This is a genomic window from Nonomuraea sp. NPDC054003 (genome assembly GCF_055585125.1).
Genome location: NZ_JBVJKR010000002.1, coordinates 204,928 through 260,229 on the forward strand (window position 1 = coordinate 204,928; position 55,302 = coordinate 260,229).

Annotated in this window: 57 protein-coding genes and 1 riboswitch (1 of these 58 only partly in view); of the genes, 34 read left to right on the top strand and 23 right to left on the bottom strand. The window is 72.4% G+C overall.

The window, feature by feature from the left end; all coding sequences use genetic code 11:
* Positions 1-733 (bottom strand): helix-turn-helix domain-containing protein (locus ACZ6YG_RS05140; protein ID WP_466017267.1); only part of this gene is annotated, 733 nt, incomplete at its 3' end.
* 89 nt (positions 734-822) lie between these two features.
* On the opposite strand from ACZ6YG_RS05140, the gene ACZ6YG_RS05145 reads away from it, so the two are divergent.
* A complete protein-coding gene (locus ACZ6YG_RS05145) occupies positions 823-1,290 on the top strand; it encodes a Dps family protein (protein WP_148032775.1) in 468 nt (155 codons plus the stop codon).
* 145 nt (positions 1,291-1,435) lie between these two features.
* Entirely contained in the window at positions 1,436-2,458 is a 1,023-nt protein-coding gene (locus ACZ6YG_RS05150; protein WP_148032774.1) for an alkaline phosphatase PhoX, read from the top strand.
* On the opposite strand, the gene ACZ6YG_RS05155 is transcribed toward ACZ6YG_RS05150, so the two are convergent.
* Positions 2,422-3,039, bottom strand: coding sequence for a TetR/AcrR family transcriptional regulator (locus tag ACZ6YG_RS05155; RefSeq protein ID WP_261808680.1), 618 nt, complete (start codon positions 3,037-3,039; stop codon positions 2,422-2,424). The two genes, ACZ6YG_RS05150 and ACZ6YG_RS05155, sit on opposite strands and share 37 nt — an antisense overlap.
* A gap of 93 nt (positions 3,040-3,132) precedes the next feature.
* On the opposite strand from ACZ6YG_RS05155, the gene ACZ6YG_RS05160 reads away from it, so the two are divergent.
* Entirely contained in the window at positions 3,133-5,301 is a 2,169-nt protein-coding gene (locus ACZ6YG_RS05160; protein ID WP_261808679.1) for an MMPL family transporter, read from the top strand.
* Here ACZ6YG_RS05160 and ACZ6YG_RS05165 read toward each other — a convergent pair.
* On the bottom strand, positions 5,258-6,172 hold the full coding sequence (locus ACZ6YG_RS05165; RefSeq protein ID WP_261808678.1) for a bifunctional helix-turn-helix transcriptional regulator/GNAT family N-acetyltransferase: 915 nt from the start codon (positions 6,170-6,172) through the stop codon (positions 5,258-5,260). The genes ACZ6YG_RS05160 and ACZ6YG_RS05165 overlap by 44 nt on opposite strands.
* 39 nt (positions 6,173-6,211) lie before the next feature.
* Here ACZ6YG_RS05165 and ACZ6YG_RS05170 point away from each other — a divergent pair, with 39 nt between their 5' ends.
* On the top strand, positions 6,212-7,123 hold the full coding sequence (locus ACZ6YG_RS05170; RefSeq protein ID WP_466017268.1) for a lactonase family protein: 912 nt from the start codon (positions 6,212-6,214) through the stop codon (positions 7,121-7,123).
* On the opposite strand, the gene ACZ6YG_RS05175 is transcribed toward ACZ6YG_RS05170, so the two are convergent.
* Positions 7,120-7,845, bottom strand: coding sequence for a Clp protease N-terminal domain-containing protein (locus tag ACZ6YG_RS05175; protein ID WP_148032770.1), 726 nt, complete (start codon positions 7,843-7,845; stop codon positions 7,120-7,122). The genes ACZ6YG_RS05170 and ACZ6YG_RS05175 overlap by 4 nt on opposite strands.
* Before the next feature lie 31 nt (positions 7,846-7,876).
* Positions 7,877-9,343, bottom strand: coding sequence for a glycerol kinase GlpK (gene glpK / locus ACZ6YG_RS05180; RefSeq protein WP_466017269.1), 1,467 nt, complete (start codon positions 9,341-9,343; stop codon positions 7,877-7,879).
* Between the two features lie 116 nt (positions 9,344-9,459).
* Here glpK and ACZ6YG_RS05185 point away from each other — a divergent pair, with 116 nt between their 5' ends.
* Positions 9,460-10,485, top strand: coding sequence for a 6-phosphofructokinase (locus ACZ6YG_RS05185; RefSeq protein WP_148032768.1), 1,026 nt, complete (start codon positions 9,460-9,462; stop codon positions 10,483-10,485).
* Positions 10,486-10,633: 148 nt separating this feature from the next.
* Here the strand turns inward: ACZ6YG_RS05185 and ACZ6YG_RS05190 are convergent, their stop codons facing one another.
* Positions 10,634-11,461, bottom strand: coding sequence for an MHYT domain-containing protein (locus ACZ6YG_RS05190; protein WP_466017270.1), 828 nt, complete (start codon positions 11,459-11,461; stop codon positions 10,634-10,636).
* Positions 11,462-11,677: 216 nt separating this feature from the next.
* Here ACZ6YG_RS05190 and thiI point away from each other — a divergent pair, with 216 nt between their 5' ends.
* Entirely contained in the window at positions 11,678-12,874 is a 1,197-nt protein-coding gene (thiI, locus tag ACZ6YG_RS05195; protein WP_148032766.1) for a tRNA uracil 4-sulfurtransferase ThiI, read from the top strand.
* Positions 12,875-12,909: 35 nt separating this feature from the next.
* Here the strand turns inward: thiI and aroF are convergent, their stop codons facing one another.
* Positions 12,910-13,941, bottom strand: coding sequence for a 3-deoxy-7-phosphoheptulonate synthase (gene aroF / locus ACZ6YG_RS05200; protein ID WP_148032765.1), 1,032 nt, complete (start codon positions 13,939-13,941; stop codon positions 12,910-12,912).
* A 248-nt stretch (positions 13,942-14,189) separates the two neighbouring features.
* Between aroF and ACZ6YG_RS05205 the strand changes: the two genes are divergently transcribed.
* The 3 genes from ACZ6YG_RS05205 to ACZ6YG_RS05215 all read left to right on the top strand — a co-directional run bounded on the left by ACZ6YG_RS05205 (position 14,190) and on the right by ACZ6YG_RS05215 (position 16,775).
* A complete protein-coding gene (locus tag ACZ6YG_RS05205; protein ID WP_219543360.1) occupies positions 14,190-14,786 on the top strand; it encodes a molybdopterin-dependent oxidoreductase in 597 nt (198 codons plus the stop codon).
* Positions 14,787-14,841: 55 nt separating this feature from the next.
* Complete coding sequence (locus ACZ6YG_RS05210) at positions 14,842-15,969, top strand: sensor histidine kinase (RefSeq protein ID WP_466017271.1); 1,128 nt, start codon at positions 14,842-14,844, stop codon at positions 15,967-15,969.
* 65 nt (positions 15,970-16,034) lie between these two features.
* Positions 16,035-16,775 (top strand): LytR/AlgR family response regulator transcription factor, encoded by a 741-nt coding sequence (locus ACZ6YG_RS05215; RefSeq protein WP_148032762.1) that lies wholly within the window; start codon positions 16,035-16,037, stop codon positions 16,773-16,775.
* 525 nt (positions 16,776-17,300) lie between these two features.
* On the opposite strand, the gene ACZ6YG_RS05220 is transcribed toward ACZ6YG_RS05215, so the two are convergent.
* Positions 17,301-18,143, bottom strand: coding sequence for a deoxyribonuclease IV (locus ACZ6YG_RS05220; protein ID WP_466017272.1), 843 nt, complete (start codon positions 18,141-18,143; stop codon positions 17,301-17,303).
* Positions 18,144-18,301: 158 nt separating this feature from the next.
* On the opposite strand from ACZ6YG_RS05220, the gene uraD reads away from it, so the two are divergent.
* The 9 genes from uraD (at position 18,302) to alc (ending at position 26,250) form a co-directional block, all read left to right on the top strand.
* Positions 18,302-18,811 carry a 2-oxo-4-hydroxy-4-carboxy-5-ureidoimidazoline decarboxylase gene (gene uraD / locus ACZ6YG_RS05225; RefSeq protein WP_466017273.1) on the top strand — a complete coding sequence of 170 codons (510 nt, stop codon included), beginning with the start codon at positions 18,302-18,304 and terminating at the stop codon, positions 18,809-18,811.
* The gene (uraH, locus tag ACZ6YG_RS05230) at positions 18,808-19,107 is read left to right on the top strand and encodes a hydroxyisourate hydrolase (RefSeq protein WP_466017274.1); all 300 of its coding nucleotides are present in this window, start codon (positions 18,808-18,810) and stop codon (positions 19,105-19,107) included. Before uraD ends, uraH begins: the two co-directional genes overlap by 4 nt.
* Positions 19,108-19,971, top strand: coding sequence for a factor-independent urate hydroxylase (pucL, locus tag ACZ6YG_RS05235; protein ID WP_466017275.1), 864 nt, complete (start codon positions 19,108-19,110; stop codon positions 19,969-19,971). It abuts the gene before it with no gap.
* A 5-nt stretch (positions 19,972-19,976) separates the two neighbouring features.
* A complete protein-coding gene (locus ACZ6YG_RS05240) occupies positions 19,977-20,837 on the top strand; it encodes an FAD binding domain-containing protein (RefSeq protein WP_466017276.1) in 861 nt (286 codons plus the stop codon).
* Positions 20,837-21,307 carry a (2Fe-2S)-binding protein gene (locus ACZ6YG_RS05245; protein WP_148032756.1) on the top strand — a complete coding sequence of 157 codons (471 nt, stop codon included), beginning with the start codon at positions 20,837-20,839 and terminating at the stop codon, positions 21,305-21,307. The genes ACZ6YG_RS05240 and ACZ6YG_RS05245 overlap by 1 nt, the downstream gene beginning before the upstream one ends.
* The gene (locus ACZ6YG_RS05250; RefSeq protein ID WP_466017277.1) at positions 21,304-22,698 is read left to right on the top strand and encodes an 8-oxoguanine deaminase; all 1,395 of its coding nucleotides are present in this window, start codon (positions 21,304-21,306) and stop codon (positions 22,696-22,698) included. The genes ACZ6YG_RS05245 and ACZ6YG_RS05250 overlap by 4 nt, the downstream gene beginning before the upstream one ends.
* A 46-nt stretch (positions 22,699-22,744) precedes the next feature.
* A complete protein-coding gene (locus ACZ6YG_RS05255) occupies positions 22,745-23,887 on the top strand; it encodes a glycerate kinase (RefSeq protein ID WP_397197165.1) in 1,143 nt (380 codons plus the stop codon).
* A gap of 116 nt (positions 23,888-24,003) precedes the next feature.
* Positions 24,004-25,305, top strand: a complete 1,302-nt coding sequence (allB, locus tag ACZ6YG_RS05260; RefSeq protein WP_466017278.1) for an allantoinase AllB — start codon at positions 24,004-24,006, stop codon at positions 25,303-25,305.
* Positions 25,306-26,250 carry an allantoicase gene (gene alc, locus ACZ6YG_RS05265; protein ID WP_466017279.1) on the top strand — a complete coding sequence of 315 codons (945 nt, stop codon included), beginning with the start codon at positions 25,306-25,308 and terminating at the stop codon, positions 26,248-26,250.
* Here the strand turns inward: alc and pknB are convergent.
* The 4 genes from pknB to ACZ6YG_RS05285 all read right to left on the bottom strand — a co-directional run bounded on the left by pknB (position 26,247) and on the right by ACZ6YG_RS05285 (position 30,868).
* Complete coding sequence (gene pknB / locus ACZ6YG_RS05270) at positions 26,247-28,136, bottom strand: Stk1 family PASTA domain-containing Ser/Thr kinase (protein ID WP_308248779.1); 1,890 nt, start codon at positions 28,134-28,136, stop codon at positions 26,247-26,249. The two genes, alc and pknB, sit on opposite strands and share 4 nt — an antisense overlap.
* 197 nt (positions 28,137-28,333) lie before the next feature.
* A complete protein-coding gene (locus tag ACZ6YG_RS05275) occupies positions 28,334-29,089 on the bottom strand; it encodes a thiazole synthase (protein WP_466017280.1) in 756 nt (251 codons plus the stop codon).
* Positions 29,082-29,282, bottom strand: a complete 201-nt coding sequence (gene thiS, locus ACZ6YG_RS05280) for a sulfur carrier protein ThiS (protein ID WP_148032749.1) — start codon at positions 29,280-29,282, stop codon at positions 29,082-29,084. Before thiS ends, ACZ6YG_RS05275 begins: the two co-directional genes overlap by 8 nt.
* Positions 29,279-30,868: an FAD-dependent oxidoreductase gene (locus ACZ6YG_RS05285; RefSeq protein ID WP_466017281.1), complete on the bottom strand. Its 1,590-nt coding sequence runs from the start codon at positions 30,866-30,868 to the stop codon at positions 29,279-29,281. Before ACZ6YG_RS05285 ends, thiS begins: the two co-directional genes overlap by 4 nt.
* Positions 30,858-30,974: riboswitch (TPP riboswitch) on the bottom strand. (Overlaps the previous gene by 11 nt.)
* A 715-nt stretch (positions 30,975-31,689) precedes the next feature.
* On the opposite strand from ACZ6YG_RS05285, the gene ACZ6YG_RS05290 reads away from it, so the two are divergent.
* From ACZ6YG_RS05290 to thiE, 3 genes are read left to right on the top strand one after another with little or no spacing between them, the layout of a single operon-like run.
* Positions 31,690-32,853: an NAD(P)/FAD-dependent oxidoreductase gene (locus ACZ6YG_RS05290; protein ID WP_271275346.1), complete on the top strand. Its 1,164-nt coding sequence runs from the start codon at positions 31,690-31,692 to the stop codon at positions 32,851-32,853.
* A gap of 30 nt (positions 32,854-32,883) precedes the next feature.
* A complete protein-coding gene (locus tag ACZ6YG_RS05295) occupies positions 32,884-33,258 on the top strand; it encodes an Rv2175c family DNA-binding protein (RefSeq protein WP_148032747.1) in 375 nt (124 codons plus the stop codon).
* Entirely contained in the window at positions 33,236-33,880 is a 645-nt protein-coding gene (gene thiE, locus ACZ6YG_RS05300) for a thiamine phosphate synthase (protein ID WP_466017282.1), read from the top strand. Before ACZ6YG_RS05295 ends, thiE begins: the two co-directional genes overlap by 23 nt.
* A 57-nt stretch (positions 33,881-33,937) precedes the next feature.
* Here the strand turns inward: thiE and ACZ6YG_RS05305 are convergent, their stop codons facing one another.
* Positions 33,938-35,005, bottom strand: coding sequence for a polyprenyl synthetase family protein (locus tag ACZ6YG_RS05305; RefSeq protein ID WP_466017283.1), 1,068 nt, complete (start codon positions 35,003-35,005; stop codon positions 33,938-33,940).
* A gap of 85 nt (positions 35,006-35,090) precedes the next feature.
* On the opposite strand from ACZ6YG_RS05305, the gene metF reads away from it, so the two are divergent.
* The 3 genes from metF to ACZ6YG_RS05320 are packed head-to-tail and all read left to right on the top strand — an operon-like array spanning position 35,091 to position 37,406.
* A complete protein-coding gene (gene metF / locus ACZ6YG_RS05310) occupies positions 35,091-36,014 on the top strand; it encodes a methylenetetrahydrofolate reductase [NAD(P)H] (protein WP_219543374.1) in 924 nt (307 codons plus the stop codon).
* Positions 36,015-36,045: 31 nt separating this feature from the next.
* Positions 36,046-36,648, top strand: coding sequence for a mycothiol-dependent nitroreductase Rv2466c family protein (locus ACZ6YG_RS05315; protein ID WP_466017284.1), 603 nt, complete (start codon positions 36,046-36,048; stop codon positions 36,646-36,648).
* A complete protein-coding gene (locus ACZ6YG_RS05320) occupies positions 36,645-37,406 on the top strand; it encodes a methyltransferase (RefSeq protein ID WP_466017285.1) in 762 nt (253 codons plus the stop codon). The genes ACZ6YG_RS05315 and ACZ6YG_RS05320 overlap by 4 nt, the downstream gene beginning before the upstream one ends.
* 51 nt (positions 37,407-37,457) lie before the next feature.
* Here ACZ6YG_RS05320 and ACZ6YG_RS05325 read toward each other — a convergent pair whose 3' ends face one another.
* On the bottom strand, positions 37,458-38,021 hold the full coding sequence (locus ACZ6YG_RS05325) for a GNAT family N-acetyltransferase (RefSeq protein ID WP_466017286.1): 564 nt from the start codon (positions 38,019-38,021) through the stop codon (positions 37,458-37,460).
* Between the two features lie 29 nt (positions 38,022-38,050).
* Positions 38,051-38,527: a YbaK/EbsC family protein gene (locus ACZ6YG_RS05330; protein ID WP_148032742.1), complete on the bottom strand. Its 477-nt coding sequence runs from the start codon at positions 38,525-38,527 to the stop codon at positions 38,051-38,053.
* 96 nt (positions 38,528-38,623) lie between these two features.
* Here ACZ6YG_RS05330 and ACZ6YG_RS05335 point away from each other — a divergent pair, with 96 nt between their 5' ends.
* A complete protein-coding gene (locus ACZ6YG_RS05335; RefSeq protein ID WP_466017287.1) occupies positions 38,624-39,415 on the top strand; it encodes a L,D-transpeptidase family protein in 792 nt (263 codons plus the stop codon).
* A gap of 18 nt (positions 39,416-39,433) precedes the next feature.
* On the opposite strand, the gene ACZ6YG_RS05340 is transcribed toward ACZ6YG_RS05335, so the two are convergent.
* The gene (locus ACZ6YG_RS05340; protein WP_148032741.1) at positions 39,434-40,036 is read right to left on the bottom strand and encodes a TetR/AcrR family transcriptional regulator; all 603 of its coding nucleotides are present in this window, start codon (positions 40,034-40,036) and stop codon (positions 39,434-39,436) included.
* Positions 40,037-40,121: 85 nt separating this feature from the next.
* Here ACZ6YG_RS05340 and ACZ6YG_RS05345 point away from each other — a divergent pair, with 85 nt between their 5' ends.
* Positions 40,122-41,321 carry a cytochrome P450 gene (locus ACZ6YG_RS05345; RefSeq protein ID WP_466017288.1) on the top strand — a complete coding sequence of 400 codons (1,200 nt, stop codon included), beginning with the start codon at positions 40,122-40,124 and terminating at the stop codon, positions 41,319-41,321.
* 10 nt (positions 41,322-41,331) lie between these two features.
* Positions 41,332-41,523, top strand: coding sequence for a ferredoxin (locus tag ACZ6YG_RS05350; protein WP_148032739.1), 192 nt, complete (start codon positions 41,332-41,334; stop codon positions 41,521-41,523).
* Here ACZ6YG_RS05350 and ACZ6YG_RS05355 read toward each other — a convergent pair.
* Together ACZ6YG_RS05355 and ACZ6YG_RS05360 are read right to left on the bottom strand one after the other, a co-directional pair.
* Positions 41,510-42,235 carry a class I SAM-dependent methyltransferase gene (locus tag ACZ6YG_RS05355; protein ID WP_466017289.1) on the bottom strand — a complete coding sequence of 242 codons (726 nt, stop codon included), beginning with the start codon at positions 42,233-42,235 and terminating at the stop codon, positions 41,510-41,512. The genes ACZ6YG_RS05350 and ACZ6YG_RS05355 overlap by 14 nt on opposite strands.
* A 158-nt stretch (positions 42,236-42,393) precedes the next feature.
* Entirely contained in the window at positions 42,394-42,777 is a 384-nt protein-coding gene (locus ACZ6YG_RS05360; RefSeq protein ID WP_466017290.1) for an SdpI family protein, read from the bottom strand.
* Positions 42,778-43,516: 739 nt separating this feature from the next.
* On the opposite strand from ACZ6YG_RS05360, the gene ACZ6YG_RS05365 reads away from it, so the two are divergent.
* Both ACZ6YG_RS05365 and ACZ6YG_RS05370 read left to right on the top strand, forming a co-directional pair.
* Positions 43,517-43,963: an SAV_6107 family HEPN domain-containing protein gene (locus ACZ6YG_RS05365; RefSeq protein WP_466017291.1), complete on the top strand. Its 447-nt coding sequence runs from the start codon at positions 43,517-43,519 to the stop codon at positions 43,961-43,963.
* Between the two features lie 709 nt (positions 43,964-44,672).
* Positions 44,673-44,978 (top strand): hypothetical protein, encoded by a 306-nt coding sequence (locus ACZ6YG_RS05370; RefSeq protein WP_466017292.1) that lies wholly within the window; start codon positions 44,673-44,675, stop codon positions 44,976-44,978.
* 283 nt (positions 44,979-45,261) lie between these two features.
* On the opposite strand, the gene bldD is transcribed toward ACZ6YG_RS05370, so the two are convergent.
* The 5 genes from bldD to ACZ6YG_RS05395 form a co-directional block, all read right to left on the bottom strand.
* Positions 45,262-45,756 (bottom strand): transcriptional regulator BldD, encoded by a 495-nt coding sequence (gene bldD, locus ACZ6YG_RS05375; protein WP_148032734.1) that lies wholly within the window; start codon positions 45,754-45,756, stop codon positions 45,262-45,264.
* A gap of 325 nt (positions 45,757-46,081) precedes the next feature.
* Positions 46,082-46,948, bottom strand: coding sequence for a universal stress protein (locus tag ACZ6YG_RS05380; RefSeq protein WP_466017293.1), 867 nt, complete (start codon positions 46,946-46,948; stop codon positions 46,082-46,084).
* The gene (locus ACZ6YG_RS05385) at positions 46,949-48,370 is read right to left on the bottom strand and encodes an amino acid permease (protein ID WP_148032732.1); all 1,422 of its coding nucleotides are present in this window, start codon (positions 48,368-48,370) and stop codon (positions 46,949-46,951) included. It lies immediately after the preceding gene.
* 9 nt (positions 48,371-48,379) lie between these two features.
* On the bottom strand, positions 48,380-49,315 hold the full coding sequence (arcC, locus tag ACZ6YG_RS05390; RefSeq protein ID WP_466017294.1) for a carbamate kinase: 936 nt from the start codon (positions 49,313-49,315) through the stop codon (positions 48,380-48,382).
* Positions 49,316-49,318: 3 nt separating this feature from the next.
* On the bottom strand, positions 49,319-50,557 hold the full coding sequence (locus ACZ6YG_RS05395; RefSeq protein ID WP_148032730.1) for an arginine deiminase: 1,239 nt from the start codon (positions 50,555-50,557) through the stop codon (positions 49,319-49,321).
* A gap of 149 nt (positions 50,558-50,706) precedes the next feature.
* Here ACZ6YG_RS05395 and pyrR point away from each other — a divergent pair, with 149 nt between their 5' ends.
* The 5 genes in view from pyrR to carB are tightly spaced (each overlapping or abutting the next) and all read left to right on the top strand, a layout consistent with a single transcriptional unit that may run on beyond the window.
* Positions 50,707-51,252 carry a bifunctional pyr operon transcriptional regulator/uracil phosphoribosyltransferase PyrR gene (pyrR, locus tag ACZ6YG_RS05400; RefSeq protein WP_148032729.1) on the top strand — a complete coding sequence of 182 codons (546 nt, stop codon included), beginning with the start codon at positions 50,707-50,709 and terminating at the stop codon, positions 51,250-51,252.
* On the top strand, positions 51,249-52,166 hold the full coding sequence (locus ACZ6YG_RS05405) for an aspartate carbamoyltransferase catalytic subunit (protein WP_148032728.1): 918 nt from the start codon (positions 51,249-51,251) through the stop codon (positions 52,164-52,166). Before pyrR ends, ACZ6YG_RS05405 begins: the two co-directional genes overlap by 4 nt.
* Positions 52,163-53,452 (top strand): dihydroorotase, encoded by a 1,290-nt coding sequence (locus ACZ6YG_RS05410; protein WP_148032727.1) that lies wholly within the window; start codon positions 52,163-52,165, stop codon positions 53,450-53,452. The genes ACZ6YG_RS05405 and ACZ6YG_RS05410 overlap by 4 nt, the downstream gene beginning before the upstream one ends.
* On the top strand, positions 53,449-54,555 hold the full coding sequence (gene carA, locus ACZ6YG_RS05415) for a glutamine-hydrolyzing carbamoyl-phosphate synthase small subunit (protein WP_219543386.1): 1,107 nt from the start codon (positions 53,449-53,451) through the stop codon (positions 54,553-54,555). Before ACZ6YG_RS05410 ends, carA begins: the two co-directional genes overlap by 4 nt.
* On the top strand, positions 54,542-55,302 hold the beginning of the coding sequence (gene carB, locus ACZ6YG_RS05420) for a carbamoyl-phosphate synthase large subunit (protein ID WP_466017295.1). It continues 2,527 nt past the right edge of the window; the window shows 761 of its 3,288 coding nt (coding positions 1-761); it begins with the start codon at positions 54,542-54,544; its stop codon lies off the right edge, out of view. The genes carA and carB overlap by 14 nt, the downstream gene beginning before the upstream one ends.

The window sequence follows — 55,302 nt, forward strand, 5'->3', positions numbered from 1 at the left end:
GTGCCGCATCCGCTCCCGTGGAGTACGGGGGAGCCGGCGCGGGGGCCCGCGTCGGGTCTGTCCCGGTGGGGTGTGGGGCGGCGGGCCGGGAGGTTTGTGCCGCACCCGCTCCCGTGGAGTGTGGGGGAGCCGGTGTGGGGATCTGCGTCGGGTCCGGTCCTGCGAAGTGCGGAGCGCCCGGTCCAGAAGTTTGCGCCGTGTCCGATCCCGTGGGGTGCTGAGCTCTCGGTGGGGTGGGTTCCGTGGCGTGCGACTGGTCTGCCCTTGCGGCCTGTGGCGTGCCGGGGCCCGATGAAGGCCGGGGGGTGTGCGGAGCCGCTATGGCGGGGGCCGGGGGCAAGGGCGTGGTGGGGGCCGGTTGGTGGAGGTCTGGGGTGGGGTGGCCGGGGTTCGGACCCGGGACGGGCCAATGGTGGGGGGCGGTGGGGAGGCGGGCGGTGGCTTCGAGGGTGGTGTCCGCGGCGCTGGCGAGGGCGATCTGGATGTCGGCGATCGACATGCCCTCCGCCTGCAGCCGCTTGACGGCCACGAGTTGCAGCAGGTGACGGCGCCCGTACCGGGCGATCCGGCCGCGCCGGGTCAGGGGCGGGTCGACCAGCCCGATCGTGGTGTACCACCTGATGAGCCGCTCGCCCGGCACCTCGCGGACCCGGCCGTTGAGCGGTCGCGCGTGCGCGCGCAGCGCGTCGGCCGCGCGCTCCGCCAGCTCGCCGATCGTCCAGGTGTCGCTCATGTCCTCACAGTGACACTGTCACAATTACAGTGTCAAGGGGAATTCGGATAAGACGAATGAAAGGGACATCTACGGGGAGGAGGTACACCATGGCTCCGATTACCAGCCCGCTTTCGGGCGAAGCTAAGACCACCACCGCGAAGTGCCTGCAGGGCGCCCTGATGGACCTGATCGACCTGTCCCTGGTCGGCAAGCAGCTGCACTGGAACGTCATCGGCCCGAACTTCCGTTCGGTCCACCTGCAGCTCGACGAGGTCGTCTCGCTGGCCCGCGCGCACACCGACATCGTCGCCGAGCGCCTGGTCGCGCTGGGCGCCAACGCCGACGGCAGGGCCGCCACGGTGTCCAAGTCCACCAAGCTGACGCAGCCGGAGTCCGGCTGGATCGAGTCGGGCAAGGTGGCGGCGACGATGACCGACATCCTCGACGGCGTCAGCAAGCGGATGCGCGAGCGCATCGACCTGACCGATGAGACGGACCAGGCGACGCAGGACATCATCATCGCGGTCACCCAGGAGATCGAGAAGCAGCGCTGGATGTTCCAGGCCATGAGCTGATGTGTGCGGTCACCAGCCCGGGAGCCGAGCGGCCCCGGGCTTCCGCATGTCCGGCGCGGGCAGTTCGCGTTCTGTTCGATCCGGGAGTCCTCGCCATTCATGTCCGTGCGGTCCACTAGCGTGGCACCCAGAGGGAGGCCTCAAGATGTCCCGCAAGACTCTCCTCCGCACGGGCCCGCTCTCCCAGGGCGGCGCGGGCCCCTACGGACCTGTCGAGGAGCCCGTCGCCGGCGGGCTGACCCTGCCCGCGGGGTTCGGCGGCAGGGTGGTGGCCCGTTCCGGGAGCAAGGTGGCCGGGCTGACGTGGCACGCCGCGCCCGACGGGGGTGCCTGCTTCCCCGACGGCGACGGCTGGATCTACGTGTCCAACTCCGAGCTCTCGCTGCTCGGCGGCGCGGCGGCGATCCGCTTCCGGCCGGACGGCTCCGTCGGCGACGCCTACCGCATCCTGTCCGGCACCGAGCTCAACCGCGCCGGCGGCGCCACGCCCTGGAACACGTGGCTGTCGTGCGAGCTCGGCCACCGGGGCCGGGTGTTCGAGTGCGACCCGTACGGCGCCCGCGCGCCGCGGCCCCGGCTGGCCATGGGCCGGTTCAAGCACGAGGCGGCCGCCTGTGACCCCGACCGTCGGGTGGTCTACCTGACCGAGGGCGAGCCCGACGGCTGCTTCTACCGGTTTCGCCCGTACGACTGGGGCGACCTGACCGAGGGCGCGCTGGAGGTGCTGTGCGGCTCGGGCCGGTGGGAGCCGGTGCCGTGGCCGGCCGCGCTGCTCAAGGGCACCCGCCACCAGGTGCGCGGGGCGCGCCGGTTCGACCGCGCGGACGCCTGCCACTACGCGGGCGGCGTGTGCTTCTTCACCACCAGGGGCGACGGCGCGCTGTGGGCCTACGACGCCCAGACCTCGGCGGTGGAGCGGCTGTGCGACGGCGTGCGCGCCGTCACCGCGGCCCCGTCCGGCGACCTGTACGTGACCAGGCGGACCACGCGGATCGACGTGATCACCCCCGAGCGCGAGATCGCCCCGTTCCTCACCCTCGCCGGTCACGCGGGCGCCGAGCTGACCGGGCTGGCGTTCGCGCCGGGCGGTGACCGGCTCTACTTCTCCGCCAGGCGGGGCTCGGATGAGGGTCACACGTTCGAGGTCACCGGCCCGTTCCGCAGGTAGGCCACAAGCGCCCTCTTGAGCTCGGCGACGAGCTCGGCCGCCCGCGCCGGTCCGGCGGCGGAGACCAGCGGCATCACGGCCTTGACCATGGCCACCGCCATCGTGCCCATGAGCAGGGCGCGCGCCTCGTCCAGACCGGGGGAGCGGCGCCGCAGCATGGCCGCCACCTGCCCGGCGATCGCCTGGTGCAGCTGTTGTGAGGCCGCCGCCAGCTTGTCGCCGGTCGCGGAGCCGTACAGCAGCGACCAGTAAGCGGGTGAGCGCGCCTTGAACGCCACGCTCTCGTCCACCACCCCGTCGACCAGGGTCTCCAGCGGCACCTCCGGGGTGACGGCGGCCAGCCGCGACTCCCAGAAGTCCCGCCGGCCGTCGGTGTAGCGGGTCACCAGGCCGTCGAGGATCTCCTCCTTGTTGCGGAAGAACTGGTAGAGCGAGCCCGGTGACAGCCCGGCGCGGGCCGCGACCTGGTTCGTGGTCATGTCCGGGTAGCCGATCTCGGCGATCACCTGTTCGGCCGCGTCGAGGATCTCCGCCATCCGTTTCAGGCCTCGCGCCTGACGGCGCACCGTGCGCTCAGCCATGGCACCCCACATTGACAAATACGAGCATTCACTTGTATTTCTGGGTCGGCGAACAAAACACGAGTAGTTTACCGAGTTTCAGGGGTGGATGGAGTGCTGATCACGGAGCGCGCGCCGGTGCGGCGCGATGCCGGGCCGCCGCTGCGCAGGCTGGGGTTCTTCCTGGTACGCAGGCGGCGGGCGGTCCTGGGGCTGGCCCTGGCGCTGTTCGTGCTGGCGGGGGCGCTGGCGGCGGGGGCGGTGCCGCGGCTGTCGCTGGCCAGGTTCGAGGCGCCGGGTTCGGAGTCCGACCGGGCGCAGGCCGAGCTGGCCGAGCGGTTCGGCACCGGCAGCCCGGACATGATCTTCCTGGTCACGGCCCGGCGGGGCACCGTGGATGACGAGGCCGTCGCCGCCCAGGGCCGGGAACTGGCGGCGCGGGTGGCCGGGCACGAGGGCGTGGCCGGGGTGGAGTCCTACTGGAGCCGGGGCCGGCCGCCCACGCTGCGCAGCGAGGACGGCCGGCACGCGCTGATCCTGGTGCGCGTCCCCGGCGACGCCGGGCACGTCCGGGCCACCGTGCTGCCCGCGCTGGTCCCCGAGATCACCGAGGGGACGGAACTGCTGGAGGTCCGCTCCGGCGGCGGCGAGGAGGTGTTCCGGGCGACCGTCCCGCTGGCCAGGCAGGACTTCGTGCGGGCCGAGCTGGTGATCTTCCCGCTGGCGTTCGCGCTGCTCTGGCTGTACCTGCGCCGGGCGGCGGCCGCGCTGGTGCCGATCCTGGCCGGGGTGTTCGCCATGGTGGCCGGGCTGGCGCTGCTGCGGGTCCCGCTCACGTACACCGATGTCTCCACTTTCGCGCTCAATCTGACCTTGGCCATGGGGCTCGGGCTGGGCATCGACTACAGCCTGTTCGTGATCGCCCGCTTCCGCGAGGAGGTGCGCGCCGGGCGCGACCGCGCCGCCGCCGTGGCCGGGGCGGTCGAGCACGCCGGGCGCACCGTGCTGTTCAGCGGGCTGACCGTCGCGGCCTCTCTCGCCGTCCTGTTCGCGCTGCCCTTCGACTTCCTGCGCTCGTTCGCGTACGCGGGCATCGCCGTGGTCGCCGGAGGCGTCGTGGCGGCGGTGGTCGTGCTGCCCGCCGTGCTCGCCGCGATCGGCGGCCGGATGCTGCCGCGGCGGGAGCGGCCGGCCCGGCCCGGCGGGTTCTGGGCGGCGCTGGCAGTGCGGGTGATGCGGCGGCCCCTGGCGTACGGCGGCGCGGCGGCGGCGCTGCTGCTCCTGCTGGCCTCGCCGTTCCTGAGCCTGCGCTTCGGCGTCGCCGACGACCGCGTCCTGCCGCCCGACGCCGCGCCCCGGCAGACCCAGGACATCATCCGCCAGGGCTTCCCCGCCGAGGAGACGGACGCCGTCCAGATCGTCTCCGCCGGCGCGGCGGGCGGGGACGTGACCCGATACGCCGCCGCGCTGTCCCAGGTGCCGGGCGTCGCCCAGGTCGACTCCGCCGCCGGGATCTTCGCGGGCGGGCAGCGGGCGGGGGACGGCGACGTGTCCCGGTTCGCCGGGGAAGGGACCTGGCTGTCCGTGGTGCCCTCCGCCGAGGCGCTGGCCGACGACCCCGTCCGGCTGGTCGAGGCGGTGCGCGCGGTGCCGCCGCCGTTCGAGGTGCTGGTCGGCGGCTATCCGGCCGAGCTGGCCGACTACCGCGCCTCCGTGGTCGACCGGCTGCCGCTGCTGCTCGCGCTCATGCTCGGCGTGACGTTCGCCGTGCTGCTCGCCATGACCCGCAGCGTCCTGCTGCCCGTCAAGGCGACGCTGCTCAACGTGCTGAGCCTGGGTGTCATGTTCGGCGCCCTGGTCTGGGTCTTCCAGGAGGGCAACCTGTCGGGGGTGCTCGGGTTCACGCCGACCGGCTCGCTCGACCCGAGCATCCCCATCCTCATGCTCTGCGTGGCGTACGGGCTGTCGATGGACTACGAGGTGTTCCTCCTGTCGCGGATCAAGGAGGAGTACGACAGGACCGGCGACACCGAGCGGGCGGTGGCGTCCGGGCTGCAGGGCGGCGCCCCTCTGATCACCGCCGCCGGCGGCATCCTGGCGCTCACGTTCGCCGCCTACGCCACGGCCTCGGTCTCGTTCGTGCAGATGCTGGGCGTCGGCATGGCGGTCGTGGTGCTGGTGGACGCGACCTTGATCAGGGCGGTGCTGGTGCCGAGCCTGATGCGGCTGGCGGGCCCGCTCAACTGGTGGCCGCGAGGTCGAGCGACCACATCTCCTCGTTGAGCTCGATCCCGTTCTCCATCCCCTTCTCCTGGGAGTCGAGCCGGAACCCGGCGGCCTCGTAGACGCGCCGCGCGCTGGTCAGGCAGTCGCGGGTCCACAGCACCAGCCGCTCGCACCCGTCGGCCTTGGCGTGCCGCACGCACTCGTCCACCAGCCGCCGGCCCAGGCCCAGGCCGCGCGCGGACGGCTCCACCAGCAGCAGCCTGAGCTGCCCCGTGGTGTCGTCCTTGCGCATGTAGAAGACGGAGCCGGCGGGCCGGCCGCCGACCTCGGCGATCCAGGCCGTGTCGCGCGACGGGTCGAAGGCGGCGACGATCCGCGCCACCAACAGCTCGAAATCCCTGCCCCAGCCGTACTCCCTGGCGTAGAGCACGCCGTGCCGGTGGACCACCCAGCTCAGGTCGCCGTCGCGGAGCGGCCTGATCAGGCAGGACTCCGGCCCGGCGGGCGGGTCGAGCACGTCCCTGATCGCGCGCATGCCGGTGACCAGGCGCTCCCTGGCGTCCTCCGGCAATCCGGCGAGCAGGCGCTCGATGTCCTCGTTCGAGGCCTGGTCGAGCGTCTCGAACGCCTTCCGCCCCGCCGGGCTGAGCCGTACCACGTGTTTGCGCGCGTCGGCGGCCGAGCGCTCCCTGACGATCAGCCCGTCGCCGTCGAACCTGGCCAGGATCCGGCTCAGGTAGCCCGCGTCCAGGTCGAGCAGCGCCCGCAGCTCGCCGGTCCCGATCGAGTCCGCGTGCGCGACCTCGAACAGCACTCTGCCCTCGGTGAGCGAGTAAGGCAGGTGGTGCATGCCGGCCTGCAGCACTCCGATGACCTTGGTGTAGAAGCGGTTGAAGGCCCGGACCTCAGAGACCCTTGCCTCTGTCAACGAATTCATTGCCTCAGTCAACCATGAGAGGATGGCCGTGTGAAGAGGCACCTTTACATAGGCGGCTACGGCCCCGGCATCATCGAGCCCGGAGGCGAGCTGACCCGCCTCGCCGCCCCCTCCTTCCTGGCGCGCCATCCCTCGCTTCCCGTGATCTACGCGGTGGGCGAGCTGGCCCAGGGCTGGATCACCGCCTTCGGCGCCGGAGGGCGCAGGCTGTCGCCGTGGGACGAGCGTTCCAGCGGGGGAGACAGCCCGTGCCACCTGGCCGTCCACCCGTCCGGGGAGCTCCTCGCGGTGGCCAACTACGGCGACGGCGCCGCCGCCCTCCACCGGCTCGACTCGCGCGGCGTGTTCGACGGCGACCCGATCGTGCTCCGCCACCACGGCTCCGGGCCCCACCCCGAGCGCCAGCGGGGGCCGCACGCCCACCAGGCCGTCTTCCACGAGGACCTGCTGTACGTCTCCGACCTCGGCACCGACGAGATCCGCCGCTACACCCTGGAAGGGGAGGCGCTGGAGCCGATCACGCTGCCGCCCGGCACCGGCCCCCGCCACTTCGCCTTCGCCGGCTCGACCCTCTACGTCGCGGGCGAGCTCGACGGCACCGTCACCCGCCTGGCCGCCGGCGAGGACGGCATCCGGGTGCGCGCCTCCACCACCGTGACGGACAACGCCCCGTCCCACCTGGAGCTCGCCGGTGAGCTGGTCTACGTCGCCAACCGCGGCCCCGACACGATCTCCGTCCTGCGGGCCGACGACCTGTCGCAGGTGGCGGAGGTGCCGTCGGGCGGCGCGTGGCCGCGCCACTTCGCGATCGACGGCGACCGCATGTACGTGGCCAACCAGCACTCGGGGAGCGTGGCGGAGTTCGCGCTCGCCGGCGGCGTCCCCGAGCCGACGGGCGAGGTGATCGAGGCCGAGGGCGCGTCCTGCGTGCTGCCCGCCTAGCCGGTCCCGCCTCTGATCACGAGCTCCGTCAGCATCCGCTTGAGCTGCTCCTCGGCGGCCTCCTTGGTCAGCCCGAGCCCGGCCAGCGCCTGCGCGGCCGGGTCCTCGTCCAGCGTGAGCAGGGCGAGCAGCAGGTGCTCTGTGCCGACGTAGTTGTGGCCGAGCCGCAGCGCCTCGCGCAGCGTCAGCTCCAGCGCCTTCCTGCCCTGCGCGGAGAACGGCGGCGTGGCCGGCGGGGCGTCGCCGCCCGGGCCGAGCGCGCTCTCCACCGCCTGCCTGACCTCGGCGAGCGGCGCGCCGAGCGTCACCATGGCCTTGGCCGCCAGCCCTTCGGGCTCGTGCAGCAGGCCGAGCACGAGGTGACCGGGGCCGATGTGGTCGTGCCCGAGGCGGCGCGCCTCCTCCTGTGACTTGACGATCACCACGCGGGCGCGGGCGGTGTAGCGCGCGTAGCTGCTCAGGTCCTCGGCGAGCGAGCCCTCCTTGGGCACGAACCGCTTCTGCGCCGCCTGCTTGGAGACGCCCATGCTGCGGCCGATGTCGGTCCAGGACGCGCCGGAGTGGCGGGCCCTGTCGACGAAGTGGCCGATCAGATGGTCGGCCACTTCGCCCAGGTGCTCGCCCAGGGTGACCGCGTCGGACAGCTCGCCGAGCGGGTCGCCATCGGGGTAGCGGCTCTTGATGACCTCGATGAGGTCGTCGAGACGAACGGTGTGTTCCATGCGTCAACCATAGGTTGACGACAGGCGACCGTCAACCCTCGGTTGACGCCATGGCCAGCTCCACCGCCTTCCGCCAGCGGTCGTACAGGGCGTCGTCCCGCCCGCCCGGCTCGAAACGGCGGTCGAGCTGCCAGGTCTTGCGCAGCTCTTCCCGCGAGCCCCACACCCCGGCGCCCAGCCCGGCCAGGAACGCCGCGCCCAGCGCCGTCGTCTCCTGGATCACCGGCCGCTCCACCGGCGTGCCGAGCTGGTCGGCCTGGAACTGCATGAGCAGGTCGTTGCCGCTGGCCCCGCCGTCGGCCTTGAGCACCGGCGGCCGGCCCTCGGCCGACGCCTCCACCACGTCACGCACCTCGAACGCGATCGCCTCCAGCGTGGCCCGCACCAGGTGCGCCCGGGTGGTGCCGCGGGTGATCCCGGTGATGAGCCCGCGCGCCTCCGGATCCCAGTGCGGAGCGCCCAGCCCGGTCAGCGCGGGCACGAACACCACGCCGCCGCTGTCGGGCACCGTGCGCGCGATCGCCTCGGACTCCGGCGCGGTGCCGATCAGCCCGAGCCCGTCGCGCAGCCACTGGATGGCCGCCCCGGTCACGAACACCGACCCCTCCAGCGCGTACGTCCGCTCTCCCGAGGGCGCCTGCCAGGCCACGGTGGTCAGCAGCCCCGACTCCGAGCGGACGATCTCCCCGCCGGTGTTGGTCAGGATGAACGAGCCCGTCCCGTAGGTGCACTTGACCTCGCCCACCGCGTAACAGGTCTGCCCGAACAGCGCCGCCTGCTGGTCGCCCGCCACCCCGCTGATCGGCAGCTCCAGCCCGAGGAACGCGCCCGGATCCGTACGCCCGAGCTCCCCGAAGTTGGGCACCACCTCCGGCAGCGCCGACTCGGGCACCCCGAACAGCTCGCACAGCTCCGGCTCCCACGCGCCGGACTCCAGCCCGTACAGCAGCGTGCGCGAGGCGTTGGACGGGTCGGTCACGTGGCGCGCGCCCGCAGTGAGCCGGGCGATCAGGTAGGCGTCGACGGTGCCCACGACCACCCGGCCCGAGGTGACGCCCTCCCACACGGCCGGGTCGTTCTCGGCCAGCCAGGTGAGCTTGGAACCGGTGAAGTACGGGTCGAGGCGCAGCCCGGTCAGCTCGGCCACCCTCGGCTCGTGCCCGGCCGAGCGCAGCCGCTCGCAGATGCCGGCCGTGCGCCGGTCCTGCCACACGACGGCGCGGCGCGGCGCGGCCAGCGACCGGCGGTCCCACAGCACGGCCGTCTCACGCTGGTTGGTGATGCCGACGCAGGCCGGCGTCGCCGCCGCCCCGGCCAGGGCGGCGGCGCAGGCGCTCAGCGTGGCCTGCCAGATGTCCTCGGGGTTGTGCTCCACCCAGCCCGGCCGCGGGAAGTGCTGGGCGAACTCCTCGTACCCCCTCGACTCGATCCGGCCGTCCTCGGTCACGACGAGTGCCGTGACACCCGTCGTTCCCGCGTCGATGGCCAACACACTCACGAAATCGCCTCCTGAACCGGGTTTGGGCCGCTACGCTCGCGTTTGGTCTAGACCAATGCCCGCTATGACGGGCACAATGCGATTCTGGTCGTGAACCACATCGGGAGGAACCCGCCATGCGTATAGGAGTGCTCACCGGGGGCGGAGACTGCCCCGGGCTGAACGCCGTGATCAGGGGCGTAGTCCGCAAGGGGGTGAGCGTCTACGGGCATGAGTTCGTCGGCTTCCGCGACGGCTGGCGCGGCCCCCTGGAGGGCGAGACCATGCCGCTCGACATCCAGGCCGTCCGGGGCATCCTGCCGCGCGGCGGCACGATACTCGGCTCCTCCAGGACCAACCCGCTCAAGATCGAGGGCGGCGTCGACCGGATCAAGGAGAACCTGGCGGCCACCGGGGTCGACGCGCTGATAGCCATCGGCGGCGAGGACACCCTCGGCGTCGCCAAGCAACTCTTCGACCGCGACGTCAGGGTCGTCGGCGTGCCCAAGACGATCGACAACGACCTGTCGGGCACCGACTACACCTTCGGCTTCGACACCGCCGTCAACATCGCCACCGAGGCGATCGACCGGCTCCACACCACCGCCGAGTCCCACCACCGGGCGCTCATCTGCGAGGTCATGGGCCGCCACGCCGGGTGGATAGCGCTGCACGCCGGCATGGCCGGCGGCGCCAACGTCATCCTCATCCCGGAGAAGCCGTTCGACATCGACCGCGTCTGCGAGTACGTCGAGTCCCGCTTCCGCACCCGCTACTCGCCGATAATCGTGGTCGCCGAGGGCGCCCACCCGATCGAGGGGCAGATGCAGCTGCAGGCCGGCGAGCTGGACGCGTTCGGCCACGTCCGCCTGGGCGGCATCGGGGAGACGCTGGCCAAGGAGATCGAGAAGCGCACCGGCAAGGAGGCCCGCACGACCGTGCTCGGCCACATCCAGCGCGGCGGCACGCCCACCGCGTTCGACCGGGTGCTGGCCACGAGGTTCGGCCTGCAGGCGATCGACGCGGTGCACGACGGCGACTTCGGCAAGATGGTGGCGCTGCGCGGCACGGACATCGTCCGCATCGGGCTCGACGAGGCCACCGCCGAGCTCAAGACGGTCCCGGTCGAGCGTTACGCCGAGGCCGAGGTCTTCTTCGGCTGAGTGTCGCCGGGCTGTAAGTGACTTGCAAGCGGCCGGCCGTACCTTCTGGAGCAGCGGGGTTACCGCTACAACCCCCCTTCAGGGTACGGCTTGCGCCGCGGCGAGTCGGCGGCCCACCACGCGTCGCAAGCCGTACCTAGGAGATAGCTCAACCGCGGGGCGTGCCGAAGTAGTCCACATCCGGCGCGCCCTCGCCGTCGCGCGGGTGGGGGCCGGCCGCGCGGGTGAGGTACTCCTGCTCGTGGCGGAGCTCCCGCTCGCTGGGGGAGAGCATGACGGCCAGCAGCAGGCCGACCGTGACGACGGTGATGCCGACGAGCAGCGGCAGCAGGAAGTCGATGCCCGGCGTGCCTCCCACCGGCCCGGGCGTGTGGTGCGGCTCCACGGACATCCCCAGCATGCCGGTGTAGTGCATGCCCGACACCGCCACGCCCATGAGCAGGGCGGCGGCGCCGATCTTCAGCGCCCCGGTGACCCGACCGGCGAACCAGAGCGCCGCGGTGGCGGCGGCGACGGCGATGAGCACGGACAGGGCGACCGTGACCGGGTCGTAGGAGACGTGCGCGGACATCCGCATCGCGGCCATGCCCAGGTAGTGCATGCCGGCCACGCCGACGCCGGCCAGCACGCCGCCGCTCAGCAGGAACGCCGTCCGCTGCCTGCCGTGGTGGGCCAGGAACAGGCCGGCGCCGACGACCACGATGGCCAGCAGGGCGGACGCGGCGGTGAGCGGCACGTCGTACTGGATCACGGTGCCGGCGACCGAGAAGCCCATCATGGCGATGAAGTGCATGGTCCAGATGCCGGTGCCGCCGATGGCGACGGCCGCGCCGATCAGCCAGTAGGCGCTCTCGCGTCCTTCCGCGAGCCGTGCGCGGGAGCTGAGCAGCAGGCCGAGCATGCAGCCCAGGCTGGACATGGCGTAGGCGAGGACGGGCGTGAGCCCGCCATGCGCGAAGTGGTCGATCGGCGACATATCCCGCCCCTTGGTTCGGTTGGCAGGAGTATGCGGGCGGGGTAGATGAAAGCGCAACTAACGATTTCGTGTCGGCCGCAAGGGTCCCCACCTGGGAGAGGGCCGGCAAAGGCGAGGCAAGCTCACGACGTTCGCGAGCGTCCCGCGCGGACTAAACTCGATGCCGCGAGGCGTTGTTTCTACCGCGCATCCCCTGTCTCCCCCGGAGGTTCCACCATGACGATGCCAGCCCTGGGCGAGCCGTGCGTTCTGCTCAAACTGGGCGAGATCGTCCTCAAGGGCAAGAACCGCGAGCTGTTCGAACGCCGGCTCATCGGCAACATCCGCCAGGCGCTCAAGGAGTTCGACCTCAAGGTCGACGTGCGCAGGCGCCACGGCGTCATCGCGATCTTCCTGCCCGAAGGCACCACCGCCGAGCAGGCGCATGCCGTGGCCGAGCGGGTCGCCGACGTGCCCGGCCTGGTGTGGATCCACCCCGCCTGGCGGGTCGCCAAGGACCCCGAGACCGTGCTCAAGGCCGGGCTCGCGCTGTTCGCCGAGCGCGAGGAGGTCAAGCGCAAGGCCAGCTTCGCGGTCCGCTCCCGCCGCCGCGACAAGCGCTTCCCGCTGCGCTCCAACGAGCTCGACCGGCTCGTCGGCGGCGCCATCAACGACGAGTACGGCCTGCCGGTCGACCTCAAGAACCCCGAGCTGACCCTCTTCGTCGAGGTCGACAGGGACGAGGTGTTCGTCTTCACCGGCGGCCTGCCCGGCCAGGGCGGGCTCCCGGTCGGCAGCAGCGGCCGGGCGCTGGTGCTCATGTCCGGAGGCATCGACTCGCCGGTGGCCGCCTACCGCATGATGCGGCGCGGGCTGCACGTCGACTTCCTCCACTTCTCCGGCATCCCGTTCACCACGTCCGAGTCCATCTACAAGGCCTACGCGCTGGTCAGGAAGCTCGACCGGTTCCAGGGCGGGGCGCGGCTCTGGGTGGTGCCGTTCGGCAAGGCCCAGCAGTCGATCCGCAACTCCGGCCAGGACCGGCTCGCCGTGATCGCCCAGCGGCGGCTGATGCTCAAGACGGCCGAGGAGGTCGCCCACCGCATCCGCGCCGGGGCCCTGATCACCGGCGACGCGCTCGGCCAGGTGTCCTCCCAGACGCTGGCCAACATCACCGCCCAGGACCACGCCGTCGACCTGCCGATCCTGCGCCCCCTGGTGGGCTGGGACAAGACCGAGATCATGGCCGAGGCCCGGCGCATCGGCACGCTGGAGATCTCCGAGCTGCCCGACGAGGACTGCTGCTCGCTCCTGGCCCCGCGCCGCGCCGAGACCCGCGCCAAGATCGAGGATCTCAAGCAGATCGAGAAGCGCCTCGACGCCGAGGAGCTGGCCGTCCAGCTCGCCGACTCCATCCAGGAATACAAGCTCTGACATCGGCGGGGCCCGTGGCGGGCCCCGCCGGGGTCTCAGACCGTCAGCGCGGCGGCGGCCGTCTTGCCCAGCAGCGGCGGGAAATCGCGCATCACCTGGGCCAGCTCGCCCAGGTCGGTGTCGACCAGCGCCTGCGGCCCGTCACACAGCGCCTGCTCCGGCCGCGGGTGCACGTCGATGATCACCCCGTCGGCGCCGGCCGCGATGGCCGCCCTGCTCAGCGGCAGCACCAGGTCGCGCCGGCCGCCCGAGTGGGACGGGTCCACGATCACCGGCAGGTGCGACAGGCGCTGCGCCACCGGCACCGCCGACACGTCCAGCGTGTTGCGGGTGGCGGTCTCGAAGGTTCTGATGCCCCGCTCGCACAGCACCACGTCCAGGTTGCCGCGCTGCGCGATGTACTCGGCCGCCATCAGCCACTCCTCCATGGTGCTGCTCATGCCGCGCTTGAGCAGCACCGGCTTCCCGGCCGCGCCGACCGCCTGCAGCAGCCCGAAGTTCTGCGCGTTGCGGGTGCCGACCTGCAGCATGTCCACGTACGAGGCCACCAGCGGCACGTCCTGGGCCTCCACCACCTCGGTCACGATCGGCAGCCCGGTCCGCTCGCGCACGTCGGCCAGGATGCGCAGCCCCGCCTCACCCAGCCCCTGGAACGCGTAGGGCGAGGTGCGCGGCTTGTAGGCGCCGCCGCGCAGCAGCGTCGCCCCGGCGGCCTGGGCCATCCTGGCCGCGTCCAGCGTCTGCTCCGGCGTCTCCACCGCGCACGGCCCGGCGATCAGTGTCACCGTGCCCGGCCCGATCGGCACCCCGCTCACGTGGACCGTCGAGCGTTCGGGATGGTTCTCCCTGCTGACCAGCTTGTACGGGGTCGAGACGCGCATCACGTCGCGCACCCCCGCCATGCCGCGCAGGCTGGCGGCGTCGAGCTGGGTCACGTCGCCCACCAGGCCGACGATCGTGCGCTGCACCCCCTTGCTCACGAACGCCTCCACACCGGCCGACTGCACGACGCCGACGACGGTCGCCACGTTCGCGGAGGTGGCCTCCGGGCCCATCACGATGACCATGTGTACTCCTTCGGGAAACGCAGAAGGCCCCGGGTCCTGTCGGACCCGGGGCCTTCGTGCTCGCCTATGTCTGCTAGCGCAGCGCTAAGTGGCGAACGGTCCGACCGATGGGTCCGTCGCCATACCAAAACAGGAACGCGGTGCGCATAGTGCCGCAATAGTACCCCACCTCGACCCGCTGCCGAGCCGCACACCGACCGGTGGGAGGATGGCACCCGACCGCGATACCGGTGAGGGGAGCAGTAATCGTGGAGGAGACGCGCCTGCCGCCAGGCCAGTACGTCCCCCGCGGCCTACCTGTGATCCACTACGGCCGGGTGCCCCCGTTCAAGCCGGAGTCGTGGGACTTCCAGGTGTTCGGCGCCACCGCCTCGGGCGAGGAGCGCCGCTTCGGCTGGGAGGAGTTCGCCGGCCTGCCCCGCGTGACCCGGGTCGCCGACTTCCACTGTGTGACCAAGTTCTCCGTGCCGGGCCTGGAGTGGAGCGGCGTGCCGCCGGCCGCCCTCGCCGCGGCCGTGCCGCCCGACCCGGGCGTGCGCCACGTGATGATCTGGGCCGAGTACGGCTACAGCGCCAACCTCCGGTGGTCCGACTTCACCGCGCCCGCCACGCTCTTCGCCACCGAGCTGGCCGAGAAGCCGCTCTCCGCCGAGCACGGCGCGCCCGTCCGCCTCGTGGTGCCCCATCTCTACGGGTGGAAGAGCGTCAAGTGGGTGCGCGCGATCGAGTATCTCCTGGAGGACCGCCGGGGCTTCTGGGAGGAACGCGGCTACCACAACGTCGCCGACCCCTGGCGCGAACAGCGCTACTCCTACCAGGAGGATCCGGGCGACGGCCCCCCATGAGGTGACCTGCGGGTTTCCGCCCACGCCTGGGTGGTTGTTGGCTACGGTTGCCCGCATGCTGACCACCGCCTGCGTGGTGCTCCCCTGTCTCGCCTTCATCCTCGGCCACACCCTTGCCCGGCGCCGCGCCGTGCCCGACCGCCGCCCGGACCGGGAGGCGACCTTCACGACCCTGCACCTCGCCGCCCTGGCGGCCCCCGCCCTGCGGGCCGGGCTCAACCGCGACTCCGCGCGCAGGGCCGTACGCCATCTGCACGCCCTGCTCGGCACGTACGCGGTCGCGATCACCTCCACCGAGGCCGCGCTGGCGTGGGACGGCCCCTGCACCGACGAGGTCCTCACCTACGCCAGGTCGGCGCTCGCCTCGGGGCGGGCGCAGGTGTTCGCCGGCGAGCCGTACGGCGCGGTCGTGGTGCCGCTGACCGTCGACGGCAGGATCGTCGGGACGCTGGCGGCCTTCGACGACGAGCTCAGCGCCGGCCTGGTGCGCACCGTCGGCGAGGTCGGCCGATGGATGTCGGGCCAGCTGGAGCTGGCCGAGCTGGACACCTCGCGGCGGCGCGCGCTGGAGGCCGACAGGCGGGCGCTGCGCGCGCAGATCTCGCCGCACTTCGTCTACAACGCGCTCACCACCATCGCCTCGTTCGTCCGCACCGACCCCAAGCGCGCCCGGGAGCTGCTGCTCGACTTCGCGGACTTCGCCCGGTACGCGCTGCGCCGGGCGCACGACTTCACCACCCTCGCCGACGAGCTCACCTGCGTCGACCGCTACCTGCTCCTGGAACGTGCCAGGTTCGGCGACAAGCTGCGCTTCAGCCTCCAGGTGGCGCCCGAGGTGCTGCCCGTGCCCGTCCCGTTCCTGTGCCTGCAGCCGCTGGTCGAGAACGCCATCAAGCACGGCATGCGGGGCCGCGCCGGCGAGGTGCGGATCGTCGCCTGCGACGCCGGGCCGGAGGCGCACATCACGGTCGAGGACGACGGCGCCGGGATGGACCCCGAATGCGCCAGGCGCGTCCTGGACGACGACCCCGGCCGCGAGGGCACCGGCATCGGCCTGGCCAACGTGGACCTGCGCCTGCGCCAGATCTACGGCGACGGCTACGGGCTGGTGGTCGAGACGGCGCTGGGCGCGGGCACGAAAGTGCGGCTGCGGGTGCCCAAAGCGCAGTTGACCTCTCTGTGACGCGATTGTGACGCAGCGTGTTCTTGGGCCTTGTGGGGCAGGCGTTTCTGGTGCAGCGTAGTGACATGCTTCGTGTTCTGGCCGTCGACGACGAGGTGCCCGCGCTGGAGGAGCTCGCCTACCTGCTGCGCCAGGACAGCCGCGTCGAGCAGGTGCTGACCGCCTCCGACGGGGTCGCGGCGCTGCAGGACATGGTCCAGATGGTGGCCTCGGGCGAGCGGCTCGACGCCGTGTTCCTCGACATCCGCATGCCCGGCCTCGACGGCCTCGACCTGGCCCGGCTGGTCGGCGGCTTCCCCAGCCCGCCGAAGCTGGTGTTCGTCACCGCCCACGACGAGTGCGCGGTGCAGGCCTTCGAGCTGGAGGCCGTCGACTACCTCCTCAAGCCCGTCAGGGCGGAGCGGCTGTCGGAGGCGGTGCGCAGGCTGGAGGTCTCCTCCTCGCCGCCCGCCGACCCCTGCCATGACGACGTGATCCCGGTCGAGCTGGGCGGCCGCACCCGGTTCGTGCCGCAGCAGGCCGTGCGGTTCGCCGAGGCGCAGGGCGACTACGTGCGCCTGCACACCGTGGACGGCAGCTACCTCGTCCGCATGTCCCTGGCGGCGCTGGAGCGCCGCTGGGCGGACGCCGGGTTCATCCGGGTCCACCGCAGCACACTGGTCTCCAGCCGCCACGTGAGCGAGCTCAGGTTCGAGGGCGGCCGCGTCACCCTGACCGTCGGCACCGAGACCCTCCAGGTCAGCCGCAGGCACAGCAGGCAGGTTCGCGAGCAGCTGGTCCGCCAGCACCGCGGCGTCATGTCCTGACCCCCGCTCGTCCCCGGGCGGGCGTGAACGAGGAGCCGCCGCACACCCGTCCGCCGGGCTGCCGGGGTCCTGTTGACGATCGTGATTTCCCAGGTCACACGGCCTCGCGCGGCCTCATCGCGGATCCACCGGGAACCCCAGGGGAGACCCGGGGCGGGCACGGAGCGACCGCTCGGCGCGCCCCGGTGACCGCTCGTCGTGTGCGCACTCTCCGCACATCGATGGCTACACGCCGTTCAGCGAGCTGTCAGCCAAGGGGGTTTCCCCAGGTAGATCACGACCGTAGTGTTTCGGCATCGGAGCCACCCGGCGCATCTGGGGGGACGAGCCGGAAGGCTCACCGCATGTGCCGGATCCATGGTGACCACCAGGTCACCTCGGCTGTCGGGCCCTCAACCGGGGGGTTGGGCCCGCCGGCCGGACACGTGCAGGGGCGCCCGCCGGGGCCGCGGCCAGACCGCGATCCGGCCACACGGGGGCGGCCGGATCCCACCGGCGGGCGCCCCTTGCACGTAAGACGCCTCGTCAGCCCTCGTCGCGCAGGCGCTTCAGAGTGGCGATGTCCTCGCGGTGCTTGTCGGCCTTGCCGGGGGTCTCGATGCACAGGGGCACACCCGCGGCCGCCGGATGACGCATCAGCTCGGCGAAGGGGCGGGTGCCGATGTGGCCCGCGCCGATGTTCTCGTGACGGTCCTTCTTGGCGCCGCACACGTCCTTGGAGTCGTTGGCGTGGACGAGCTTCAGCCGGCCGGGCGCGATCTTGTGGAGCAGGTCGAGCGTGGCGCCGACGCCGCCCTCCGCGGCCAGGTCGTGGCCGGCGGCGAAGGCGTGGCAGGTGTCGAGGCAGACGCCGGCCCGCGGATGCCAGTCGAGCGCCGCCAGGTAGGGCTCCAGGTCGTCGACCGTGGCGCAGAGCATCGCACCCTGCCCCGCCATCGGCTCCAGCAGCAGGTCGGGACCGCCGTCGGGGATCTCGTCGAGCAGCGGAAGCAGGTGCTCGCGGAGCTGGCGCATCGCGTCGTCGCGCGGCTGCGACACCGCCGACCCGGTGTGCACCACGACGCCCTTGGCCCCGATGTCGGCGCCGCGCCGCAGCGTGTGGCGGACCACCGCCACCGAGTTGGCCAGCGTCTCGGCGCTGGGCGAGCCGAAGTTGGCCAGATACGGGACGTGGACGAAGGTCTCGACACCGGACTCGGCGAGCGCCGCGTCCTGGTCGGGCTTGCCGGGATTGAGCGCCCAGCCGCGCGGGTTGGTGACGAAAACCTGGATCATCTCGGCGCCGATGTCGGCCATGTAGGCGAGGCCGCCCTTGGCCAGGCCGCCGGTGACGAGCACGTGGCCGCCGATGAGAGAGCGTGAGGTCATGATGCCCCCCAGTCTACGGGCGGGGGGAGTCCGCGCTGGTCAGCGGCCAGGAGCCCGCCGGGGTTGGAGCATGACACGAAAAGTCTTGGCCAACCCGGGCGCCGGTTCGGAGTTCTCGCGGATGGACCGGGCACGACCGGCGTGTGTGTACTCGTCTCATGCCGCACACGCCCGCGGGTCTGGCCGCCTTCAACGCCCTGGACCGGGAGGGCGCGGAGAAGGAGCTGCTCGCCTGCTGCGCCTCCCGCGCCTTCGCCCGGGAGGTCGCCGCGGGCCGCCCGTACCCGGACCAGGACAGGCTGGCCGACGCCGCCGGGCGGGCCGTGCTGGCGCTCGGCTGGCCCGACGTGCTGGAGGCGCTGGGCGCGCACCCGCGCATCGGCGAGCGGCCGGCCGGCGACTCGCGCGAGGCCGCCTGGTCCCGCCGCGAGCAGGCGGGGGTCGAGGACGGGCTGCGCGCCGCGCTCGCCGAGGGCAACCGCGCCTACGAGGACCGCTTCGGGCACGTCTACCTCGTCTGCGCCACCGGCCTGACCGGCGCCGAGATGCTCCGGCTGCTGCGCGAGCGCCTCGGCCACGACGAGGAGACCGAGCGCCGCACCGTACGGGAGGAACTCGCGAAGATCACCCGGCTGCGGGCCGGCAAGCTGGCGGAGGGCGTCCGATGAGCTTCTCGACGCACGTGCTCGACGCGACGACCGGCCGGCCGGCGGCCGGGATGCGCGTACGGCTGGAGCACGAGGGCGCGGTCGTGGCCGAGGGCGTCACCGACGCCGACGGCCGGATCAAGGGCTGGCAGCCGGGGGCCGGGGTGCACCGGGTGGTGTTCGACACCGGCGCCCACCTAACCGACACCTTCTACCCGGAGGTCGTCATCACCTTCACCGTGGCCGACCCCGGCGACCACTACCACGTGCCGCTCCTGCTCAGCCCGTACGCGTACTCGACCTACCGAGGGAGCTAGATGGCGATCGTTCTCGGACCCAACCGCTACGGCAAGGCGGAGACCAGGCTGGTACGGGTCGTCAGGGACGGCGGCGTCCACCACGTCAAGGACGTCAACGTCAGCACCTCGCTGTCCGGCGCCATGAGCGAGGCGCACCTCACCGGCGACAACGCCGCCGTGCTGCCGACCGACACGCAGAAGAACACCGCGTACGCCCTGGCCCGCGAGCACGGCGTCGGCCAGATCGAGGACTTCGCCCTGCTGCTGGCCCGCCACTTCACCGGCCACGACACGATCCACCACGCCAGGGTCGCGGTCGAGGAGTACGGGTGGAACCGGATCGGCGACACCGGCCACTCCTTCGCCCGCGACGGCGGCGAGGTGCGCACCTGCGTGGCGCACCACGACCGCGACGGCCGCGCCAGCGTGGTGTCCGGGCTGACCGGGCTGGTGGTGATGAACACGACCGGCTCGGAGTTCCACGGCTTCCTCACCGACCCCTACACCACGCTGGAGCCGGCCACCGACCGCATCCTCGCCACCGCCGTGGACGCCCGCTGGCGGCACGCGGGCACGAGCGCCGACTTCGCCGCGTCCTTCGCGCTCGTGCGCGGCCGCCTGCTGGAGGCGTTCGCCGGCACGCACAGCCTGTCGTTGCAGCAGACCCTGTACGCGATGGGGGAGCGGGTGCTGGCCGCCTGCCCGGACATCTGCGAGATCAGGCTCACCCTGCCGAACAGGCACCACTTCCCCGTCGACCTGGCCCCGTTCGGGCTGGACAACGAGAACGAGATCTTCTACGCGGCCGACCGGCCCTACGGCCTGATCGAAGGCACGGTGCTGCGCGACGACGCGCCCGGCGCCGGATTCGCCTGGGAGTGAGAGCGATGGAATTCCTGCGCCCCACCACGTGGGCCGAGGCGCTGGCCGCCAAGGCGGACCAGCCGGACGCGGTGCCCATCCAGGGCGGCACCGACGTCATGGTGGAGATCAACTTCTCCGTGCGCCGCCCGCCGGCCCTGCTCGACCTCACCGCCGTGCCCGAGCTGGCCACCTGGTCCCTGGACGGGGGCCGGTACCGGATCGGCGCCGCCGTCCCGTACAGCGTGATCATCGGCGAGCTCGGCGGCGCGCTGCCGGGGCTCGCGCAGGCGGCGCGGACGGTCGGCTCGCCGCAGATCCGCAACCGGGGGTCGGTCGGCGGGAACCTCGGCGCGGCCTCGCCGGCGGGCGACAGCCACCCGCCGCTGCTCGCCGCGGGCGCCGCCGTCGAGGTGGAGTCGCGCGAGCGCGGCGTCAGGATGATCCCCGCCGACGCGTTCTACCTGGGCGTCAAGCGCTCCGCGCTGCTCCCGGACGAGCTGATCAGGGCCGTGCACGTCGAGCCCGCGGCCGGGCCGCAGTACTTCTCCAAGGTCGGCACCCGCAACGCCATGGTGATCGCCGTCTGCTCGTTCGCCGTCGCGCTGCACCCGGACGAGCGGCGCGTCGGCACCGGGCTCGGCTCGGCCGCGCCCACCCCGCTCCGGGCGCGGGAGGCGGAGGACTTCCTGGCCGCCGAGCTCGACTGGTCGGCGCCGCTCCAGCCGGCGCTGCTGGCGCGGTTCGGCGAGCTGTGCGCGGGCGCCGCCGCGCCGATCGACGACGTGCGCGGCACCGCCGGCTACCGCCGCCACGCCATCGCGGTGCTGGCCCGCCGCACGCTCACCTGGGCGTGGCACGACCATCTGGAGAGGAGGGCGGCCTGATGAGGGTGACGTTCACGGTCAACGGCCGCGAGGAGACGGCCGAGGACGTGTGGGAGGGCGAGAGCCTGCTGTACGTGCTGCGCGAGCGGCTCGGCCTGCCCGGCTCCAAGAACGCCTGCGAGCAGGGCGAGTGCGGCTCCTGCACGGTCTACCTCGACGACGCGCCGGTGTGCGCCTGCCTGGTCGCCGCGGGTCAGGCCCAGGGCCGCCGGGTCCGTACCGTCGAGGGCCTGGCCGAGCGAGGGCTCGACCCGGTGCAGGAGGCGTTCGTGGAGACCGGCGCGGTGCAGTGCGGCTTCTGCACGCCCGGCCTCGTCGTGCAGGCCCACGACCTGCTCGAACGCGTCGAGCGGCCGTCCGACGCGGAGATCCGCGAGGCGCTGGCCGGCAACCTGTGCCGGTGCACCGGCTACGAGAAGATCCTCGACGCCGTCCGGCTGGCGGCCGAGCGCAAGGCGGCGGCCCGGTGAGCATCCTCATCGAGAACGCGTACGTCGCCCCCGTCGCCGGCCAGGAGATCGAGCGCGGCTGGATCCTCGTCGACGGCGACCGGATCACCGCGCTCGGCCCCATGGACCGGCCGCCCGCCGCCGACGGCGCGACCAGGATCGACGCCACCGGCTGCCTGGCCACCCCCGGCCTGGTCAACACCCACCACCACCTCTACCAGTGGGCCTCACAGGGGCTCGCCCAGGACGCCACCCTGTTCGAGTGGCTGGTGGCGCTCTACCAGGTGTGGGCCGCGATGGACGCCGAGGTCGTCAGGGGCGCCGCCGGGGCCGGGCTCGGCTATCTCGCGCTGTCCGGCTGCACCACCTCCAGCGACCACCACTACGTCTTCCCCAAGGGCCGCGGCGACCTGCTCGCCGCCGAGATCGAGGCCGCCCGCGAGCTGGGCATCCGCTTCCACCCGGCCCGCGGCTCCATGGACCGCGGCCAGTCGAAGGGCGGGCTGCCGCCGGACGTGGTCGTGGAGGAGCTGGACGAGATCCTCGCCGCCACCGCCGACGCCGTGGACGCCTACCACGACCCGTCCCCGTCCTCGATGCTGCGGATCGCGGTCGCGCCCTGCTCGCCGTTCTCCGTCAGCGGCGAGCTGATGACCGAGGCCGCCAGGCTCGCCCGCGACAAGGGCGTGCGGCTGCACACCCACCTGGCCGAGACGCTCGACGAGGAGGAGCACTGCCTGGCCCAGCTCGGCATGCGCCCGGTCGACTACATGGACAAGCTCGGCTGGCTCGGCCCCGACGTGTGGGTGGCGCACGCCGTGCACCTCAGCGACGCCGACATCGCCAAGCTCGCCGCCACCGGCACCGGCTCCGCCCACTGCCCGTCGTCCAACGGCCGGCTCGGCGCCGGCATCGCCCGCGTGTCGGAGATGCTGCGGCGCGGCGCCAACGTCGGGCTCGGCGTCGACGGCAGCGCCTCGTCGGAGCTGACCGGGCTGGCCGGGGAGATGCGCCAGGCGCTGCTCTTCCAGCGGGCCCGCTACGGCCCCGCGGCGCTCACCGCCCGGCAGGCGCTGGAGATCGCCACCCTCGGCGGCGCCCGCAACCTCGGCCGCCAGGACGAGCTCGGCACGCTGGAGCCCGGCAAGCTCGCCGACCTGGCGCTGTGGCGGGTGGACGGGCCGTTCACCGCCGCCGTGGCCGACCCGGTCTGCGCGCTCGTCTTCGGCCCGCAGCCGCCGCTGGCCCGGCTGTTGGTCGGCGGGCGGACCGTGGTCGAGGACGGCGAGCTGCGCACCGTCCCGCACGACGCCACCGGCCGGGCCGGCGCCGACGCCCACCGCCGGCTGCTGCGGATGGCGCGCGAGCAGGGCTTCGCCGCCTCGCGTGAGCTCCCGGACGCGCGGATGTGATGATGGTGGATCTCGCCGCCATGTCGCCCAAGACAGGAGTTCCCCAGTGGTCCAGCACGTCCTCGTCGCCCCGGACAAGTTCAAGGGATCGCTGACCGCGGCCGAGGTGGCCGCGACCGTCGCCGCCGCTCTCGGCGTCCCCGCCGTCGAGCTGCCCGTCGCCGACGGCGGTGACGGCACCGTCGACGCCGCCGTGGCCGCCGGGTTCGACCGCGTGACCGTACGGGTGACCGGGCCCACCGGCGAGCCCGTCGACGCCTCGTACGCCAGGCGCGGCGAGACCGCCGTCGTCGAGCTCGCCGAGGCGTCCGGCCTGCGCCGCCTCCCGGCGGGGCCCGAGCCGCTCACCGCCACCAGCCACGGCACCGGCGAGCTGATCGCCGACGCCGTCAAGCAGGGCGCCACCCGGGTCGTGCTCGGCCTCGGCGGCAGCGCCTGCACCGACGGCGGCGCGGGCATGGTCCAGGCGCTCGGCGCGCGCCTCCTCGACGCCGGTGGCCGCGAGCTGCCGCGCGGCGGCGCCGCCCTGCGCGACCTCGACCGCGTCGACGTCTCCGGCTTCCTCGACGTCTCCGGCGTCGCCTTCGTGGTGGCGAGCGACGTCGACAACCCGCTGCTCGGCCCGCACGGCGCCGCCGCCGTCTACGGGCCGCAGAAGGGCGCCACCCCCGAGCAGGTCAAGCTGCTCGACGCCGCGCTCGGCCGGCTCGCCGCCGTCGCCACCCGCACCCACGGCCTGGCGGGGGCCGTCGAGCACGACGACACGCCGCGCGCCATGGGCGTCGCGGGAGCGCCCGGCGCGGGCGCGGCCGGCGGCGTCGGCTTCGCCGCGCTCGCCTTCCTGCACGCCGACATCCGGCCCGGCATCGACTACCTGCTCGACCTGCTCGGCTTCCACCAGCACGTCAAGGGCGCCCGGCTGGTGATCACCGGCGAGGGGTCGCTCGACGAGCAGACCCTGCGCGGCAAGGCCCCCGCCGGCGTCGCCCGCGCCGCCGCCGCGGCGGGCGTCCCCGTCGTGGCCGTCTGCGGCCGCCGCACCCTCACCGACGAGCAGCTGCGCGAGGCCGGCATCGAGGCCGCGTACGCGCTCGCCGACCTGGAGCCCGACCTCGGCCGCTCCATGGCCGAGGCCCGCCCGCTCCTCGGGCGCCTCGCGGCCCGGCTGGCCGCCGACCGGCTCTCCTGAGGCGGGCCCGGCAGGAGCCCGCGTCCAGGGAGCCCAGAACGAGCCCAGAACGAGCCCAGAACGAGCCCAAAACGAGCACAGGACGAGCAGCGAACGAGCGCTGAAGGAGCACGCCCGTGTACGACCTCGTGGTCCGATCACGCAGGACCGTCACCCCGGACGGCGAACGGCCGCTCGCCGTCGCCGTCCGCGACGGCCGGATCGCGTCCCTGCACGACCACGCCGCCCCGCTGGACGCCGCCGAGGACGTCGACCTGCGCGACCTCGCCCTGCTGCCCGGCCTCGTCGACACCCACGTGCACGTCAACGAGCCCGGCCGCACCCACTGGGAGGGGTTCGCCACCGCCACCAGGGCTGCGGCGGCCGGCGGCGTCACCACGATCGTCGACATGCCGCTCAACGCGCTGCCGCCCACCGTCAGCGTCGCCGCGCTGGAGGCCAAGCTGGCCGCCGCCGGCGGGCGGTGTCACGTCGACGTCGGCTTCTGGGGCGGCGCCGTGCCCGGCAACCTCAAGGAGCTCCGGCCGCTGCACGACCGGGGCGTGCGCGGGTTCAAGTGCTTCATGTCGCCGTCCGGTGTGGACGAGTTCCCCGAGCTCGGCCTCGGGGAGATCCGGCAGGTCATGACCGAGCTGGCCGGGTTCGGCGGGCTGCTGGTCGTGCACGCGGAGGACCCCGCCCTGCTGACCGGCTGCGCCGGGCCCGGGTACGCCGCGTTCCTGGACTCCCGGCCGGAAGCGGCCGAGCGCAGTGCCGTCGAACAGGTCGTCCGGCTCGCCCGCGAGACCGGCGCCCGCGCGCACATCCTGCACGTCTCCGGCGCCGGCTGCCTCGACGTGCTGGAGGCCGCGCGGGCCGAGGGCCTCCCGGTCACCGGCGAGACCTGCCCCCACTACCTGACCCTCACCGCCGAGGACGTGCCCGACGGCGACACGGCCTACAAGTGCTGCCCGCCCATCCGCTCCGCCGCCAACCGCGACCGGCTCTGGGACGGCCTCGCCCGGGGCGTGCTCGACTGCGTCGTCACTGACCACTCGCCGTCCACGGCCGACCTCAAGGTGCCCGACTTCGCCGCCGCCTGGGGCGGGGTCTCCTCACTCCAGCTCGGGCTGCGCGCCGTCTGGACCGAGGCGTCCCGGCGCGGGCACGGCCTCGGCGACGTCGTGCGCTGGATGTCGGCCGCCCCCGCCCGGCTGGCCGGGCTGCGCGGCAAGGGCGGCATCGAGCCCGGCAACGACGCCGACCTGGTGGCCTTCGACCCCGACTCCGCCGAACCCGTCGACGCCCGGCGGCTGCACCACAAGAACCCCGTCACCCCGTACCAGGGACGCCGCCTCAGGGGCGCCGTGCTCACCACCTGGCTGCGGGGCAGGCCCGCCGACGACGTCCCGCACGGGACCTTCCTGCTGGGAGCGTAGATGCGCGACTTCACCCGCCTGCCCGACCTCGCGCTGCGCCACCACGGCGGGTCCGTGATCGCCGCCAGTGACGAGTCGTTCGCCGGGAAGGAGAACCTCATCCGGCCCGGCAAACCCGCCTTCCAGCCCGCGACGTTCGCCGGCACGGGCCAGGTCTACGACGGCTGGGAGACCCGCCGCCGCCGCGGCCCCGGCCACGACTGGGCGATCGTCCGCCTCGGCCTGCCCGGCGTGATCCGCGGCGTGGTCGTCGACACCGCCTGGTTCACCGGCAACCACCCGGCGCACGCCGCCGTCGAGGCCGCCCACGTGCCCGGCCACCCGTCCGCGGCCGAGGTGGAACGGGCCGGCTGGGTCACCATCGTGCCCATGAGCCCGCTCAAGGGCGACAGGGAGCACCCCTTCGAGGTGGCCGACGAGAGCCGCTACACCCACGTACGGCTGAACATGTATCCCGACGGCGGCATCGCCCGGCTGCGCGTGCACGGCGAGGCCCGCCCCGACCTGTCCGTGTGGGACGGGCTCGGCCTCGACCTCGCCGCGCTGGAGAACGGCGGGCTGGTCACCGCCTGCTCCGACGAGTTCTACTCCTCACCCGGCAACGTCATCGCCCCCGGCACGGCCCGCAACCAGGCCGAGGGCTGGGAGACCGCGCGCCGCCGCGACGGCGGCAACGACTGGCTCGTCATCCGCCTGGCCGGACGCGGCCGCGTCAGCCTCGCCGAGATCGACACCACGAACCTGGTCTTCAACGCGCCCGCCGCCGTGACGCTCACCGGCCTCGACGGCGACCGCGAGGTCCCGCTGCTGCCCGGGACGCCGCTCCGGCCCGACACGCCGCACCGCTTCCGGCTCGGCCCGCACGACCCCGTCGACCACGTACGCGTCGACATCCACCCCGACGGCGGCCTGGCGCGCGTGCGGCTCTGGGGCCACCTGGCCTAGTGCCAGAGGTGGACCTCCGAGCCCGGCGGCCGCTCGGAGTTGGGCCCCGGGCGCTGGAACCGCACCACGCCGCTGTTGGACAGGTTGTGCACCCGCACCCGGAAGCCCTGCGCCTGCAACTCGTTCTTGGCGTCGTTGATGCCCTTGCCCATCACGCCCGGCATGATCCGGAACTCCTGGTCGTCGCGGGCCTCGTTGTCGCCCCGGAACCAGTGCCAGAAGTCCGTCTCGCAGCGCGCCACCGTGACCATCGCCGGGATGCCCTGGTCGACCTCGGACTTGGGCTTCGGCGACTGCGCGATCACGGTGCACGGCTCGGCGTCGTCGTCGACCTCGTTGACCTGCACCTGGAAGCCCTGCTGCGTCAGGAACGCGGCCGCCTCGTCCTTCGGCATGCCGGACACGTCGGGCATGACCAGGCCGGCGCTCACGTAGATGTCGACCTTGGCGCCTTCCTTGACCTTCTCGCCCACCTGCGGCGAGGTGCGGATCACGTGGTTGCGCTGCACCTCGAGGTTCTTGACGCGGCGCATCTTGCCGACCGTCAGCCCGGCCTCGCCGATCGCCGCCCTGGCGTCGTCCTGCGTCAAACCGGCGGTCTTCGGCACCAGCACCCGCTTCGGGCCCAGCGAGGGCACCAGCGTGATCGTGGTGCCGGCCTCCACCTCGGTGCCGTGGACCGGCTCCATGGCCAGCACCGACCCCTCGGCGACCTTCTCGTCATGGCGGCCCTCGACCCTGGCCACCTGGAAGCCCTGCGCCCTCGCGCTCTGCTCGGCCACCGCGAGGTTCTTGCCCACGAGATCGGGCACGATCTTGTAGCTCTTCTGCGCGAAGTAGAGCCCGGTCGCCGCCACCGCCCCCACCATGATCACGGCCAGCGCCGCCAGGAACCAGACCGGCTTGACCCGGCCGCCCCGCGAGCGCGCCGGCGGAGGCGTGGGGACCTCCGCGCGCGGCTGGATCAGGGTGTGGGCCGGAGCCGCCGGCGGGCTGGTGAACGCGCCGGTCGGACGCGCCTGCTGCGCGCCCGACAGCCTCGGCAGCGTCCGGTGCGCCTCGACCGCCTGCACCAGCATCGCCGTCGCGTCCGCGGGGCGGTCGTGCGGCTCGCGCGCCGTCGCCTGCGCCACCAGCGTGTCGATCAACGCCGGCACGTCTGACGCCAGCGACGACGGCGCGGGCACCGTGTCGTGCACGTGGCGGTAGGCCACCGACATCGGCGTCTCGCCGTCGTACGGCTGCCGGCCCGTCACCAGCTCGAACAGCATGATGCCGGCCGCGTAGACGTCGCTGCGCACGTCGGCGCCGCCGGTCGTCACCTGCTCGGGCGACATGTAGCCGATCGTGCCGATCATCACGCCGGTGCGCGTCTGGTTGGTCGCCTCGATCGCGCGGGCCAGGCCGAAGTCGACCACCTTGATGCGGCCGTCGTCGGCCAGCAGCACGTTCTCGGGCTTTACGTCGCGGTGGACCATGCCCGCCTGGTGGGCGGCGCCGAGCGCCGCCAGCACCGGGATCATGATCTCCAGGGCCTCTCGGGCGGGCAGCCTGCCACGGTCGCGCAGCACGTCACGGAGCGTCTTGCCGGGCACGTACTCCATCGACAGGTAGACGACGTCGCCGTCGGTGCCCTGATCGAAGACGTGCACCACGTTCGGGTGCGAGAGGCTGGCCACCGACTTCGCCTCGCCGATGAACCTGCGCACGAACGCCGGGTCGTCGGCCAGCGAGCGGTGCATCACCTTGAGCGCGACGGTCCGGTCCAGCCGGATGTCGAGCGCCAGGTAGACAGTCGCCATGCCACCCCGGGCGATCCGGGACTCGACGCGGTAGCGCCCGTCGAGCAGCCGACCTACCAGAGGGTCCGCAGTCGTCGTGTCCACCCGGCTGAGTTTACGGGCGTTTCGCCCCCGGGAGGGCCTGACCATCCGAAAGTGATGCCGACCCGTGCCGTTCCGTGACGCAAGCGTACTCCTGGGCCGGTGGAGAACCGCATTTCCGGGGCTCGTACCGCTCCCGGAAGTCCCTGAGAAGAAGTTCTCCTGGAAGGCCCGCGGGCTTTCCAGGAGAACCGGCACCGTCAGGGAGACATCGGGGACGAAGCCTCCGCGTACCGGCGGCGGGGGATCCGGCCCGCCAGCCGGGCCGCCCGCCCGGCCTGGACGGCCGACCGCATCGCCGAGGCCATCAGCTCGGGCCGCTGCGCCCGGGTGACCGCCGTCGCCAGCAGCACCGCGTCGCACCCCAGCTCCATCGCCAGCGCCGCGTCGCTGGCCGTGCCGATGCCCGCGTCCAGGACCACCGGCACCTCGGCCGCCTCCACGATCAGCTCGATGCTGTGCGGGTTCCTGATCCCCAGCCCGGAGCCGATCGGCGAGCCCAGCGGCATCACCGCCGCGCACCCCGCCTGCTCCAGCCGCCTGGCCAGCGCCGGGTCGTCGCCGATGTACGGCAGCACCACGAACCCGTCGGCCACCAGCCGCTCCGCCGCGTCGAACGTCTCGATCGGGTCCGGCAGCAGCGTCCGCTCGTCGGCGATGACCTCCAGCTTGACCCAGTTCGTGCCCAGCGCCTCGCGCGCCAGCCGCGCCGTCAGGACGGCGTCGCCGGCGGTGAAGCAGCCGGCCGTGTTGGGCAGCACCTTGATGCCGCGCCGGCGCAGCACGTCGAGCACCGACCCGCGGGCGTGCGGGTCGAGCCGCCGCATCGCCACCGTGGTCAGCTCGGTGCCCGACGCCTCCAGCGCCTGGTCCAGAACCTCCAGCGAGGGGGCGCCGCCGGTGCCCATGATGAGCCGGGAGCCGAACTTCTCCCCGGCGATGACCAGATCATCCACCTTGCACCGCCGTCAGCACCTCCACGCGGTCGCTGTCGCGCAGCGCCGTCGTCTCCCACGCGCTGCGGGTGACCACCTCGTCGTTCACGGCCACCGCCACGCCGGTGGCGGACTCGGTCAGGGACCGTACGGCCTGCGCGACGGTCATGCCCTCGGCCACCTCGCGGGCGGCCCCATTGATCATCACATTCATGAAACATCCTTGAATCTCGCCGGTGAGCACAATGTCGCGAGGTCGGCCTCCTCGCCTTCGAGGATCGCGGCGGTGAGCGGCGTCAGCAGCACCCCGCCACGATGGTGACCGGTCGCCAGCACCAGCCCCGGGATCCCGCTCGGCCCGATGACCGGCAGGTTGTCCGGCGTGCCGGGCCGCAGCCCCGCCACCACGTCGGCCACCTCCAGCTCCGTGACGCCCGGCACCAGCTCCCTGGCGTCGCGCAGCAGCTCGTAGACCCCGCCCGCGGTCACCCTGGTGTCGAAGCCCAGCTCCTCCTGGGTGGCTCCGACCACCAGTTCCCCGTCGCCCCGCGGCACCAGGTAGACCGGGTTGCCGTGCACGGTCCCGCGCACGCACCGCCCGATCAGCGGCTGGGCCGACCTCAGGCGCATGATCTGCCCCTTGACGGGCCGTACCGGCACATCCGCCAGCTCCCCGCTCCACGCCCCCGCCGCCAGCACCACCCGCTCCGCGACCAGCGTCTCGGGCTGCCGTCCCCGCGGCGCACCCGGCGAGATCCCGGGGATGGCACCCGACTCCGGAGGGGCCAGCCGTACGCCGGACACGCGGTCGCCGTCACGCAGCAGCTCGGTCACCCGGGCGCGCACCACCGGGACGCCGAGCCGCTCCAGCGCGGCGAGCAGCGCCGCGGTGACGCGGCGAGGATCCACCCACGCGTCCGTACGGGCCAGCAGCCCGCCCCGGACGGAGGGCGCCAGCATCGGCTCCAGCCGCCGGCACTCGCGCCCGGTCAGGCGCTCGACCGGCAGCCCCAGCTTCTCCATGAACCCGGCCTGCTCGTCGAGCATCGCCAGGTCGTCGGGCCCGAACGCGACGTCGAGCGTCCCGTCGTCCCGCAGATCCAGCCCGGCCCGCGCGGCCGCCAGCCGTTCGCTCCCCTCACCGGATTCCCCGAACCCCCAGGGTGACGGTGACGCGGCGGCCCGCCCGTCCTCGCCGCCGGCCGACGGACGCCTCCCGCCGGCGGACGATTGGTCGAAGGCCGGGAAGAGCCCGTCGCCGGGGACGGCGGACGCAGCCGCCGGGCCGGCGCCCGTGGGCGTGGAACCGGCGTGCCCCGTCTCGCCGTGAGGGGTGACCACGTGGGTGCTCGCGGGAGGAGCGGCGGAGCTCGTGCGCCCGGTCCCGCCGTGAGGGGTGGCCACGTGGGTGCTCGCGGCAAGCGTGCTCTCGGCGGGGACGGCCGAGCCGGACTGCCCGGCGTGAGTGTTCGGGGTGGTGGTCGTCCGAGGGGCGGAGACGCTCGTGTCGGACTGAGCGGTGAGAGTGGTGGCCGGTCCGTCGGATCCGGGAGCGGCGAGTCCGGCGTCGGCGGCGAGGGCGGCGGCGAAGGCGGGCCAGCGGCGCAGGGAAGCGACGCCGAGACGGAGAAGGGGCTCTTCGGTGTAGGCGACCTCGCTGATCGGGGCCAGCATGCCCGCCGCCGCGTAGGAGGCGCCACGGGCGGGAGACGGGTCGACCACCACGACCTCGCGGCCCTGCCTGGCAAGCCGCCAGGCGATCGACAGGCCGACGACGCCGCCTCCGACGATCACATCCATGTCCGCTCCCTTCGCCGGCATGATCCGGATCAGGTGTCTTGCGGTCGAAGGCCCGGTGAAGCCTTCCTCTCAGCCCGGTGACGGCCGGACTCCCGCGCGTCGTGCACCCCCACCTTACGACCTCCCACGACAGACCGGCACGCCGGTGCCGGGGGAGGTCGCCCCACCCGCGCCCGGCCGCCGCCGAGACCGCGAAGATCGCGACCGGGCATCCTTGGAGACCGAGTTCCCGCCCTCACCGACGGCCGGCCGACCGGCCATGGATTCACCGGCCATGGATTCACCGGCCATGGATTCACCGGCCATGGATTCACCGGCCATGGATTCACCGGCCATGGATTCACCGGCCATGGATCCACCGGGCGCGGATCCACCGGGCGGTCCTGGGTCCTCCGGGCGGTCCAAGGCCCTTCGGGCTGCCCTGGGCCTTCGGGCGGTACCGGGCCCTCCGGGTGGTATCGGCCTTCGGGAGGTTCTGGCCCTTTCGGGCGCTTCTGGGTTCTCCGGGCTGTCCTGGGCTCTTCGGTGGTCTCGGGCTTCCGTGGGGTTCGGAGCTTCTCGGGCGGCACCGGCGTTCTTCGGGTGGGTCCTGCGGCAATCCTCGGCTGGGCTACTCCGGCAGGGCGCGATCATGCTCGCGGACATAGCAGAGCGGGTGGCTGTCCCGAACCGCCCCTACCCCCGGTGAGTTCCGTGGGTGCGTATGTCGTCCGCCCAACCTCCATGGATGATCTCCGGCGGCGAGGAGGTGGAGTGCCAGGTGGGGGAGGAATCGGGGCTCGGGGCGACGCTGTGGGGCGGCCCCCGTTATGGTCGCTTACGTGAATCATGTCGTGGTGGTGGGAGCCGGACTGTCAGGCGTCAGGAGCGTCGAGGCGCTGCGCGCACGCGGGTTCGGCGGCAGGATCACGCTGATCGGGCAGGAGCGCCACCGGCCCTACGACCGGCCGCCCCTTTCGAAGTCCGTGCTGCTGGGCGACGCCGACTCCAGCTTCGTCGACTCCGACCTGGCGGCGCTCGAAGTGGACTTCTGGCCGGGCGTCGCCGCCAAGGCGCTGCGCGAGGGCGCCGTGGAGACGACCGAGGGCGAGCTGGGCTACGACGGGCTGGTCATCGCCACCGGGGCCGAGCCGATCCTGCTCCCCGGTGACGGCCCGCAGCACGTCCTGCGTACCCTCGACGACTCGCTAGAGCTGCGCGCCCGGCTGGTTCCGGGCGCGCGGGTGGCGGTCATCGGCGCGGGCTGGATCGGCGCCGAGGTGGCCACGGCCGCACGCCGGGCAGGCTGCGCGGTGACGGTGGTCGAGGCCGGCCCCGCCCCGCTCACGCACGCCGTCGGCGCCGAGCTCGGCGCCCGCACCCAGCACTGGTACGAGGGCATCGACCTGCGCCTGGACACCATGGTCGCCTCCGTCGAGGAAGGCGGCGTGGCGCTGGTCGGCGGCGGGTTCGTGGACGCCCACGTGGTGGTGACGGGCATCGGCGTCCGCCCGGCCGTCGAGTGGCTGGCCGACGCCGACCTCGATCTGCACAACGGCGTCGTCACCGACGAGCACCTGCGCACGTCGCTGCCGAACGTGGTCGCCGTCGGCGACTGCGCCGCCTGGTGGTCGCGCCGCTTCGGCACGCGGCTGCGGGTCGAGCACTGGGACACCGCGCTGGGCGCGCCCGAGGTGGCCGCCGCGACGCTGCTGGGCGAGGAGGCGGTGTACGACCCGGTCCCGTACTTCTGGTCGGAGCAGTTCGGGCACATGGTCCAGTACGCCGGCCACCACCCGGCCGGCGAGCGGCTGGTCTACCGGGGCGAGGCGACGGGCAAGTGGTCGGCCTGCTGGCTCGCCGGCGACGACACTCTCGCCGCGGTGCTGGCCGTCGACCGGCCGCGCGATCTCGTGCAGGGGCGCCGGATCATCGAGGCGGGCCACCGGCTCGACACGGAACGCCTGGTAGATCCGGACGTGCCCCTACGGGATTGTGTTGTTTGAGCAAGCGCGGCATGTGGTAGTTGTGGTTTCGTGACGCTTTCTGTTGCACAGATCGACCGGGAGACCGATGCCCTCGTCGACGAGTGGCTCACTCTCCCCGAAGTGGCCGACCGCATGGGTCTCACCATGGGTCGCGCCAAGCAGCTCCTCAAGGACCACAAGCTCCTCGGCGTGCGCCGGGGCAGCGGCGGGCCACAGGTGCCCGCGGTGTTCCTCGACGGCCGAGATGTCATGAAGGGTTTGCCTGGCACACTCACCGTCCTGCAAGACGCGGGCTACGACGACGTCGAGTCGCTGCGCTGGCTCTTCACCCCCGACGACTCACTGCCAGGCTCGCCCGTCGAGGCGATCAGGGCGGGCCGCCACACCGAGGTCAAGCGACGTGCCCAGGCCCTCGCTTTCTGACGCCCGCCTCTACCTCTGCACCGACGGACGGCGCGAGCGCGGCGACCTCGCCGAGTTCCTCGACGTGGTGCTCGCCGGCGGCGTGGACATCGTCCAGCTCCGCGAGAAGGGGCTGGAGGCCCGCGAGGAGCTGGAGCTCCTTGAGGTGTTCCGCGACGCCTGCGACCGCCACGGCAAGCTGCTGGCGGTCAACGACCGGGCCGACATCGCCTACGCCGCCCGGCCCGACGTGCTCCACCTGGGGCAGGACGACCTTCCGGTGACGGTCGCGCGAGAGATGCTCGGCGACGACATCGTCATCGGCAGGTCCACCCACTCCGTCGCCGAGGCTTCCGCCGCGGCGGTGGAGGAGGGCGTCGACTACTACTGCTGCGGCCCGATCTGGCCCACACCCACCAAGCCCGGCCGTCACGCGCCCGGCCCGCCGCTGCTCCGGCACGCGGCGTCGCTCGACGCGGATCGGCCGTGGTTCGGCATCGGCGGCATCGACCTGGCCAACCTGGACGAGGTCATGTCGTACGGGGTCAGGCGGGTCGTCGTGGTGCGCGCGATCACCGACGCCGAGGACCCGGGCGCGGCAGCGGCCGAGTTCGCCAAGCGCCTGACCGACGGCCCCGGCTGACCTCGGCCGACGCTCTCGCCGGGTCATGGCTGGCGTGTTCGGCCTGGACCGGGAGGCTCAGGTCTTGCGCGCGGTGGCGGCCACGGCCAGTTCGGACAGGGCCGTGCGGGCGTCCGCGGTGATCGGCGCCTGCTCCAGCGAGGCCAGGGCCTCACCGAGGTAGTCGGCGATCATGTCTTCGCACTCCCGCAGCGCGCCCGTACCCTCGATGATGTCGCGGAGGGCGGCGACGCCGTCGCCGTCGAGCCCGGGGTCGCCGAGCAGGCGCCGCACGGTCGCCGCGTCGGCCGGGGAGGCGGCCGCGAGCGTACGCGCCACGAGCATCGTCCGCTTGCCCTCGCGCAGGTCGTCGCCGGCGGGCTTGCCGGTCGTCGCCGGGTCGCCGAACACGCCGAGGATGTCGTCACGCAGCTGGAAGGCGATGCCCACGCGGGTGCCGTACGTGGTGCACAGCTCGTCCACCCACGGCACCCGCCCGCCGGCCGCCAGCACCAGGCCGAGCCTGAGCGGCTGCTCGACGGAGTACTTGCCGCTCTTGTAGAGGGCGACCCGCAGGGCCGAGTCGAAGGTGTTCTCGCCGTTCGCCTGCTCCAGCAGGTCGAGATACTGGCCGCACATCAGCTCGGTGCGCATGTGGTCGTGCACCGGCTGGGCCGCCGCCAGCGCCCGCGCGGGGAGCCCGCTGGTGCGCCACATCTCGCCCGACCAGATCAGCAGCAGGTTGCCCAGCAGGATCGCCGCGCCCTCGCCGAACTGCTCGGCCGACCCGTGCCAGGCCGACTTCTCGTGCAGCGCCTGGAAGCGGCGGTGCGCGGCCGGCATCCCGCGGCGCAGGTCGCTCTTGTCCATCACGTCGTCGTGCACCAGCGCGCTCGCCTGCAGCAGCTCCAGTGAGGCGGCGGCGGAGAAGACGCCGGGCTCGTCGCCGCCGCCCGCGGCCCGCCAGCCCCAGTAGCAGAAGGCGGGGCGCAGGCGCTTGCCCCCGGCCAGCAGGTCCTCCGCCGCGTCGCGGAGCGGCCGGAAGTCGGGCTCGCCGTCGGAAGGGAGGCGCCGTTCGACGAACTCCCTGAGGCGGAGGTCCACCTGGGATCGCAGGTCGTCCATGCTCGCGGCGTCAATGGTCATGCTCTGAAGACTAGTGGCCCAGCAGGGAAAGGCCAGCGACCAGGTTGGGGCGGGTCACGAGTGGGCCTGCGGGTACGCTTGGGCCATGGCGCTTGGTCAACCCTCCATCCTGCCCGGCCGTGTCCCCACCGTCCGCGAGTTGCTCGCCTCCGGTGGCCGGTCGTTCTCCTTCGAGTTCATGCCGCCGAAGACCGACGAGGGCCAGCGGCAGCTGTGGAAGGCGATCAGGGAGCTGGAGTCGCTGCGGCCGACGTTCGTCTCGGTGACCTACGGCGCCGGCGGCTCCAGCCGCGACCGCACGGTCGACATCGTCGAGCGGCTGGCGCACGGCACGACGCTGACCCCGGTCGCCCACTTCACCGCGGTCAACCACTCGACGCGCGAGCTGCGCCACCTGATCGGCCGCTTCGCCGACGCGGGCGTGCGCAACATCCTCGCCGTGCGCGGCGACCCGCCCGGCGACCCCACCGGCGAGTGGATCCCCCACCCCGACGGCGTCCTGTACGCGGAAGACCTGGTCAGGCTGATCCGCCAGTCGGGCGACTTCTGCGTGGGCGTGGCCGCGTTCCCCTACAAGCACCCGCGCTCTCCGTCGATCGAGTCCGACACCGAGTACTTCGTGCGTAAGTGCCAGGCCGGCGCCGACTACGCGATCACGCAGATGTTCTTCCGCGCCGACGACTACCTGCGGCTGCGCGACCGGGTCGCGGCCCGCGGCTGCGACACGCCGATCATCCCGTGCGTCATGCCCGTCACGCAGATGAGCACGATCGCCCGGTCCGAGCAGTTGTCGGGCGCGCCGTTCCCGCCGGAGGTGGCCGCCCGGTTCGAGAAGGTCGCCGACGACCCGGCCGCGGTGCGCGCGCTCGGCATCGAGCACGGCGCCGAGCTGTGCCAGCGGCTGCTCGACGAGGGCGCGCCCGGCATCCACTTCATCACCTTCAACCGGTCGAGCGCCTCGCGGGAGGTGTTCCAGCGGCTGCGGCACGCACCGGCCCTGACCGTCTGACGCGCGGGCGCGACGGGTGTTGACTGGGAGCGTGATCGCCGACTTCTGGTTCGACCCGTCCTGCCCGTACACCTGGCTGACCTCGCGGTGGCTCCTGGAGGTGACCGGGGTCCGCCCGGTCGAGGCGCGCTGGCACGTGCTCAGCCTCGCCGTGCTCAACGAGGGCCGCGACGACGATCCCGAAGGCGATCCGGAGGGCTACCTGTGGGTGCCGGCGCGGATCGCGGCCGTGGTGGCCGACCGCTATGGCCAGGAGGCGCTCGGCCGCTTCTACACCGCGCTGTGGACCACCGGCGGCGCCGACCAGGACTGGATCGGCGACCTGCGCACGGCGCTGACCTCCGCGGGCCTGCCCGCCGACCTGGCCGAGGCCGGGCTCACCGACGAGCACGACCATCTGGTACGGGCCTCCCACGCCGAGGGCATGGCGCTCATCGGCGGCGAGGCCGGCACCCCGGTGGTCGCGGTCAGCGGGGCGGGCCAGGACCGGGTGGTGTTCTTCGGCCCGGTCATCTCGCGGGTGCCGGAGGGCGAGCAGGCCGGGCGGCTGTGGGACGGCACGCTCCTGGTCGCCGGCACCCCGCACTTCCACGAGCTGAAGGGCCTGCCCCACGAGGAGCCCGCCACCTCATGACCTACGAGCCGACGCTCCCGCCGGAGCACGTCGAGCGCATCCGCCGCTGGCACGAGCGGGCCTACGCGGCCGCCAGGGCCGAGGCCGGCGACGACGGCCGGACCTTCCACCATCTCGGCCTGACCCTGCACGTGCCCCCGCAGGTCCAGCCGATCGCCGGCATGTCGCACCCGCTCGGCGAGGCGGTCCTCGCCGAGGTGCGCGACGGCGACCGGGTGCTCGACATGGGCACCGGCTGCGGGGTCAACGCCATCCTGGCCGCCTCACGGTCCCGCGACGTGGTCGCGGTGGACGTCAACCCGCACGCCGTCGAGGCGGCCCGGGGCAACGCCGCGCGCAACGGCGTGGCGGACCGGGTCACGGTGCTGGAGAGCGACGTGTTCGCCGCCGTCGAGGGCGACTTCGACCTGATCGTCTTCGACCCGCCGTTCCGCTGGTTCGCGCCCCGCGACCTGCTGGAGAGGGCCACGACCGACGCGGGCTACGCCGCGCTGACGAGGTTCTTCCGTGACGTGCGGGGATACCTGCGGCCGGGCGGGCGGGTGCTGCTGTTCTTCGGCACCACCGGAGACCTGCCGTACGTGTGGCGGCTGGTCGGCGAGTCGGGGTTCGCCGCCGCGGAGGTGAGCCGGAAGGAGCTCGTCAGGGACGGCTGGCGGGTGGAGTACGTGACCTTCCGGCTGACTCGGGACGCCACCCGCCCGCAGGGGGACCGAGCGGGTGGCGTCGGGGATGGGTGTGCGGAAGGTAGCGGGTGAGTAACTTTCCGTAAAGGTGATGCCCTCCGTCATGACCCGCAAAACCTCAGGTCATGACCCGGTCAGAGGGAGTCGCCTGCCGACGATGGCGTACTCCTCGAACCCTCCGGGGAAGATGAACCGGGACAGCAGGTCCATGAACCCCATGGACGCGTAGAGGTGGCGGGCGATCGTCGGCCGGTCGTGGGTGGAGAGCACGGCCGTGCGTTCCGCCCGGCCCGCGCACAGGGTGGTGATCATGGCGCGGCCGATGCCCTTGCGCTGGAAGTCGGGATGCACGTGGATCTCGGCCAGCTCGAACGCGTGGCCCAGCCACGCGTCGGCCGCGTCGACGCCGGCCTGGTCGGCCAGCGCGCGGTGGACGACGTCGTGCCACCACTGGCCGGGCGCGCCGCGGAAGCCGTACGCGAAGCCGACGATCTTCGGGCCCTCCGGAGCATCACGCCATTCGGCGAAATAGCACTGGAAAAATGGATATGTCCCGTGATTGCGCATGATGGCGGTACGACCGGCGATCTGTTCCTCCGGCGTGCGCATGGCGGCGGCGTAGATGTCGATCACCGTGTCCAGCCGTTCGGTGAACTCGGCGGGTCCCGCGCCGCGAAACTCGATCACCGTCGCACCCTATTCCCTGCCGTCCGCGGTCATTCGACATCCACGGGCGTGCCGCCGGTGATTCGCAGGAGCTCGTCGAACGTGGTCGGGAAGACGGTGTGCGGATGGCCGCCGGCGGCCCACACCACGTCGTGCTTCTGCAGCCAGGTGTCGACCAGCGTGCGCACCGGCGCCGGATGGCCCACGGGGGCGACTCCGCCGATCGGCTGCCCGGTCGCCTCTCTGACGAACTCCGGCGTCGCCCGCCGTACCTTCGAGACTCCCGCCGTGCGGGCGACGAGCTCCACGTCGACCCGGTGCGCGCCGCTGGTCAGCACCAGCAGCGGCGCCCCGTCCGCGTCGAAGATCAGGCTGTTGGCGATGGCGCCGACCTCGCAACCGAGCTGCGCGGCGGCCGTGGCCGCGGTGGGCGCCTTCTCGGGCAGCACCACGATCTCACCGGTCGCGCCCAGGCTCCGGAGGGCGTTTTCCACTCTTACCGCGTTGGCGGGCAACTTCTCGGGCATGCGGACACTCTAAACAGATTGACTCCCGCATTACCCCGTTGAGCGGTGGTGTAGGGTCCTTTGATTCGCTTGTTACCTGCTTGAGAGGTGATACCGGTGAGGGCTCGACGGCTTCCGGGAGTGCTCGCCCTCCTCACCGCCGGGGCGGTCGCGCTCGCCGGTTGCGGAGTGGCACCCGCCGAGACGGCGTCCCGCTCGATCACCGCCGCCGCGGGCCGGCTCGCCGAGCCTCCCCCGGCCGTGACCGCGCCGGACAAGAAGCTGAAGCTGGGCGCCAAGGGCAAGGCGGTCGTCTGGCTGCAGAAGCGGCTGCGCGAGCTCGGCTACCGGCCGGGCAAGGCCGACGGGCGCTACGGCGGCACCACGCTGGGCGCCGTGTGGGCGTTCCAGAAGGTCAACGGCATCAAGCCGACCAGCACCATCGGCAAGGCCACCTGGCGGGCGCTGGAGCAGCCCAGGACCCCCAAGGTCCTGGCCCGGAACGGCAAGCGGACCCGCGCCGAGGTCAACCTGAGCACGCAGATCATGACCCTGTACGTCGGCGGCGAGCTGAAGCTGATCAGCCACATGTCGTCCGGCAGCGGCGTGCCCTACTGCGAGACCACCGTGTGGCAGGGCAAGGAGCAGCGCTTCTGCGGCTCGGCCACGACGCCCACGGGCACGTACAAGACCACCTGGCGGCGCGACGGCTGGCACAAGTCCTACCTCGGCGAGCTCTACAACCCGATCTTCTTCAACGGCGGCATCGCCTTCCACGGCGCGCTCTCGGTGCCGCTGTATCCCGCCTCCCACGGCTGCGTGCGGCTGCCGATGAACGTGGCGGAGGAGCTGCCCGGCCTGCTGGGCACCGGGGTCCCGGTCCACGTGCGGGGGAAGTTCAGGCGGTGACCGCGCCGGCCCGCCGGCTCACACGTTCGACAGCCCGCGCATCGAGATCTCCGCAGCGGCCGTGATGGCCTCCCACACCTGTTCCTGCGAGTCGCCCCTGGTCAGGCTCATCACGGCGGTCAGCTTGACCGCGCCGACCAGCGAACCCACCATCGCGGCCGCCTCCAGCGCGCCGAGCTCGCCCTCGTACGCCCGCTCCACCGCCTCGGCGAGCTGGAGCTGCTGCTCGAACAGCACATGCAGGGCGCGTGCCTGCAGCGAGGGCACGGTCAGCATGAGCTCCATGCGGGCCGCGGCCTCCGCCAGGTCGAAGTTGCCGGGGTCGACGGCCCATTCCAGGCTCGCCCGGATCACCCGCACCAGCAGCTCGGCCACCGGCTCGCCGGGCCGGCGCCCGGCCACCAGGTCGAGGACGTAGCGCATCCGCTCCGGGCCGTCATAGAAGATCACGTCTTCCTTGCTGGCGAAGTAGCTGAAGAAGGTGCGCGCCGACACCTCGGCCCCGGCGGCGATCTCGGCGATCGTCGTCTCCTCGAACCCCTTCTCCTGGAACGACCGGAGCGCGGCGGTCACCAGCGCCCGGCGCGTGCGCTGCTTCTTGCGCTCCCGTAGCCCGGTCATGCGCGTAAGGATACCTCTGCTGCACACATTGCAAAATTGCATTCAATGAGGTTTTCTTGGTGGCGTCCTGGAGAAGGAGGCAGCCATGACCGACCTGACCCTGACCACGCGGCGGGAACGCCCGTTCGACCCGCCCGAGACGTACGCGAGGCTGCGCGAGCGCGGCGACGTGCACCGGATGAGGTACGCCGACGGCCACGAGGGCTGGCTCGTGACCGGCTACGCGGCCGCCCGCGCGGTGCTGGCCGACCAGCGCTTCAGCAACCGGCCCGAGCTGGCGCACCCGCCCCTCGCGTCGCGCGCCGACCTCGCCGAGGAGATCCGCTCGCAGGAGTTCGAGGTCCCGCCCGGGTTCTTCCTGCGCACCGACGCGCCCGAGCACACCCGCTACCGCAAACTGCTCACCGGGCAGTTCACCGTACGCAGGATGAAGCAGCTCGAAGCCAGGATCGAGGAGATCACCGAGGCCCGGCTTGACGAGATGGAAGCCGCGGGCGGGCCGGTCGACCTCGTCGACGCCTTCGCGCTGCCCATCCCCTCACTGGTCATCTGCGAACTGCTCGGCGTCCCGTACGAGGAGCGGGCGGCCTTCCAGGAGGACACCAAGATCCTGGTGAGCCTGGACGCGCGGGCCTCCGACGCCCTCGCGGCCATCGGCCGCGTCTTCACCTACCTGTACGGGCTCGTCTCGCGCAAGCGTGAGCACCCGGGGGAGGACCTGCTCAGCGGCCTCATCGAAGGCGGCGAGCTGAGCGACGACGAGCTCACCGGCGTCGCGTTCCTGCTCCTGGTCGCCGGGCACGAGACCACCGCCAACATGCTCGGTCTCGGCACCTACGCGCTGCTCGCCGACCCCGCCCAGCTCGCCGCGCTGCGCGACGACCCGTCGCTGATCGGCAACGCCGTCGAGGAACTGATGCGCCACCTCACGATCATCCACGTCGGCCCGGTCAGGACCGCCCTGGAAGACGTCGAGATCGACGGCCACCTCATCAGGAAAGGCGAGTCGGTCACCCTGCACCTGCCGGTGATCAACCGCGACCCGTCCCGGTTCCCCGGCGGCGACCGGCTCGACGTCACCCGGCCCGCGACCGGCCACCTCGGGTTCGGCCACGGCATCCACCAGTGCCTCGGCCAGCAGCTCGCCCGCGCGGAGATGCGGATCGGGTTCGCGGCCCTCCTGCGCCGCTTCCCCGGCCTGCGGCTCGCGGTGCCGGCCGACGAGGTGCCGCTCAGGGCGGACATGGCCATCTACGGCGTGCACCGGCTGCCCGTCACCTGGTAAGCAGGGATTCATGAAGATAGAAGCCGACACGAACGTGTGCATCGGTGCGGGCATGTGCGCGCTCACCGTGCCAGAGGTTTTCGATCAGAGCGAGGAGGACGGGACGGTCGTGCTCCTGCAGCCCGTGCCGCCCGCCGAGCTGGAGGAGGGGGCTCGGCGAGCCGTGACGCTGTGCCCTTCGGGCGCGCTCAAGGCTGTCTGAGAGCGTAGACGCGGGTCGTGCCGAACACGCCGTCGCCCGTCCCGCGCCGCACCGTCCGCACGTGGCGGAAACGGCCCGTGCCGAGCAGGCAGGCCTCCTCGACGGGGTTGAAGTAGACGACGGTGACGGGGCGCGGGCTGCGGTCGGCGGAGGCGATCAGCCGGTCCACGGCGGCGGCGAAGATCCGCCCGCGGAACGGGTTGTTCAGGAACACCACGCTGACGTCGTCCGGGATGTCGTACTCCAGCACGTCCGAGTGCACGAACTCGACACCGCCGGCACGCAGCCGCAGCCGCGTGCCGGCCAGGTTGGACCGCGCGATCTCCGTCAGCTCGGGCGACAGCTCCACCCCGATCACCCGCCCGAACGGGTAGCGGCTGGCGGCCTCCAGCGCCATCCGGCCCTTGCCCGCGCCGAGATCGAGGAACACGTCGTGCTCGCTCACGTCGCTCACGGGCAGCGCCCGGCGCAGCGTGCCCCAGTGGGCGGGGGAGTAGTAGACCCGTTCCGGGTGATCGAGACCGAACTCGCTCAGGTCGGCGAAATCCGCCGTGTTCACCCCGTACCGGCCGTCGTACACCAGCCGCGCCAGCTTCTGCCGCAGGCCCCGCAGGACGACCGGGCCGCCCACGTGCAGGACGTCTTCGCCCAGCGGCAGTTGCGCCTCCCACGCGAACCCGACGGCGGCGGCCGCCCCGGCGACCAACGCCACGGGCCGCGCCACCCACCCGAACGACCCACCGCCCTCCCGCGTTCCGGCCTCGACGGTCTTCCGTCGTCCGCGACCGCCTTGCGCCTGGCCGAGGCGGTGTTCTGAGGGGCCGGGGAGTCGTTGTGGGAGGAGTGCCGGGGCTGTGCCGGCTCGGCCGCTCATGCGGGCCGGCCTGCGAGTTCGCGGTTCACGCGTGCGGCCACGCGGTGAGCGCGCCAGCCGATCAGGCACAGGCCGCCTATGAGCAGCCCGGCCTGCGCCAGGATCGTGGCCACCTGGACACCCTCCGGCAGCCCGACCGCCAGCTCGGCGGCGGCTGACACCACCAGCACCCCCGCCATGGCGGCGGCCAGCATGCGCATCGGGACCTTGGCCCAGGTGTGCGCCGCGTCCCATGCCTCGCATGAGGCGAGCGTCTCCCGAGTGCGCAACCCGGCCAGGCCGTTGCGGCTGTCGACGGCACCGGATTCGTCATGGAAGGGGATGAGGAGGAGCGCCAGGGCAGGAGCGGTGAGAATGGCGTTGATCAGGATGGGCCCCATCCCGCCATCGTAACCACGACCCGCGATCTCGGGAACGCCGCCAGAGCGGCCTCTCTCCGCTCGCGAAACGGCGCTGAGCCGACTCCTCCCGTTCCGAAAGCACGACCCCGTCCACCTCGTACACCTGCCCGAACATCTCGCCGTCTCCGTAGTGCAGGTCTCGGAGTTCCCTTGAGAACGCCCTGTGGCATGTCGTCTCCCCGAGGCGCTCGGTGAGTGTCGGCACTCCCTGGAGCACGTCGTCTCCACGGGGACGCTCATAAGAGCGTCAGCTTTCCTGAGAGTGTCCGTGGCATGCCGTCCGTGGCCAGGAGCGGCGTCGGGTCGGAAGCCTCGGATTCGCCGGAGGGGCGGGGGTTCAGGGGCGTTCGCAGGTGAGGTGAGCGGCGTTGCAGCCCGCCGGTGACACCGTCATGGTCATCGAACCTGTGTTCGTGGAAGCAGTTGACACCGCGCGTGATCGAAATTATGTTCGACCATGTGACGTGAGGCTCGCGGCTCACGTCGGAAGGACCTGGTCGCGGGCCATGCGCTCCCCCAGCGCGGACCCGCGGTCAGGCTCCGAGGGCGAAGGGCGCGTCCTCGTCGTCGGCGGAGACGAGTGGGCGCGTCCTGGCCGGACGGGGAGAGGGGAAGCTCCTCGTCCGGCCGGCCCGGCGGAAATGTCGGTGGGGTCTGCGATCGTTGACCTCAACGGCGGACACGCCGGGAGTCGCCACGACTCTAGGAGGCGAACGACATGGCACCACGGCCCAGAGAAACGCCCGGGCCCCGGCTATCGCCTGCGGTTCGGGCTCACCTGACGGATTCACGTTCCTGCCTGGCGGAGGCGGCGACGGCTCGCTCCCCGGCATCGCGCTACGTGTCGGCCCACCTGGCCGCCCTGCGCGCCGCCGCGGCGATCCTGGCCGCCCGCCCGCAGCCCACCCAGGGTCGCAGGCGCCGCCTGCGCAGCGCATGGGAGCTGCTGCCCGAGACCGAGCCGTCGCTCGCCGAGTGGGCGGCCTACTTCGCGGCCAGCGCGGCCAAGCGGGCCGCCGCCGAGGCCGGCCTGGTGCGCGGCGTCAGCGCCGCGGACGCCGACGAGCTCCTGGCGGAGGCCGAGACCTTCGTCTGCACGGTCGAGGACATCCTGGGCGTCCCTTCCCAGCCCCAGCTCCCCGTGGACGTGCCCCTGGCGGGTTGACATCCCACCCACCCCCTACGAGCGCCCCGGTCTCCCTGCCGTCCACGCCCTCGCAGGAGGAGACGTAACGGGGCCAGGCGCCGGCCGTTCCGGCGGTCACCGCGCCGGTGGGATGTCCGCCGCTCTTTCCGGCACGTTGCTCGCCTTGCCGAGCCAGAGCCGGCCTGCTGTGGGTCCCGAGCCCGCAGTCCCGCGTCCCGCAGACGCCCGCAGTCTGCGTCCCGCGGACGCCCGTTGAGCTGGAACGCCCCGGGGCCCTGCGCTGCGCACGCGAGCTGCTCGATACACCCGATGGCGGCGAAACCCGCCTCCTCCGCCGTCCGGACGACCCGGCGCATCCCGTAGGGGCGGACGAGGGCGGTCGTAGCGCGCGTGTTGAGGGGGTAGCGCCTGCCGTCTGCCTGCGAGCCGCGCACGTGAGCTGACGCCTACCGACGCCCGTGAGCCGACGCCCGTGAGGCGTCCCCGCGTCGCGACGCTCGTGGGTCGACGCTTGAGCCCGGGCAAGCCCGATGAAGACACCCCAGATGGGCGGCTCCTGTCAGGCGCTCCCCGAGGTCAGAGGCATGTGGTGCCTCATTCTGCTCTGCGCCGGCGTCGAGCCGATGTCGCGGCGAAGCTGTGACGAGGGCGGCCCTGGTTACCGTGTCGGCTTCGAAAGGGGAGCCGCGCCGCCGGAAGCGTCGGCGGTCATGAGCAGGGAGACAGCATGGGAAAGCGCAGAGCCGGGTTCGCCACCGCTGCGGCGGCCGCCGTCCTGGTGGCCGGAGCGGTGTTCCCGGGCGCCGCGCCGGCGGCGGAGCCCGTCGTGTGCACGTACAAGATCACTGCTGGTCACTGGTTCGTGGACCTGGGCAGGAACAAGGTCCGCTGGGCCGTGAAGGGGCAGTTGGAGTCCGGCTATCGGTACAACACCCGCTATTTCGGGTCGGTGCTGTACCGCGCCATGAGGATGAGCCCGGTCTGGGGAGAGGCGGCCAAGATGTCGCTGCAGGCGGGCTCCTGCCGTGAGTAGCGGCACTTCTCCCGTCTCGCGCCCCAGTGAGGATGGCCCGCGCCGTGGCCGCCGGAGGGCCGTGTTTCCCGCGCCCCGCACGGGAGCGTGAGGTTGACAGGCGAGTGAAGGGCGCCGGGGACTAAACACGAGGTTTGTTGGATTATCGAGAACCCCGCTGAGGGAATGGCGGCGGACCGCTTTTTGGGCCCGGCGAAATGTCTGTTGTGCGGGGCTTTGTCAGAAAACAAGCAAGGGGCACGCCCGGATGGGCGCGCCCCTTGCCGCGGCTGTGGGAGCCGGGTCAGAACGTCTCGACCGCCCGGCGGGCCTCGGCGTCGAGGACGCCCCAGCTGATCAGCTCCTCGGTGAGCTCACTCGGCGACTTGTCATAGATCACGGCCAGGGAGCGCAGATCCTCCTGGCGGATCGACAGCACCTTGCCGTTGTAGTCGCCACGCTGGCTCTGGATCGTGGCGGCGTAGCGGGCCAGCGCCCCCGCCTTCTCCTTGGGCAGCGTGGCCAGCCTCTCCAGGTCGATCACAAGCTTGGGCGTCGGCCCGAGCGGGCTCGGCGCGGCACCGCCGGGCAGCAGCTCGGAGACGGGCACCCCGTAGAAGTCGGCAAGCTCGGCAAGCTTCTGCACCGTGACCGCACGGTCGCCGCGCTCGTACGAGCCCACGACCACGGCCTTCCACCTGCCACGCGACTTCTCCTCGACTCCATGCAGGGACAGGCCCTGCTGGGTGCGGATCGCGCGGAGTCGTGCACCAAGCGACTTTGCGTACTCAGACGGCATCGTGTGGCCCCCCGGCTCCTCGTATCTATAGCTCTCAGTAGATTGTGCTCCCTTGCGGCGAATGCCGTTGCCACCGGGGGTCCGATGCCGGTCGGGCACCAATCGGTAGCGATGGCCCTGAGGTCACCCCAGGACGCCGCGCAGGTGCTGGTTACGCACAGTGACGGTAAAGGGGTCGACGCCTAAGGTCAAGCTGATTGGAAAAAAGATGCCGAATCCGGTCCAGCATGGAACGCCTCATTAGCCCCTTCTGTCCCCGTAGTAACTGTACTTCGTCATAGTTTGCCGAGTAACCACAGCGGTTTCCGCACCGGGGGCGAAGAAGTCAGGCCTGGCGTGTCAGAACCATGACGGGACAGGTCGCCGCCCGTACGATCTTGATGCTGGTGTCGCCCAGGAACACCCGCCTGAGCGGCCCGGTGCCGCTGGAGGCGCAGATGATCAGCTCGCCCCGCTCCCAGGTGCCCGCCCGCATGGCCGCGGCGACGCTCCGGCCCTCGAACACCTCCACGTCCACGCGGGTGCCCAGCCGCTGCCCGCGGGCGGCGGCGGTCAGGTCGGCCATGGCCTGGTCGCGCATCCCCGTCAGCATCTCCTCGCCCAGCGGATGCCGGCGGTGAGCCGCCTCGACCAGGGTGACCAGCCGCAGCGGCAGGTCCAGCGCGGCCGCGATCCCGGCCGCCCCCTTGACCGCCGCGTCGGCGCAGCGGCCGCGCCGGTAGGCGAGGGTCAGCCGGGTCAGCTCGGCGGGCGGGTCCTCGGCGTACCCGCGCGGGGCCAGCAGCACGGGCACCGGAGAGGAGTGCAGAAGCTGGTCGGCGGTGCTGCCCAGCGAGATGCGACCCCGCCGGCCGCGCGGCGCCGAGCCGATCACCACCACGTCCGCGCCGCGCTTGCGGGCCAGCTCCACCAGGCCGCGCCCGCTGCCCCGGTGGGTGTAGGCGACCAGGCCCGCTTCGTCGCCGGCGAGCTCGGCCGCCTGCGCCAGCGTGGCCTCGGCCTGCTCCTGGAGGAACGCCGCCCACGCGGTCGCCTCCGCCCGGGCGGGCCCCGGCGTGCTCCACGCGGGCGGCTTCACGAACGCCACCTCCAGGCGGGCGCCGGCCTGCCGGGCCAGTAGCACGGCCACCGCCAGGCCGTCGCGGCCACGAGGCTCGGGGACGAACCCGCTCAGCACATTCTCGATCTTCATCTAGGGCACCTCGGCGTTCAGCCGCGAGTGGCGGTAGCCGTACAGGAAATAGCAGAGCAGCCCGGCCAGCATCCACAGCCCGAACGCGACCCAGGTGACGCCGGCCAGCCCGCCCATCACCAGGAAGCAGAACACCACCCCCAGCGCCGGGGTGACGGGGAAGAACGGCGTGCGGAAGCCGCGCGGCAGGCCGGGGCTGCGGTAGCGGAGCACCAGCACGCCCGCGTTCACGATCGCGAACGCGAACAGCGTGCCGATGCTGGTCGCCTCCACGAGATGGCCGAGCGGCAGAAGCCCGGCCAGCACGCAGACGAAGGCGGTGACGATGAGGGTGTTGGCCGCCGGCACCTGCCGCCTGGGGCTCACCCGCTGGAACACGCGCGGGACGAGCCCGTCGCGGGACATGGCGAAGAGGATGCGCGTCTGCCCGTACATGACCGTGAGCACCACGCTGGCGATGGCGATGACCGCTCCGAAGGAGATGATCAGGCCCGCCCAGGTGGAGCCGGTGGCCAGGTCGGCGATGAGCGACAGGCTGGCCTCGGTGCCCTCGGGGTCGAAGTCGGTCCACGGCATCGCGCCGATCGCGGCCACGGCCACCAGCACGTAGACGACGGTCACGATGACCAGCGACAGCACGATGGCCAGGGGCAGGTCGCGCCTGGGGTTCCTGGCCTCCTCACCGGCCGTCGAGGCGGCGTCGAAGCCGATGTAGGAGAAGAACACCTGCGAGGCCGCCGCCGTGATGCCGGCCACGCCCATCGGCGCGAACGGCGCGAAGTTCCCCGCGCTGAAGCCGGTGAACGCCACCAGGCAGAAGAACAGCAGCACCGCTATCTTGATCAGCACGAACACCACGTTCGCCGCCGCGCTCTCGGAGGCCCCGCGCAGCAGCACCCAGGTGGCCAGCACCACGATGAGGATGGCGGTGAGGTTGACCACGCCGCCGTCCTGGCCGGGTGACCGGGTGATCGCGTCGGGCAGCGTCCAGCCGGCCAGGCTCCGCAGGAACGCGTTGAGATACTCGCCCCAGCCGACCGCCACGGCCGCCACCGAGACCGCGTACTCCAGCATCAGGCACCACCCGCACACCCAGGCGACCAGCTCGCCCAGCGTCGCGTACGCGTAGGAGTAGGACGACCCGGACACCGGGATGGTCCCGGCGAGCTCCGCGTACGAGAGCGCGGAGAAGAGCGCGGTGATCGCGGCCAGCACGAACGCCAGGACCACCGACGGGCCCGCCTTGGGCACGGCCTCGCCCAGGATGACGAAGATGCCGGTGCCGAGGGTGGCGCCGACGCTGAACAGCGTCAGCTGCCACAGCCCCATCGTGCGGCGCAGCTCGCCGCCCTCGCCGCGGCCGCTCTCGGCGACGAGCCGCTCGGTGGGCTTGGTCCTGAAGAGCCGTCGCACGACCGCCATGACTGCCTCCTAGAGCGTGCCGGTCCGCGGCCAGCGCGCGTTGGGCGTCACGATCGTGCCGGCGTCGCCGGCCAGGATCCGCTCGGCCTGGTCGAGCCGGCCGATGGCGGCCATGTCGCCGGTGTGCTCCACGAACCGGCAGGCCGCCTCCACCTTGGGGCCCATCGACCCGGCCGGCAGGTCCAGCGCGCGCAGCTCGTGCGGGGTGGTGTGCGCGATCCCGGACTCGCGCGGGGTGCCGAAGTCGCGCATCACGCGGGGCACGTCGGTCAGGCTCAGGAACGCGTCGCACTCCAGCGCCTCGGCCAGGAGCGACGCGGTCAGGTCCTTGTCGACGACCGCCTCGACGCCGGTGAGCCGGCCGCGCTCGTCGCGGATCACCGGGACGCCGCCGCCGCCCGCGCAGACCACCACCACGCCCTCGCGCGCCATCCGGCGGATCAGCCGGGTCTCCACGACCCGCCGCGGGGTGGGGGAGGGCACCACCCGCCGCCAGTGCTCCCCGTCGGGCTTGACCGTCCAGCCGTGCTCGCGGGCCAGCTTCTCGGCCTCGTCCCGCTCGTACACCTGCCCGACGAACTTGGCGGGGTCGCGGAAGGCCGGGTCGACGGCCGACACGAGCGTCTGCGTGACCATGGCGATGACCTGCCGGCCGGGCAGCGCGTTCTGCAGGGCCTGCAGGATCCAGTAGCCGATCATGCCCTGGGTCTGCGCGACCAGCGTGTCGAACGGGTAGGGCCGGCTCAGGCCGGGGTCGGCGGCGCTCTGCAGGGCCAGCATGCCGACCTGGGGTCCGTTGCCGTGGGTGATGATCAGCTCGTGCCCGGCCGCGAGCCCGGCCAGTGTCCTGATCGAGGAGCTCACCTCGGCGGTCTGCGTGTCGGCGTCGGGCCGCCGCCCTCGCCGCAGGACCGCGTTGCCTCCCAGCGCGACGATGACCCGCACGGCTCAGATCCCGTCCCGTTCGAGGGGGCAGCTCATGCAGCGCGGGCCGCCCCGGCCGCGCCCCAGCTCGCTCCCGCGGATGGTGATCACCTCGACGCCGTTCTGGCGCAGGTGGTTGTTCGTGGTGGTGTTGCGCTCGTACGCGATCACCACGCCGGGCTCGACGGCCAGCACGTTGCAGCCGTCGTCCCACTGCTCCCGCTCGGCGGCGTAGACGTCCTGGGTGGCCGTGAGCACCTTGATGTCGTCGAGGTCCAGGGCGCGGGCGATGGCCCGGTGCATGTCGCGCGGCGGGTGGTCGGTGACCTTCAGCTCCTTCTCGGTGTCGCCGGGCTCGATCGTGTAGGAGGGCAGCATGCCGAGGCCCGCGTACTTGGTGAACACGCCGACGTCCACCATCGTCATCACCGTGTCCAGATGCATGAACGCGCGGGTGCGGGGCATCCGCAGCGCCACGATCCGGCTCGCCGAGCCCGTCCGGAACAGCCGCCTGGCCAGCATCTCGACCGTCTGCGGCTGGGTGCGCTCGCTCATCCCGACCAGCACCGCGCCGCGCCCGATCACCAGCACGTCGCCGCCCTCGATCGTGGCCGGCGCGATCGCCTGCCCCGGCAGCCAGACCCGGAAGCCGCCCGGCCGGTCGAAGCCGGAGGCGAACATCGGGTGGAAGGCGTAGACCGCCTCCATGTGCACGGTCTCGCGCATCCGGGCCTTCTTGCGCATCGCGTTGACCGACACCCCGTCGTACACCCAGCAGGACGGGTCGCGGGTGAACAGGTGGTTGGGCAGCGGCGGCAGCACGAAGTCGTCGTCGTCGAGCGAGTGGTAGGCCACCGACGTGGGGTCGCAGTCGCGTTCGAGCAGGTCCCGCTTGGTGATGCCGCCGGTCAGGAACAGCTGCAGGGTGGCCGCGTCCATCGCGTCCAGCGTGTTGCGCACGTCGTCGACCGCCAGCGGGCCGAGGAAGCGCTCGTCCACGGTCTTGTCGAGGATGTGGCGGCGCGCCTCGGGGATCTCGACCGTCTCCCTGATCAGCTCGTCCAGCAGATGGACCCGCACGCCCCGCTCGCGCAGCACCCGCTGGAACTCCTCGTGCTCCTCCACCGCCCGCTGCACCCACAGCACCTCGTCGAACAGGAACGCTTCCTTGTTGGAAGGCGTGAGCCGCTTCAGCGCGAGGTCGGGCCGGTGCAGCAGCACCTGCCGGAGGGCGCCCACCTCGGAGTCCACATGGAAGGTCATTGTGTCTCTATCCCCAGGCTCGTCCCGGGATCACCTCGATAGGCGGGGTGGGGCGTCCCGTTCCGGCAGGTGGCGCCTGGTACTGTGTGTCGCGACCAACACCCTTTAAGACCCGTCCAGTGAGGCGGGAAAGGTGGTGAGATTCCGGCATGTCCGAATCCAGGGCCGTTCTCGAGGGCCCGGACATCCATCGGGCGCTGACCCGCATCGCCCATGAGATCCTCGAACGCACCAAAGGCGCCGACGAAGTCGTCCTGATCGGCGTCCCCACCCGCGGCGTGACCCTCGCCCGCCGGCTCGGGGAGCGCATCGAGCAGTTCGAAGGGGTCAAGATCCCCGTCGGCTCGATCGACATCACGATGCACCGCGACGACCTGCGCCAGGGCCCCGCCCGGCCGCTCGGCCGCACCGACCTCCCGCCCGACGGCGTCGACGGCAAGATCGTGGTGCTCGTCGACGACGTCCTCTACTCCGGCCGCACCGTCCGCGCCGCGCTCGACGCGCTCAGCGAGTTCGGGCGCCCGGCCGCCGTCCAGCTCGCCATCCTGGTCGACCGCGGCCACCGCGAGCTGCCCATCCGCGCCGACTACGTCGGCAAGAACCTCCCCACGGCCAAGAGCGAGAAGGTGAAGGTGTCCCTGCGGGAGACCGACGGGCGCGACGCCGTGATCCTCAGGAAGGGGGACGCCAGGTGAACCGCGACCTCATCTCCGCCGGCGACCTCACCCGTGACGACGCGCTGCTCATCCTCGACACCGCCGAGGAGCTGGCGAGGGTCTCGGAACGTTCCATCAAGAAGCTGCCCACGCTGCGCGGCCGCACGGTCGTCAACCTGTTCTTCGAGGACTCGACCCGGACCCGCATCTCCTTCGAGGCGGCGGCGAAGCGGCTGTCCGCCGATGTGATCAACTTCTCGGCCAAAGGGTCCAGCGTCTCCAAAGGAGAGTCGCTCAAGGACACCGCGCTCACCCTGGAGGCGATGGGCGCCGACGCCGTCGTGATCCGTCACGCCGCCTCCGGCGCCCCGCACCGGCTGGCCACCTGGGTCCACGGCAGCGTGGTCAACGCCGGCGACGGCACCCACGAGCACCCCACCCAGGCGCTGCTCGACGCCTTCTCGATGCGCCGCCGCCTGGGCGGGCTCGACGGACGCAAGATCGCCATCGTGGGCGACGTGCTCCACAGCCGGGTCGCCCGCTCCAACGTGCTGCTGCTGCACACCCTCGGCGCCGAGGTCACGCTGGTGGCGCCGCCCACCCTGCTGCCCGTCGCGGTCGACATCTGGCCGTGCGCGGTCTCGTACGACCTCGACGCCGTGCTGCCCAAGTCCGACGCGGTCATGATGCTGCGGGTGCAGAAGGAGCGGATGAACGCCTCCTACTTCCCGAGCGAGCGCGAGTACTCCCGCCGCTACGGCCTCGACCGCGACCGGTTCGCCAAGATGCCCGACGACGCCATCGTGATGCACCCCGGCCCGATGAACCGGGGCATGGAGATCGCCGCCGAGGTGGCCGACTCCCCGCGCTCGACCATCGTCGAGCAGGTCGCCAACGGGGTGACCATCCGCATGGCCGTGCTCTATCTGCTACTCGGGGGAGACACAGCATGATCATCCGTAATGTACGCATCCTGGGCGGTGAGCCGGTCGACGTCCGCGTCGGCGACGGCGTCATCGCCGAGGTCGGCGCGGGCCTGACAGGTGGGGGAGAGGAGATCGACGGCGGCGGCGCGATCGCCCTGCCCGGCCTCGTCGACCTGCACACCCACCTGCGCGAGCCGGGCCGCGAGGACGCCGAGACCGTCGAGACCGGCACCCGTTCGGCCGCCCGCGGCGGCTACACCGCCGTGCACGCCATGGCCAACACCTCCCCGGTCGCCGACACGGCCGGCGTGGTCGAGCAGGTGTGGCGGCTCGGCCACGAGCACGGCCACTGCGACGTGCAGCCCGTCGGCGCCGTCACCCTCGGGCTGGAGGGCCGCCAGCTCGCCGAGCTGGGCGCGATGGCCGACTCCGCGGCCCGCGTCCGCGTCTTCTCCGACGACGGCAAGTGCGTCTCCGACGCGGTGCTCATGCGCCGCGCCCTGGAGTACGTCAAGGCGTTCGACGGAGTCGTCGCCCAGCACGCCCAGGAGCCCAGGCTCACCGAGGGCGCGCAGATGAACGAGGGCGTCGTCTCCGGCCGACTCGGCCTCACCGGCTGGCCCGCCGTCGCCGAGGAGGCGATCATCGCCCGCGACTGCCTGCTGGCCGCGCACGTCGGCTCCCGCCTGCACGTCTGCCACGTCTCCACCGCCGGGTCGGTCGAGATCCTGCGCTGGGCCAAGTCCAAGGGCTGGGACGTCACCGCCGAGGTGACCCCCCACCACCTCCTGCTCACCGACGAGCTGGTCGAGGACTCGCCGGTCGGCGCCTACAACCCCATCTACAAGGTCAACCCGCCGCTGCGCACCCGCGCCGACGTCGAGGCGCTGCGCGAGGCCCTCGCCGACGGCACGATCGACGTCGTCGCCACCGACCACGCCCCCCACCCGGTGGAGGACAAGGAGAGCGAGTGGTCGGCCGCGGCCATGGGCATGATCGGCCTGGAGACCGCGCTCAGCGTGGTGCAGGAGACCATGGTCGACACCGGCCTGCTCGACTGGCCCGGCGTCGCCGAGCGCATGTCGTACGCTCCCGCCCGCATCGGCCGGCTGACCGGCCACGGCCACCCGATCGAGGCCGGCGCCCCCGCCAACCTCACCCTCTACGACCCCTCCCACCGCAGCCCGGTGGACCCGTCCTCCTTCGCCTCCAGGAGCCGCAACACCCCCTACACCGGGCTGACCCTGCCCGGGCGGGTGGTGGCGACGTTCCTGCGCGGCAAGCCCACCGTCCTCGAAGGGAAGCTGGTGTGACCAGAGCCGTGCTCGTACTGGAGGACGGTCGCGTCTTCCACGGAACCTCCTACGGCGCCGAAGGCGAGACGTTCGGCGAGATGGTCTTCAACACCGGCATGACCGGCTACCAGGAGACGCTCACCGACCCGTCCTACCACCGCCAGATCGTCGCCATGACCGCCCCGCACATCGGCAACACCGGCGTCAACGACGAGGACCCGGAGTCCGGCCGCGTCTGGGTCGCGGGTTACGTCGTGCGCGAGCCGTCGCGGGTGGTGTCCAACTGGCGGGCCACCCGTTCGCTCGGCGACTACCTGAAGGACCAGGGCGTCGTCGGCATCGCCATCCCCGGCACCCGCGCGCTCACCCGCCACCTGCGCGAGCGCGGCGCCATGCGGGCCGGCATCTTCTCCCGCCCGGCGAGGCCGGTCGAGGAGCTGGTCGAGCGGGTGCGCACGGCGCCTTCGATGGTGGGCGCCGACCTGACAGGCGAGGTCGCCACCACCGAGCCGTACGTCGTGCCCGCGATCGGGCCGAAGCTCTACACCGTGGCCGCGATCGACCTCGGCATGAAGGCCATGACCCCGCAGCGGATGGCCGAGCGCGGCTGCGAGGTGCACGTGCTGCCCGCCACCGCCACCTTCGACGACATGATGGCCGTCGGCCCCGACGGCGTGTTCTTCTCCAACGGCCCGGGCGACCCGGCGACCGCCGACGTGAGCGCGCTGCGGAAGGTGCTGGAGGCGAAGGTCCCGTTCTTCGGCATCTGCTTCGGCAACCAGCTCTTCGGCCGGGCGCTCGGCCTGTCCACCTACAAGCTGCGCTACGGCCACCGCGGCGTCAACCAGCCGGTCCAGGACGTCCGCACCGGCAAGGTGGAGATCTCCTCCCACAACCACGGGTTCGCCGTCGAGGCGCCGCTCGGCGGGCCGTTCGAGACCCCGTACGGGCTCGCCGAGGTCAGCCACGTCAACCTCAACGACCGTTGCGTGGAAGGACTGCGCCTGCTCGACGGGCGCGCCTTCAGCGTCCAGTACCACCCCGAGGCCGCAGCCGGGCCCCACGACGCCGCTTACCTGTTCGACGAGTTCTGCGAGGTCATGAACCGTGCCCAAGCGTGACGACATCAGGTCCGTGCTGGTGATCGGCTCCGGGCCGATCGTGATCGGGCAGGCGTGCGAGTTCGACTACTCGGGCACCCAGGCCTGCCGCGTGCTGCGGGCCGAGGGCTTCCGGGTGATCCTGGTCAACAGCAACCCGGCCACGATCATGACCGACCCCGAGTTCGCCGACGCCACCTACGTCGAGCCGATCACCCCCGAGTTCGTCGAGAAGATCATCGCCAAGGAGCGGCCCGACGCGCTGCTGCCCACCCTCGGCGGCCAGACCGCGCTCAACACCGCGGTCGCGCTGCACGAGGCGGGCGTCCTGGAGCGCTACGGGGTCGAGCTGATCGGCGCCGACTTCGACGCCATCCAGGCGGGCGAGAACCGCGAGCGGTTCAAGGAGATCGTCGCCAAGGTCGCCGCCGAGCGCGGCCTGAACGCCGAGTCGGCCCGCTCGGTCATCTGCCACACCATGGACGAGGTGCTGGCCGGGGCCGGAGAGCTGGGCTACCCGCTGGTCGTGCGGCCGTCGTTCACCATGGGCGGCGCCGGGTCCGGGTTCGCCTACGACGAGGCCGGCCTGCGGCGCATCGCCGGGGCCGGGCTCGACGCCTCCCCGACCACCGAGGTGCTCCTGGAGGAGTCCATCCTCGGCTGGAAGGAGTACGAACTGGAGGTGATGCGCGACAAGAACGACAACGTGGTCATCGTGTGCTCCATCGAGAACATCGACCCGATGGGCGTCCACACCGGAGACAGCGT

Excerpts from the sequence above, each read along its gene's own strand:
- ACZ6YG_RS05395 (WP_148032730.1), bottom strand. The coding sequence starts at position 50,557 with ATGACCTTCCATGTGGACTCCGAGGTGGGCGCCCTCCGGCAGGTGCTG.
- ACZ6YG_RS05185 (WP_148032768.1), top strand. The coding sequence starts at position 9,460 with ATGCGTATAGGAGTGCTCACCGGGGGCGGAGACTGCCCCGGGCTGAAC.
- ACZ6YG_RS05245 (WP_148032756.1), top strand. The coding sequence starts at position 20,837 with ATGAGGGTGACGTTCACGGTCAACGGCCGCGAGGAGACGGCCGAGGAC.
- ACZ6YG_RS05370 (WP_466017292.1), top strand. The coding sequence starts at position 44,673 with ATGGGAAAGCGCAGAGCCGGGTTCGCCACCGCTGCGGCGGCCGCCGTC.
- alc (WP_466017279.1), top strand. The coding sequence starts at position 25,306 with ATGCGCGACTTCACCCGCCTGCCCGACCTCGCGCTGCGCCACCACGGC.
- ACZ6YG_RS05220 (WP_466017272.1), bottom strand. The coding sequence starts at position 18,143 with ATGACCTCACGCTCTCTCATCGGCGGCCACGTGCTCGTCACCGGCGGC.
- aroF (WP_148032765.1), bottom strand. The coding sequence starts at position 13,941 with ATGGTCATCGTGATGGGCCCGGAGGCCACCTCCGCGAACGTGGCGACC.
- uraH (WP_466017274.1), top strand. The coding sequence starts at position 18,808 with ATGAGCTTCTCGACGCACGTGCTCGACGCGACGACCGGCCGGCCGGCG.
- ACZ6YG_RS05145 (WP_148032775.1), top strand. The coding sequence starts at position 823 with ATGGCTCCGATTACCAGCCCGCTTTCGGGCGAAGCTAAGACCACCACC.
- ACZ6YG_RS05305 (WP_466017283.1), bottom strand. The coding sequence starts at position 35,005 with ATGACCATTGACGCCGCGAGCATGGACGACCTGCGATCCCAGGTGGAC.
- thiS (WP_148032749.1), bottom strand. The coding sequence starts at position 29,282 with ATGAATGTGATGATCAATGGGGCCGCCCGCGAGGTGGCCGAGGGCATG.
- ACZ6YG_RS05360 (WP_466017290.1), bottom strand. The coding sequence starts at position 42,777 with ATGGGGCCCATCCTGATCAACGCCATTCTCACCGCTCCTGCCCTGGCG.
- ACZ6YG_RS05330 (WP_148032742.1), bottom strand. The coding sequence starts at position 38,527 with ATGCCCGAGAAGTTGCCCGCCAACGCGGTAAGAGTGGAAAACGCCCTC.
- pucL (WP_466017275.1), top strand. The coding sequence starts at position 19,108 with ATGGCGATCGTTCTCGGACCCAACCGCTACGGCAAGGCGGAGACCAGG.
- ACZ6YG_RS05215 (WP_148032762.1), top strand. The coding sequence starts at position 16,035 with ATGCTTCGTGTTCTGGCCGTCGACGACGAGGTGCCCGCGCTGGAGGAG.
- ACZ6YG_RS05210 (WP_466017271.1), top strand. The coding sequence starts at position 14,842 with ATGCTGACCACCGCCTGCGTGGTGCTCCCCTGTCTCGCCTTCATCCTC.
- ACZ6YG_RS05385 (WP_148032732.1), bottom strand. The coding sequence starts at position 48,370 with ATGGCGGTCGTGCGACGGCTCTTCAGGACCAAGCCCACCGAGCGGCTC.
- ACZ6YG_RS05380 (WP_466017293.1), bottom strand. The coding sequence starts at position 46,948 with ATGAAGATCGAGAATGTGCTGAGCGGGTTCGTCCCCGAGCCTCGTGGC.
- ACZ6YG_RS05410 (WP_148032727.1), top strand. The coding sequence starts at position 52,163 with ATGATCATCCGTAATGTACGCATCCTGGGCGGTGAGCCGGTCGACGTC.
- ACZ6YG_RS05150 (WP_148032774.1), top strand. The coding sequence starts at position 1,436 with ATGTCCCGCAAGACTCTCCTCCGCACGGGCCCGCTCTCCCAGGGCGGC.
- bldD (WP_148032734.1), bottom strand. The coding sequence starts at position 45,756 with ATGCCGTCTGAGTACGCAAAGTCGCTTGGTGCACGACTCCGCGCGATC.
- ACZ6YG_RS05350 (WP_148032739.1), top strand. The coding sequence starts at position 41,332 with ATGAAGATAGAAGCCGACACGAACGTGTGCATCGGTGCGGGCATGTGC.
- ACZ6YG_RS05365 (WP_466017291.1), top strand. The coding sequence starts at position 43,517 with ATGGCACCACGGCCCAGAGAAACGCCCGGGCCCCGGCTATCGCCTGCG.
- ACZ6YG_RS05155 (WP_261808680.1), bottom strand. The coding sequence starts at position 3,039 with ATGGCTGAGCGCACGGTGCGCCGTCAGGCGCGAGGCCTGAAACGGATG.
- ACZ6YG_RS05345 (WP_466017288.1), top strand. The coding sequence starts at position 40,122 with ATGACCGACCTGACCCTGACCACGCGGCGGGAACGCCCGTTCGACCCG.
- pyrR (WP_148032729.1), top strand. The coding sequence starts at position 50,707 with ATGTCCGAATCCAGGGCCGTTCTCGAGGGCCCGGACATCCATCGGGCG.
- ACZ6YG_RS05240 (WP_466017276.1), top strand. The coding sequence starts at position 19,977 with ATGGAATTCCTGCGCCCCACCACGTGGGCCGAGGCGCTGGCCGCCAAG.
- ACZ6YG_RS05190 (WP_466017270.1), bottom strand. The coding sequence starts at position 11,461 with ATGTCGCCGATCGACCACTTCGCGCATGGCGGGCTCACGCCCGTCCTC.
- ACZ6YG_RS05175 (WP_148032770.1), bottom strand. The coding sequence starts at position 7,845 with ATGGAACACACCGTTCGTCTCGACGACCTCATCGAGGTCATCAAGAGC.
- ACZ6YG_RS05320 (WP_466017285.1), top strand. The coding sequence starts at position 36,645 with ATGACCTACGAGCCGACGCTCCCGCCGGAGCACGTCGAGCGCATCCGC.
- thiI (WP_148032766.1), top strand. The coding sequence starts at position 11,678 with ATGACGATGCCAGCCCTGGGCGAGCCGTGCGTTCTGCTCAAACTGGGC.
- uraD (WP_466017273.1), top strand. The coding sequence starts at position 18,302 with ATGCCGCACACGCCCGCGGGTCTGGCCGCCTTCAACGCCCTGGACCGG.
- ACZ6YG_RS05340 (WP_148032741.1), bottom strand. The coding sequence starts at position 40,036 with ATGACCGGGCTACGGGAGCGCAAGAAGCAGCGCACGCGCCGGGCGCTG.
- metF (WP_219543374.1), top strand. The coding sequence starts at position 35,091 with ATGGCGCTTGGTCAACCCTCCATCCTGCCCGGCCGTGTCCCCACCGTC.
- ACZ6YG_RS05285 (WP_466017281.1), bottom strand. The coding sequence starts at position 30,868 with ATGGATGTGATCGTCGGAGGCGGCGTCGTCGGCCTGTCGATCGCCTGG.